The organism is Bacillus sp. ES1-5, assembly GCF_022487605.1.
Classification (GTDB): domain Bacteria; phylum Bacillota; class Bacilli; order Bacillales; family Bacillaceae_G; genus Bacillus_A; species Bacillus_A wiedmannii.
The window spans coordinates 346,030-402,675 of record NZ_JAKVPU010000001.1; the positions used below are offsets into that span (position 1 = coordinate 346,030).

General features: G+C 33.3%; 65 protein-coding genes, 2 pseudogenes, 1 riboswitch and 1 other annotated feature (1 of these 69 only partly in view). Of the genes and pseudogenes, 15 read left to right on the forward strand and 52 right to left on the reverse strand.

Annotation, left to right across the window (positions count from 1 at the left end; genetic code table 11):
- Window positions 1-104: 104 nt before the first annotated feature.
- From gerPF to fosB, 3 genes are all read left to right on the forward strand, one after another.
- Window positions 105-320, forward strand: coding sequence for a spore germination protein GerPF (gene gerPF, locus MKO96_RS01895; RefSeq protein ID WP_053513850.1), 216 nt, complete (start codon window positions 105-107; stop codon window positions 318-320).
- Window positions 321-1,196: 876 nt separating this feature from the next.
- Window positions 1,197-1,970, forward strand: coding sequence for a collagen-like protein (locus MKO96_RS01900; RefSeq protein ID WP_240586483.1), 774 nt, complete (start codon window positions 1,197-1,199; stop codon window positions 1,968-1,970).
- Window positions 1,971-2,922: 952 nt separating this feature from the next.
- A complete protein-coding gene (gene fosB, locus MKO96_RS01905) occupies window positions 2,923-3,342 on the forward strand; it encodes a FosB/FosD family fosfomycin resistance bacillithiol transferase (protein ID WP_240586484.1) in 420 nt (139 codons plus the stop codon).
- A gap of 306 nt (window positions 3,343-3,648) precedes the next feature.
- On the opposite strand, the gene MKO96_RS01910 is transcribed toward fosB, so the two are convergent.
- The 19 genes and pseudogenes from MKO96_RS01910 to MKO96_RS29450 all read right to left on the reverse strand — a co-directional run bounded on the left by MKO96_RS01910 (window position 3,649) and on the right by MKO96_RS29450 (window position 14,066).
- Window positions 3,649-4,377, reverse strand: coding sequence for a sigma-70 family RNA polymerase sigma factor (locus MKO96_RS01910; RefSeq protein WP_240586485.1), 729 nt, complete (start codon window positions 4,375-4,377; stop codon window positions 3,649-3,651).
- Window positions 4,370-4,771, reverse strand: coding sequence for a hypothetical protein (locus MKO96_RS01915; RefSeq protein ID WP_240586486.1), 402 nt, complete (start codon window positions 4,769-4,771; stop codon window positions 4,370-4,372). The genes MKO96_RS01910 and MKO96_RS01915 overlap by 8 nt, the downstream gene beginning before the upstream one ends.
- Before the next feature lie 9 nt (window positions 4,772-4,780).
- Window positions 4,781-5,479: a hypothetical protein gene (locus MKO96_RS01920; RefSeq protein ID WP_240587370.1), complete on the reverse strand. Its 699-nt coding sequence runs from the start codon at window positions 5,477-5,479 to the stop codon at window positions 4,781-4,783.
- 33 nt (window positions 5,480-5,512) lie between these two features.
- Window positions 5,513-5,725, reverse strand: a pseudogene (locus MKO96_RS01925) (hypothetical protein); the annotation flags it as partial.
- An 18-nt stretch (window positions 5,726-5,743) separates the two neighbouring features.
- Window positions 5,744-6,475: a 2-methylcitrate dehydratase gene (locus MKO96_RS01930; RefSeq protein WP_240586487.1), complete on the reverse strand. Its 732-nt coding sequence runs from the start codon at window positions 6,473-6,475 to the stop codon at window positions 5,744-5,746.
- A 13-nt stretch (window positions 6,476-6,488) separates the two neighbouring features.
- Window positions 6,489-6,905 carry a DUF1064 domain-containing protein gene (locus tag MKO96_RS01935; RefSeq protein ID WP_240586488.1) on the reverse strand — a complete coding sequence of 139 codons (417 nt, stop codon included), beginning with the start codon at window positions 6,903-6,905 and terminating at the stop codon, window positions 6,489-6,491.
- Complete coding sequence (locus MKO96_RS01940; RefSeq protein ID WP_240586489.1) at window positions 6,898-7,533, reverse strand: hypothetical protein; 636 nt, start codon at window positions 7,531-7,533, stop codon at window positions 6,898-6,900. The genes MKO96_RS01935 and MKO96_RS01940 overlap by 8 nt, the downstream gene beginning before the upstream one ends.
- Window positions 7,534-8,088: 555 nt before the next feature.
- Window positions 8,089-8,535, reverse strand: a complete 447-nt coding sequence (locus MKO96_RS01945; protein WP_240586490.1) for an MFS transporter — start codon at window positions 8,533-8,535, stop codon at window positions 8,089-8,091.
- A 15-nt stretch (window positions 8,536-8,550) separates the two neighbouring features.
- Window positions 8,551-9,033, reverse strand: a complete 483-nt coding sequence (locus MKO96_RS01950; protein WP_240586491.1) for a YpiB family protein — start codon at window positions 9,031-9,033, stop codon at window positions 8,551-8,553.
- A complete protein-coding gene (locus MKO96_RS01955; protein WP_000335953.1) occupies window positions 9,014-9,202 on the reverse strand; it encodes a hypothetical protein in 189 nt (62 codons plus the stop codon). Before MKO96_RS01955 ends, MKO96_RS01950 begins: the two co-directional genes overlap by 20 nt.
- 5 nt (window positions 9,203-9,207) lie before the next feature.
- The gene (locus tag MKO96_RS01960) at window positions 9,208-9,912 is read right to left on the reverse strand and encodes an ATP-binding protein (protein ID WP_240587371.1); all 705 of its coding nucleotides are present in this window, start codon (window positions 9,910-9,912) and stop codon (window positions 9,208-9,210) included.
- A gap of 58 nt (window positions 9,913-9,970) precedes the next feature.
- Window positions 9,971-10,828, reverse strand: coding sequence for a DnaD domain protein (locus tag MKO96_RS01965; RefSeq protein ID WP_240586492.1), 858 nt, complete (start codon window positions 10,826-10,828; stop codon window positions 9,971-9,973).
- Between the two features lie 170 nt (window positions 10,829-10,998).
- Entirely contained in the window at window positions 10,999-11,823 is an 825-nt protein-coding gene (gene recT, locus MKO96_RS01970; protein ID WP_240586493.1) for a recombination protein RecT, read from the reverse strand.
- A 14-nt stretch (window positions 11,824-11,837) separates the two neighbouring features.
- Complete coding sequence (locus tag MKO96_RS01975) at window positions 11,838-12,773, reverse strand: YqaJ viral recombinase family nuclease (protein ID WP_240586494.1); 936 nt, start codon at window positions 12,771-12,773, stop codon at window positions 11,838-11,840.
- Window positions 12,774-12,850: 77 nt separating this feature from the next.
- Complete coding sequence (locus MKO96_RS01980) at window positions 12,851-13,045, reverse strand: hypothetical protein (RefSeq protein WP_088060329.1); 195 nt, start codon at window positions 13,043-13,045, stop codon at window positions 12,851-12,853.
- The gene (locus tag MKO96_RS01985; RefSeq protein ID WP_240586495.1) at window positions 13,046-13,366 is read right to left on the reverse strand and encodes a hypothetical protein; all 321 of its coding nucleotides are present in this window, start codon (window positions 13,364-13,366) and stop codon (window positions 13,046-13,048) included.
- On the reverse strand, window positions 13,363-13,518 hold the full coding sequence (locus tag MKO96_RS01990; protein ID WP_240586496.1) for a hypothetical protein: 156 nt from the start codon (window positions 13,516-13,518) through the stop codon (window positions 13,363-13,365). The genes MKO96_RS01985 and MKO96_RS01990 overlap by 4 nt, the downstream gene beginning before the upstream one ends.
- On the reverse strand, window positions 13,511-13,786 hold the full coding sequence (locus MKO96_RS01995) for a helix-turn-helix domain-containing protein (RefSeq protein WP_098116389.1): 276 nt from the start codon (window positions 13,784-13,786) through the stop codon (window positions 13,511-13,513). Before MKO96_RS01995 ends, MKO96_RS01990 begins: the two co-directional genes overlap by 8 nt.
- A gap of 79 nt (window positions 13,787-13,865) precedes the next feature.
- Window positions 13,866-14,066, reverse strand: coding sequence for a helix-turn-helix domain-containing protein (locus MKO96_RS29450; protein WP_240586497.1), 201 nt, complete (start codon window positions 14,064-14,066; stop codon window positions 13,866-13,868).
- A 241-nt stretch (window positions 14,067-14,307) separates the two neighbouring features.
- Here MKO96_RS29450 and MKO96_RS02005 point away from each other — a divergent pair, with 241 nt between their 5' ends.
- The gene (locus tag MKO96_RS02005) at window positions 14,308-14,676 is read left to right on the forward strand and encodes a helix-turn-helix domain-containing protein (protein WP_240586498.1); all 369 of its coding nucleotides are present in this window, start codon (window positions 14,308-14,310) and stop codon (window positions 14,674-14,676) included.
- A gap of 15 nt (window positions 14,677-14,691) precedes the next feature.
- On the opposite strand, the gene MKO96_RS29345 is transcribed toward MKO96_RS02005, so the two are convergent.
- The 3 genes from MKO96_RS29345 to MKO96_RS02015 form a co-directional block, all read right to left on the reverse strand.
- Complete coding sequence (locus MKO96_RS29345; RefSeq protein WP_255258859.1) at window positions 14,692-14,817, reverse strand: hypothetical protein; 126 nt, start codon at window positions 14,815-14,817, stop codon at window positions 14,692-14,694.
- 169 nt (window positions 14,818-14,986) lie between these two features.
- Window positions 14,987-15,133: a hypothetical protein gene (locus tag MKO96_RS02010; RefSeq protein WP_164876569.1), complete on the reverse strand. Its 147-nt coding sequence runs from the start codon at window positions 15,131-15,133 to the stop codon at window positions 14,987-14,989.
- Window positions 15,130-16,359, reverse strand: a complete 1,230-nt coding sequence (locus tag MKO96_RS02015) for an AimR family lysis-lysogeny pheromone receptor (protein ID WP_240586499.1) — start codon at window positions 16,357-16,359, stop codon at window positions 15,130-15,132. The genes MKO96_RS02010 and MKO96_RS02015 overlap by 4 nt, the downstream gene beginning before the upstream one ends.
- Before the next feature lie 771 nt (window positions 16,360-17,130).
- On the opposite strand from MKO96_RS02015, the gene MKO96_RS02020 reads away from it, so the two are divergent.
- On the forward strand, window positions 17,131-17,340 hold the full coding sequence (locus MKO96_RS02020) for a hypothetical protein (RefSeq protein ID WP_240586500.1): 210 nt from the start codon (window positions 17,131-17,133) through the stop codon (window positions 17,338-17,340).
- Window positions 17,341-17,367: 27 nt separating this feature from the next.
- On the opposite strand, the gene MKO96_RS02025 is transcribed toward MKO96_RS02020, so the two are convergent.
- Together MKO96_RS02025 and MKO96_RS02030 are read right to left on the reverse strand one after the other, a co-directional pair.
- Window positions 17,368-17,952, reverse strand: coding sequence for a hypothetical protein (locus MKO96_RS02025; RefSeq protein ID WP_240586501.1), 585 nt, complete (start codon window positions 17,950-17,952; stop codon window positions 17,368-17,370).
- Window positions 17,945-18,871 (reverse strand): hypothetical protein, encoded by a 927-nt coding sequence (locus MKO96_RS02030; protein ID WP_240586502.1) that lies wholly within the window; start codon window positions 18,869-18,871, stop codon window positions 17,945-17,947. The genes MKO96_RS02025 and MKO96_RS02030 overlap by 8 nt, the downstream gene beginning before the upstream one ends.
- 303 nt (window positions 18,872-19,174) lie before the next feature.
- Here MKO96_RS02030 and MKO96_RS02035 point away from each other — a divergent pair, with 303 nt between their 5' ends.
- Window positions 19,175-20,284 carry a site-specific integrase gene (locus tag MKO96_RS02035; RefSeq protein WP_240586503.1) on the forward strand — a complete coding sequence of 370 codons (1,110 nt, stop codon included), beginning with the start codon at window positions 19,175-19,177 and terminating at the stop codon, window positions 20,282-20,284.
- 38 nt (window positions 20,285-20,322) lie between these two features.
- Here MKO96_RS02035 and MKO96_RS02040 read toward each other — a convergent pair whose 3' ends face one another.
- From MKO96_RS02040 to MKO96_RS02075, 8 genes are all read right to left on the reverse strand, one after another.
- Window positions 20,323-21,024 (reverse strand): pPIWI_RE module domain-containing protein, encoded by a 702-nt coding sequence (locus MKO96_RS02040; protein ID WP_240586504.1) that lies wholly within the window; start codon window positions 21,022-21,024, stop codon window positions 20,323-20,325.
- 305 nt (window positions 21,025-21,329) lie between these two features.
- Window positions 21,330-21,809, reverse strand: a complete 480-nt coding sequence (locus MKO96_RS02045) for a homoserine dehydrogenase (RefSeq protein WP_240586505.1) — start codon at window positions 21,807-21,809, stop codon at window positions 21,330-21,332.
- A 367-nt stretch (window positions 21,810-22,176) separates the two neighbouring features.
- A complete protein-coding gene (locus MKO96_RS02050) occupies window positions 22,177-22,506 on the reverse strand; it encodes a heterocycloanthracin/sonorensin family bacteriocin (RefSeq protein ID WP_088081245.1) in 330 nt (109 codons plus the stop codon).
- Window positions 22,507-22,806: 300 nt separating this feature from the next.
- Window positions 22,807-23,496, reverse strand: coding sequence for a thiaminase II (tenA, locus tag MKO96_RS02055; RefSeq protein WP_087980528.1), 690 nt, complete (start codon window positions 23,494-23,496; stop codon window positions 22,807-22,809).
- Window positions 23,497-23,618: 122 nt separating this feature from the next.
- Window positions 23,619-23,724, reverse strand: a riboswitch (TPP riboswitch).
- Window positions 23,725-23,796: 72 nt separating this feature from the next.
- Window positions 23,797-24,711 carry a D-alanine--D-alanine ligase gene (ddlB, locus tag MKO96_RS02060; protein WP_240586506.1) on the reverse strand — a complete coding sequence of 305 codons (915 nt, stop codon included), beginning with the start codon at window positions 24,709-24,711 and terminating at the stop codon, window positions 23,797-23,799.
- A 4-nt stretch (window positions 24,712-24,715) separates the two neighbouring features.
- Window positions 24,716-26,164, reverse strand: coding sequence for a MocR-like pyridoxine biosynthesis transcription factor PdxR (gene pdxR / locus MKO96_RS02065; protein WP_240586507.1), 1,449 nt, complete (start codon window positions 26,162-26,164; stop codon window positions 24,716-24,718).
- Window positions 26,165-26,286: 122 nt separating this feature from the next.
- Entirely contained in the window at window positions 26,287-27,330 is a 1,044-nt protein-coding gene (locus MKO96_RS02070) for a homoserine dehydrogenase (protein WP_087980525.1), read from the reverse strand.
- 87 nt (window positions 27,331-27,417) lie between these two features.
- The gene (locus tag MKO96_RS02075) at window positions 27,418-28,659 is read right to left on the reverse strand and encodes an esterase/lipase family protein (RefSeq protein WP_240586508.1); all 1,242 of its coding nucleotides are present in this window, start codon (window positions 28,657-28,659) and stop codon (window positions 27,418-27,420) included.
- Between the two features lie 278 nt (window positions 28,660-28,937).
- On the opposite strand from MKO96_RS02075, the gene MKO96_RS02080 reads away from it, so the two are divergent.
- Complete coding sequence (locus MKO96_RS02080; RefSeq protein WP_087980523.1) at window positions 28,938-29,279, forward strand: DUF3914 domain-containing protein; 342 nt, start codon at window positions 28,938-28,940, stop codon at window positions 29,277-29,279.
- A gap of 66 nt (window positions 29,280-29,345) precedes the next feature.
- On the opposite strand, the gene MKO96_RS02085 is transcribed toward MKO96_RS02080, so the two are convergent.
- The 5 genes from MKO96_RS02085 to abc-f all read right to left on the reverse strand — a co-directional run bounded on the left by MKO96_RS02085 (window position 29,346) and on the right by abc-f (window position 35,278).
- The gene (locus MKO96_RS02085; protein ID WP_240586509.1) at window positions 29,346-30,017 is read right to left on the reverse strand and encodes a lipoprotein BA_5634 family protein; all 672 of its coding nucleotides are present in this window, start codon (window positions 30,015-30,017) and stop codon (window positions 29,346-29,348) included.
- A 67-nt stretch (window positions 30,018-30,084) separates the two neighbouring features.
- Window positions 30,085-32,016 (reverse strand): ABC transporter permease, encoded by a 1,932-nt coding sequence (locus tag MKO96_RS02090; RefSeq protein WP_240586510.1) that lies wholly within the window; start codon window positions 32,014-32,016, stop codon window positions 30,085-30,087.
- The gene (locus tag MKO96_RS02095; RefSeq protein WP_087980521.1) at window positions 31,991-32,761 is read right to left on the reverse strand and encodes an ABC transporter ATP-binding protein; all 771 of its coding nucleotides are present in this window, start codon (window positions 32,759-32,761) and stop codon (window positions 31,991-31,993) included. Before MKO96_RS02095 ends, MKO96_RS02090 begins: the two co-directional genes overlap by 26 nt.
- 274 nt (window positions 32,762-33,035) lie before the next feature.
- Window positions 33,036-33,629 carry a GNAT family N-acetyltransferase gene (locus MKO96_RS02100; protein WP_087980520.1) on the reverse strand — a complete coding sequence of 198 codons (594 nt, stop codon included), beginning with the start codon at window positions 33,627-33,629 and terminating at the stop codon, window positions 33,036-33,038.
- A 20-nt stretch (window positions 33,630-33,649) separates the two neighbouring features.
- Window positions 33,650-35,278, reverse strand: a complete 1,629-nt coding sequence (gene abc-f / locus MKO96_RS02105) for a ribosomal protection-like ABC-F family protein (RefSeq protein ID WP_240586511.1) — start codon at window positions 35,276-35,278, stop codon at window positions 33,650-33,652.
- Window positions 35,279-35,792: 514 nt separating this feature from the next.
- Here abc-f and MKO96_RS02110 point away from each other — a divergent pair.
- On the forward strand, window positions 35,793-36,782 hold the full coding sequence (locus MKO96_RS02110; RefSeq protein WP_240586512.1) for an aldo/keto reductase family protein: 990 nt from the start codon (window positions 35,793-35,795) through the stop codon (window positions 36,780-36,782).
- Window positions 36,783-36,854: 72 nt separating this feature from the next.
- On the opposite strand, the gene MKO96_RS02115 is transcribed toward MKO96_RS02110, so the two are convergent.
- Complete coding sequence (locus tag MKO96_RS02115) at window positions 36,855-37,748, reverse strand: LysR family transcriptional regulator (protein WP_087980518.1); 894 nt, start codon at window positions 37,746-37,748, stop codon at window positions 36,855-36,857.
- A gap of 367 nt (window positions 37,749-38,115) precedes the next feature.
- Between MKO96_RS02115 and MKO96_RS02120 the strand changes: the two genes are divergently transcribed.
- Entirely contained in the window at window positions 38,116-38,742 is a 627-nt protein-coding gene (locus tag MKO96_RS02120; protein WP_240586513.1) for a DUF6518 family protein, read from the forward strand.
- A 465-nt stretch (window positions 38,743-39,207) separates the two neighbouring features.
- On the opposite strand, the gene MKO96_RS02125 is transcribed toward MKO96_RS02120, so the two are convergent.
- The 3 genes from MKO96_RS02125 to MKO96_RS02135 all read right to left on the reverse strand — a co-directional run bounded on the left by MKO96_RS02125 (window position 39,208) and on the right by MKO96_RS02135 (window position 41,936).
- The gene (locus MKO96_RS02125; RefSeq protein ID WP_087980516.1) at window positions 39,208-40,191 is read right to left on the reverse strand and encodes a sensor histidine kinase; all 984 of its coding nucleotides are present in this window, start codon (window positions 40,189-40,191) and stop codon (window positions 39,208-39,210) included.
- Window positions 40,188-40,895: a response regulator transcription factor gene (locus tag MKO96_RS02130; RefSeq protein ID WP_000238985.1), complete on the reverse strand. Its 708-nt coding sequence runs from the start codon at window positions 40,893-40,895 to the stop codon at window positions 40,188-40,190. Before MKO96_RS02130 ends, MKO96_RS02125 begins: the two co-directional genes overlap by 4 nt.
- Before the next feature lie 126 nt (window positions 40,896-41,021).
- Window positions 41,022-41,936 (reverse strand): acetamidase/formamidase family protein, encoded by a 915-nt coding sequence (locus tag MKO96_RS02135; protein WP_087980515.1) that lies wholly within the window; start codon window positions 41,934-41,936, stop codon window positions 41,022-41,024.
- A gap of 156 nt (window positions 41,937-42,092) precedes the next feature.
- Here MKO96_RS02135 and MKO96_RS02140 point away from each other — a divergent pair, with 156 nt between their 5' ends.
- A complete protein-coding gene (locus MKO96_RS02140) occupies window positions 42,093-42,521 on the forward strand; it encodes a cell wall hydrolase (RefSeq protein ID WP_048547071.1) in 429 nt (142 codons plus the stop codon).
- 60 nt (window positions 42,522-42,581) lie between these two features.
- Here the strand turns inward: MKO96_RS02140 and lysS are convergent, their stop codons facing one another.
- Window positions 42,582-44,135, reverse strand: coding sequence for a lysine--tRNA ligase (gene lysS, locus MKO96_RS02145; protein ID WP_240586514.1), 1,554 nt, complete (start codon window positions 44,133-44,135; stop codon window positions 42,582-42,584).
- A gap of 82 nt (window positions 44,136-44,217) precedes the next feature.
- Window positions 44,218-44,474, reverse strand: a binding site (T-box leader).
- A 67-nt stretch (window positions 44,475-44,541) separates the two neighbouring features.
- Complete coding sequence (locus MKO96_RS02150; RefSeq protein ID WP_016134570.1) at window positions 44,542-44,712, reverse strand: DUF2197 domain-containing protein; 171 nt, start codon at window positions 44,710-44,712, stop codon at window positions 44,542-44,544.
- A 230-nt stretch (window positions 44,713-44,942) separates the two neighbouring features.
- Here MKO96_RS02150 and MKO96_RS02155 point away from each other — a divergent pair, with 230 nt between their 5' ends.
- Window positions 44,943-45,644, forward strand: a complete 702-nt coding sequence (locus MKO96_RS02155) for a class I SAM-dependent methyltransferase (protein ID WP_240586515.1) — start codon at window positions 44,943-44,945, stop codon at window positions 45,642-45,644.
- A 251-nt stretch (window positions 45,645-45,895) separates the two neighbouring features.
- Here MKO96_RS02155 and MKO96_RS02160 read toward each other — a convergent pair whose 3' ends face one another.
- From MKO96_RS02160 to MKO96_RS02175, 4 genes and pseudogenes are all read right to left on the reverse strand, one after another.
- Complete coding sequence (locus MKO96_RS02160; protein WP_240586516.1) at window positions 45,896-46,525, reverse strand: class I SAM-dependent methyltransferase; 630 nt, start codon at window positions 46,523-46,525, stop codon at window positions 45,896-45,898.
- Window positions 46,526-46,761: 236 nt separating this feature from the next.
- Window positions 46,762-47,259: a DUF421 domain-containing protein gene (locus MKO96_RS02165; RefSeq protein WP_076537826.1), complete on the reverse strand. Its 498-nt coding sequence runs from the start codon at window positions 47,257-47,259 to the stop codon at window positions 46,762-46,764.
- Window positions 47,260-47,470: 211 nt separating this feature from the next.
- Window positions 47,471-47,638, reverse strand: coding sequence for a hypothetical protein (locus MKO96_RS02170; protein WP_048560991.1), 168 nt, complete (start codon window positions 47,636-47,638; stop codon window positions 47,471-47,473).
- 217 nt (window positions 47,639-47,855) lie between these two features.
- A pseudogene (locus MKO96_RS02175) lies at window positions 47,856-48,782 on the reverse strand (zinc-dependent alcohol dehydrogenase).
- A 111-nt stretch (window positions 48,783-48,893) separates the two neighbouring features.
- Between MKO96_RS02175 and MKO96_RS02180 the strand changes: the two are divergent.
- Window positions 48,894-49,136, forward strand: coding sequence for a hypothetical protein (locus tag MKO96_RS02180; RefSeq protein ID WP_240586517.1), 243 nt, complete (start codon window positions 48,894-48,896; stop codon window positions 49,134-49,136).
- Window positions 49,137-49,163: 27 nt separating this feature from the next.
- On the opposite strand, the gene MKO96_RS02185 is transcribed toward MKO96_RS02180, so the two are convergent.
- The 3 genes from MKO96_RS02185 to MKO96_RS02195 form a co-directional block, all read right to left on the reverse strand.
- A complete protein-coding gene (locus MKO96_RS02185) occupies window positions 49,164-49,367 on the reverse strand; it encodes a hypothetical protein (protein ID WP_048560994.1) in 204 nt (67 codons plus the stop codon).
- Between the two features lie 176 nt (window positions 49,368-49,543).
- Complete coding sequence (locus MKO96_RS02190; protein ID WP_240586518.1) at window positions 49,544-49,891, reverse strand: peptidase associated/transthyretin-like domain-containing protein; 348 nt, start codon at window positions 49,889-49,891, stop codon at window positions 49,544-49,546.
- A gap of 20 nt (window positions 49,892-49,911) precedes the next feature.
- Window positions 49,912-51,282 carry an aminotransferase-like domain-containing protein gene (locus MKO96_RS02195; protein WP_240586519.1) on the reverse strand — a complete coding sequence of 457 codons (1,371 nt, stop codon included), beginning with the start codon at window positions 51,280-51,282 and terminating at the stop codon, window positions 49,912-49,914.
- A 176-nt stretch (window positions 51,283-51,458) separates the two neighbouring features.
- Here MKO96_RS02195 and MKO96_RS02200 point away from each other — a divergent pair, with 176 nt between their 5' ends.
- Complete coding sequence (locus tag MKO96_RS02200) at window positions 51,459-53,150, forward strand: M3 family oligoendopeptidase (protein ID WP_240586520.1); 1,692 nt, start codon at window positions 51,459-51,461, stop codon at window positions 53,148-53,150.
- Between the two features lie 14 nt (window positions 53,151-53,164).
- Here the strand turns inward: MKO96_RS02200 and MKO96_RS02205 are convergent, their stop codons facing one another.
- Window positions 53,165-54,259: a helix-turn-helix domain-containing protein gene (locus MKO96_RS02205; RefSeq protein ID WP_240586521.1), complete on the reverse strand. Its 1,095-nt coding sequence runs from the start codon at window positions 54,257-54,259 to the stop codon at window positions 53,165-53,167.
- Window positions 54,260-54,451: 192 nt separating this feature from the next.
- On the opposite strand from MKO96_RS02205, the gene MKO96_RS02210 reads away from it, so the two are divergent.
- On the forward strand, window positions 54,452-55,399 hold the full coding sequence (locus tag MKO96_RS02210; protein ID WP_240586522.1) for a phosphotransferase enzyme family protein: 948 nt from the start codon (window positions 54,452-54,454) through the stop codon (window positions 55,397-55,399).
- A 136-nt stretch (window positions 55,400-55,535) separates the two neighbouring features.
- On the opposite strand, the gene MKO96_RS02215 is transcribed toward MKO96_RS02210, so the two are convergent.
- Window positions 55,536-56,330: a VOC family protein gene (locus tag MKO96_RS02215; protein ID WP_240586523.1), complete on the reverse strand. Its 795-nt coding sequence runs from the start codon at window positions 56,328-56,330 to the stop codon at window positions 55,536-55,538.
- Window positions 56,331-56,506: 176 nt separating this feature from the next.
- Between MKO96_RS02215 and MKO96_RS02220 the strand changes: the two genes are divergently transcribed.
- Window positions 56,507-56,646: the beginning of a carboxymuconolactone decarboxylase family protein gene (locus MKO96_RS02220; RefSeq protein WP_240586524.1), read on the forward strand. The gene runs 304 nt beyond the window's last position; the window shows 140 of its 444 coding nt (coding positions 1-140); its start codon is at window positions 56,507-56,509; the stop codon falls past the right edge of the window.

A 56,646-nucleotide genomic window follows, 5' to 3' on the forward strand; every position in this document is an offset into this window, starting at 1 on the left:
GAATCTTCACGAACAATAGTTTCGAAAACTTAGATCCAAATGAGCCTCTAGACGAATACACCATATGCTAATTTAAATACTTTCTAAGAAAGCGGGTGCGTACTATGCCTTCTGTTGTTGGAAATCTCGTCGTTCAAAACAGTAATGGTGCTTTCAACTTAGGGGATTTTTATAACGTATCTCCGAAAGAAAATACGAAAGCTTATAACGGATCTGGCGCTTCCAATGTTGGGTTTGTTGTAAATACTTTTAATGGTGTTAGTGCTACAAATACATTTGATGCTGATGTTGCAGACCAAAACCAAGTTGGAACAGCCTAAACTTATTCAATTATCCCTATCCCCTGAATAAAACTCAATATTTCGTCAATACTGTAGACACATGATTATCTTTCTCCGATTTCCTTATATGAGCCGTTAGCTTTTGCTAGCTGCTCTTTTTTACAGTACAGGTACCCATTTACTTTAAAATGAATAAACTATCTTGAACCTTACTTTACAGACATTCATTGGTTCATAATTCATAAATATAACCCTAATACACAGAATGTTTTTCAAGCGAGCACTTTAGCATAAGTGCTCGTTTTATTTTGGTAATTTTCTACAAAATGAAATTTTTGTTTAATTTATAAAATACAACCGCTTGTCCACTTCAACCCATTCACCATCGTATATCATTCAACCACCATTATCGTACAAATCTTCTTGTATTTTCCTTTCACCTCACTTCTCACTTTCAATATGCTCTATAATTTTTCTTAATGATTCTTGCGCTTTTATATAATCGCTTTCCAACTTCTTGATTTATTTTTCATTTTCTTCACCTCCTATGACGAGCAATCATAGAAGGTGAGGTTATGAATGAAGGAAATATTGTTTTCCGTGGAGCTGCTGTTGAATCAAGTTTAATTGGCTCAACACGTTCACCTATTTTCCGTCATTCACTTTACCAACAGAAGCAACAGGAGCAACAGGTTCAACGATGTTGATTTAGGAAGCGGATTCCCTTATATATATTAAAAGCTTTTTGAAGTGAACCCATGTTCCTTATATATTATGGAATGGGTTTATATTTGTGGCATAAGGGCTTATTTTTTTATTTATTTTAATTTTCAAGGGCCTTTTTCTTATACTTGTTTGTTAACCAATTCATAAGTTGTAGTGTGTAAGTGGGTGAATGATAAGGATGGTGTAAAAATGAGTGAATTTAAAAAGAAATTTCATATTCCATGTGAGTGTTTTCTCCCCCCGGTACCCCCACCTCAAGTTGGGCCAACCGGGCCGACTGGACCAACTGGACCAACTGGGCCAACTGGGCCGACCGGACCAACTGGGCCAACTGGGCCGACTGGACCAACCGGGCCGACTGGACCAACCGGGGCTACAGGAGTTACAGGACCTACGGGACCAGCTGCTACGGCATGTTGCCCATGTACGAATGTTCTTGATAACCCTGGATTTGATGAACCTGCAACACCAGGTACTCCAGTTCCAGGATGGATTGTAACGGGAAATGTTTCAGAAGTAGGATTTCCAAATGCGCACAGCGGTCGTTTTCTTCCAAATGGATCCTTGAGTGCTTTAGCTGTTTCTATTGGACCTGGTGGAATTATGACCCAATCTGTTGATGTGGGCGAAGGTTGTTGCTTTACCCTTTCTTTTGCTGGGGATATAAGAGATGGAGCAATCCTTGTTGCTTCTGTATCGTTTCCAGAACTTGGTCAAGGATGTCCTCCTAACCCTACAACACTTGGACCATTAAACATTCCGCACATTGTACCTGTTGCAAATCAACAACAAGCTGGCTTCCAACATTATACCCTTGTTGTGTGTATACCTGCTGATGTAACTACAGCATGTATTAGTTTCCAAAACTTAGCTACGGGTGGAGAAGGCGCAACAGCTTTTGTTGATAATGTTGTATTCCAACCTACTGGTGGACCATGCACTTCATGTTCACAAAATTTTTAATGCATTAATATATCTGAAGATTTTCGTTTTTCTAGCAAATCCAATAACTATTAAAGAGGGCCCCCTGGCTCTCTTTTCATATTAAAAATCACCATATGCGCCCATATTTATGAAGCCCTTTAACATTTTCTGCGGGGCTTCTTTTTTTACAAGTCGTTAGTAAACTGTGCTGACTACCTTGATTTACAAAATTACTTTTTGTTCACTTTTTCGATACATTTATGAAACATTCACATGTTATCTTCAGTATGTTCTATTCTTTTTGAAGAACCATGTGAGAATACCAAAATAAGAAGCCCCTAGAGCCCTAACTCTAGGGGCTTTTTGTTTTTAAATAAGGACTTTGTTTAAATTTACCTTAATTCTCATCAAATTTTCTTAACATTCAAATTAACAATTGTATAATATACTTAAACTATTTGTATGAGAGGTGATTATTATGAACTGGAAACAAAAATACAATCCAAAGTATCTCTTTTACCGCATGTATAGTTATATTTATAAAGCCCTTGATGATATATCATGGTCCTTAAAATAATTTAGATTGTTATGAGTACACATTTGCTGTGTGCTCTTTTCACATTCCAATAAGTCGCACTCTAAATTGATTGTTTCTCCGTGATCATACTTCCATAACTTATTCCCACACTGAGGGCATTCTAAATTTGTTATACCGCTCATCTTTCTTCACCTATATTAATATATATAAATATTAAGTTGCTCATTTGATTATCCTAGTGTTATAATGGGAGAGATCGATTGTTATATTCACTAATCAAACTCATGTAATTTTTCTCAGAGTTCGTTAATCACAGCCCCTAGACGCGCACCGTTAGGGGCTGAACTCTTTTCAAATAAGAATTTTGTAGTAATTCTTTATAAATCGCCCTTAAACTTATATAATCTTTATATAAAAATATTAAAAATCATTTAATTATAAGGAGAGCTTCGTATGCTACAAGGTATTAATCATATTTGTTTTTCTGTTTCAAACTTGGAAAAATCTATTGAATTCTATCAAAAGATACTTCAAGCAAAATTATTAGTAACAGGTAGAAAATTAGCGTATTTTGATTTAAATGGATTATGGATTGCTTTAAATGTTGAAGAAGATATACCAAGAAATGAAATTAAGCAATCTTATACACATATAGCTTTTACTGTAACAAATGAAGAATTAGATCATTTAAAAGAAATATTAATTCAAAATGAAGTTAATATTTTACATGGCCGAGAAAGAGACGCGAGAGACCAAAGATCTCTTTACTTTACAGACCCGGATGGCCATAAGTTTGAATTCCACACTGGTACTTTGCAAAACCGCTTAGAGTACTATAAAGAGGATAAAAAACATATGACCTTTTACAAATAACGCTTTTGTTATAATTTATGAACATATTTTAGACCTAAAAATCCTACCGAATATTTTCAGGATAAATTTACCGGATGAGTTAACAGAAATTTCGTGTTATTCTAAACGTGTTGAATATCCCAATACATTCAACAATGCTCTTGATTGCATACTTAGTATGCAGCCATCCATCCAGATACCTTAGCTAATACGTCCCCCTAATCGTCGTTATTGCTAAGGTATCTTTTAGATGCCCTGTGTGCAGGGCTTTTTTATTTCAGTGATGATACTTTTAGTCCAATTTTCTAATAAAATTCAAAATTGGTACTACTTTGCCACCCCTTGCTCTCTCCCAAAAGCTGCAGCTCTTCCCTTGATTCGTTTTAATATGCGACTAATTTGAGTCTGAGTAACCCCTACACGTTCACCAATACTTTCTTGTGACATATGATTTGAATACATATCCCAGATCATTAACTCTCTATCTGGTAGCGTGTTTTTAAAAGAATGTATTACCATCTTTTCTTCAATCTCTTCTGTTTTACGTATTGAGCTTTCATCAACAAGTTTTGACTCAAGTGTAATTTCTGCGTTCTCTCCACCTGAAGAATACATTACTTCACTTAAATAACTTGGAATTTGCTGATATTTCATAGCTACTTCTACATCCTCGACAGATACGCCTAATTGCTGGCTAATATCCTCTGGTTTATCCTCTGTTAACCCTCCCCTTTGGATTCTGCCTTTTAAATAAAATATATCTCGTGTTACCTTAATCTTTTGATTATCTATAATTGCCCTTGTAGTTTCTCCATATATTTTAGGAATCGCTAATGTTGAAAATTTGCATCCGTATGCAGGGTTAAAGTCTCTTCTCGCTTTAAGTAAACCAATCATGCCACTTTGAATAAGATCCTCTACATCTAAACCAGTAGTAGTTTTTATTGATTCCAAAACCGCTCCGTACTTTCTCCACACAAACTTATAAACTAGCTTTTTATATTCCTTCACAAACTCATCATCCGACATGGCTTTCACATCAACTACTTCAGGCATTCGCTCCACCCCTTTTAATTTCTCTCATATTAGTAGGCCCCGTCCATTTCCCTTCACGTTCCCACTTCTTCTTGAGCTTTCCAACGTAAGTAAAACTGCGTTCATACATAATGCTGATTTCCGTATCCGGAATACCTTGTACATTCAAACCTCTTACAATTTCAGGGGTTAATCCAATTGGCGCTCTCTTTCTAGGTCCGCCGTTCTTTTTCGGTTGTGTATCGAAATATCTACCCAACTGGCGTAAATCTTGACCAGTCGGGCATGCCTTACATTCATTAACACTAAAACATTCGTTGGATGTACGATTGTAAAAACAACGTCTACATTTCTGTTCGATAATGTCACCAATTTGGTATGTGAGCTCTTTTCGTTCTTCCTTTGTCAGTTTCATACCATCCACCTACAAGACTGCCTTGAGCGCCATACCGAGCGCTTGTGATCTACCTTGTAACTCAAGTCGATGCTCACGTTCTTTCGCAGCTGTCTCTTCTGCGGCGCGTAAAATGATATGCATTTTTCGTAGGTCATGCTCTAATTCATGATTCTTTTCCGTAATCGCATTAAATTCGTTTAACAATGTGCTGTAATCTTCTTCACGAGATTGTAGCTGGTCTTGCATGAATTTAAGTACATCTTCCCCTTCCATGCGTGCTTTCGTTTCTGCGATCAGATCTTGCGCAAGTTTTTCTTTTATACCTTTTAAGTCCTTATACAGTTTCGATACTTCACTTAGTACTTTTTGAAGTACATCTTTTTCATCCAGAATGTCATTTAATCGCTCTTTCCAAGAATCATCTAGCGTTTCTATTTTGTCGGTATGTTTAGCCACTATAGAATTTAATTTTGGCGGTTTAGATTCCGTATTCTGAACGTTTTGAGGTTGTGGTGATGGTTTTATGTTCTGTAGATTCTTTGTTGTGCCTACACGCTTAACAGGCGTTCCGTTTGCTTCGCGCCTTTTAGAAATATGGTAATACAAGTTCTTTTCACTTACCCCAAGATAACTAGCGATTTTTACCCAAGTCCACTTCACTGAATCTGCCTCGCGTAACTTATTCGCTGTTGCACATAATTGATCCCAGTTTTTTTGTTCAGCCATATGTTCCGTTCTCCCCTCGAGTAGGCTCTCACCTAAGCTTTTTAGACTTTTACCGATTTCACAGTTCTCTGAACACCAACGCGCTATTGCATAATTATTTCCAATTGATTTCGGAACAGTTTTACACGCTTTACAGTGACCATCTTGTATATTTAAAATCCTAAGTCGGACCTTACGTTTTTCAGTTTTGTTCAATCCATCACCCCATATGAGATTGAAAGGCAGGTAGTACAACGAAATTGCCATACTACCAACCTGTATTTATTAGTCTTCTAATTTTTCATTGAAAGGCTTCTCCTCATCAGTGACTTCATTTTCTTCAGAAGATTCCAATTCTTTTCTTTGCACCTGCTCTTCTTCCGTTACAACTGGTTCATCTGTCTCTGTTTCTTCCTTCGGTTTCTCTTCTGCTTTTGGCTGCTCTGCTACATCTGGCTGTTTCTCTTTCCATTCGTGCCATTTAATTGCCATTGGTGCGATACGAGCGCGGTAATCATCTATCATTTCAATCAGCTTCACGTTAGAAATTTTCAGCTCATTTGCTAACTTTAGATATGACTCTCCTTCGAGTTTTCGTTTTACGATGTAAGCAAAATCATGTGGTAAATCATCTAAACCTGGAGCAAGGCCACTAATGATAAACGCATCTACAATTTCACGATCTGCTTGCTCTTTCTCTTCACGAGTTGAAATTTTCTCTTCGGGAATATCGAAATCAGCTTCTAATTGTTCAAACGATGCCTTTACTTCTTTCACAACACCTTTATCATCAACTTCATACTGTGTTAGTGGTTCGTTCGTTTTCGCATTTACAGTAACATTGAAATTAACCTGCATGGATTCCAGTGAGATAAATACCTTTGTATCAATCATTTCTGAAAGTACATCCAACTTACCGCGTAATGATGAATCCGTTACCTCCAAAACGATTTCTTTCTTCCCATCAGGTTTAAGATTCACTTTCTTTAATGTTGGTTTGAATTCGATATATGACATATGATCCGCTCCCTTATTTCGCTTGTTTTAGTTTTTTCTCTTCACGCTTTAATTTGTTGAACTCATCTAGTGTGATGAATCCGCCATATTTGATAACATGCTTTAAAAGAATGAGTTGTAAGTGTGGATATTTATATTCGAACACCTTCTTTTTCACCGCGAATGTTTCCGTCACCATACCCTTTATGTCTATGACTTCCACATCACCATTTGGCAAATAGACCATGAAGTCTGCACTATATGTAATTGCCTTAAATTTCTTACCGTTCTTTGTAAATGCCGGTTGCAATGTAAATCTCGGCTGTAATTCAAAGCTCGTAATTTCACCTGCAGCTTGGCGGATTTTTAATCCGGAGTAATAATCCGCTTCTGCTTTGCTATGAAAAATGATGCCATCTACCTCTACTTTTTTTGCGTTATACTTATTCAAGTTTCTTCCCCCTTTGGGATGGCGAAATTAACTTTTCTCCACGGATTCCTTTATGATATCGATATTTCAAACAACCATAGCTGACATCATATTTCTCTGCTGCATCCATCAAATTCAAATGTTCTCCGTGAATCCATACAAATATCGAATCCCTTTTATTTCGATCTTGCTGTTTTCTAGTAACCCACCTACAATTTTCAGGTTCATAATTCCCATTCGGGTCGATTCGATCAATACTTAACGGTTCTTTGTATCCATTTTCGGCAGCCCATTTTTTGAAAACGACAAAATCATACCACTCATCACAAACTTTTATCCCACGTTCACCGTAGTACTTATAGTTTGTTGAATTTGGATTATTACAGCGTTGCAGCATATCAGCCCATTTTTTGTATAGCTTTGTGCAACTGCTGGAATGTTTTGTTACCTTCTCCAACCGTAGACACCCACACGATTGATTGTCACCTGTCCTAAGTCCAGCAATATCCACTTCAACTTTCTTTCCGCAATCACACTCACAAAGAAATATTTTTCTTTGTGAATTATTTCTTTTCCCTGTATCTTCTAATACGACCAATCTTCCAAAACGCTTTCCTACAGAAACTTTCTTATTGTTATATTTACTCATAACTTTTCTCTTTCGCTTCACTAATTAACTGAGTGATTTCATATACAGCATTTTGTGCACGTTCCATGTTTCTTCACCCCTTGAATATTTTTCAAAAATCAATACATACTATTTTCAAGCCGCTTAATCCACGGCTGGTACTTCCTTCTTTTACAGTAAGAGGCAGATTGGTTCATCACTTTTCTAATTCTTACTGTATATTTTTAAAAATATCGAAAATAATACCAACAAGCTGTTTGAACTAGCAGCTTTACTCTTCTCGTAATGGGAATGCAATTTATCACAATTTGCTAACTCATTCGACTAACTGGCAGACAACCGAAAATGTTGTCTGCTTTTTGTATGGAATTTTTCATTTTACATATACTACTTTTGAGCCTGTTACCAATGCAAGCCATTTGGTGTTTTGAATTCCGACTAAGCTTTTTGTTGCATAGATTATCACATCTTTGACAACACTGTTTTAAAGCGCGTTTTCTGGTTATTCGTAGTTCTAATCCAGAATAATTTTTCTCCTATAAAGGACGGCAGGTACGACTGCTCGTCCTTTTTTACTTATACCGCATACTCTCCCTTCTGATAATTTCGAACCACATTGCCCTCATCATCGTAGTAAGCAATTTCCCAATAAGGATGGCAGTTGTGCTTTTCAATTTCTCCATCGAACAAAACGAACAGATTAGTTTTCCAGTTCCCAACGATCGTACCCCACATGCCAGCTACGTTTACTCGCATACCCATGTAAACAAAATGTAGGTTTCTAAAGTTTTGCATTTTCTTAAACGCTTGTTCTGTGCTGTACATCCGCTTGATATCAAAAACCCCTTCGTTCTCACACTTTACAAACTTCATGAATTCAGCCATTGGCATCGTTAGAAGCTTTGTTCTGAACTGTTGCCAGTACAGAAATCTTGCCTTTCCTTCAGTTTCCGCTACCACATATTCTTCATTCGGCCATTGTTCGAAAATGGTAGTGAGTTTGAATTTGTAAAGGATCACCATCTTTCCATCTCCCCCTTAATTCACAATCAACTTGCGGAACAGTTCTTCGTTTCTTGTGTCTAGTGCATGATTAATGAGTTGGTATTTTATTAACTTTTCAATTTCATCATGATCTTCCCCATCGATATGCGTTTCAAGTGAGCACTCATCATCTTCAAGTACTTCCATGTACAAAGGTTCCTTGTATTTACCTTTAAAATTGATTTGAATATATATCGGTGCATCATTCACATTGAAATGATGATATGCTGACATCCCATCTGTAACAGTTAAATTTGGTTTATAAAACGCGAACAGTTGACCTTCTGAAAACTCTGCAGAAATTTCAATTCCATACGGATACTTCTTTGCATTTTCAACAAAATGGATTCTCGTTACAAACCTTAAATGCTTACGAAATGTGTAGATGAACGGAAAGCCCTCATGTCTTCGGGGCAAGATATGATTTAAAAGAAATTGTATAAACTCGCGCTTTTTCTCAACCGACACGTTGCTCATGCAGTAACCCCCTTTTCCATCCTTCAAATTTTTGTATCCAAGCATCCCAATGTTCTTGGTATGAAGCTTCCTGCTGCTTTGCTACCTCACAATTACAACCCTCAACCGTTATCATCCCAGGATAAATTTCTTTATGAACTACGCCAGTGTTACTGCATGTCATGCACATTTTCTTCACTCCTTTTCACGATAATCATCGCCTTCTACAGCGATTAAATAATGTTTACTCATGCCGAACAAACGGCTCTTTGCTGCATAACCAATCTTTTCAGGTAATGTCTCATCATCTTCATTAGAGCTGTATAAAATCGGTAAATTATGTCGATACCGATAATCAATAATTTGATAGTAGAGATTCTCTTTTGCTTCTGACCATTTTGATTTCCCTAAATCATCCCAAATGAGAACCTCTACTTTTTTTGCATGATCCATCAGGCGATTAAATTCTTTTTTATCATCATTCATCATCTTGGCTGCAATGAGATCATCCATAAAAGTTCCGTCTGATATTAGAAGCACGCTATATCCTTGGTTCATAAGATACTTTGCTGCAGCTACTTGAAGATGCGTTTTACCAAGTCCAAAACTGTTATGTTCTCTCTTTGCTTGCGCTCGCTTTGCTAGCTCTAATTGCTTAATTCGTAACTCACCAAATGTTGCAACAAAACCTAAACTATTTTGTTTTGTCCCTTTGATTTGTTTAAAGTAATGCAGATACTCCACCATCGTTTTGTAAAGAAACTTTTGTTGCTCTGTTTCCCGCTTGTAAGAATCAAAACGGGCATTTGTAAATTCTTGGGGAATCATTGCGTTTTTTAACCTACGCTCTAATACTCGTTGCGCTTTGCATTCACAATCTTTTTGCATAGACACTCTCATACCGAATTGATTAACTTCTTCGTAAAAAATCACTTCTGAATTCTGACATTTTAAACATCTATACTCGTTTGATGTAGTTGGGTCTATTGCGTTCTCTGCTTGCAATTTCTTCCTCATAGCTTCTGCCCGTACTAAAACCTTTGCCAGCGCGTCCCCTACGTGTTGCATTCTCTACACCACCTCTTTGATTTTTATAATCCTCATCAAGCTTGATTACATCTGCCATTGTTTTCACGTTACTCTTTTGCCAGTTGAATAAAATACCGCTAATGTATTTCCATCGCTTTGCGTTCTGATCAACCGCTCTATCGACAGCTTCCATAATGATTTGGCTTCCTAATACATCACTGAATTCTCCAAGGTCCTGCATAGCCGTTTCACTTAATGGAATGTTGTTTTGTAAAAGGTAGTTATAACTTTTTTGAAATTCCTCATCTATCAATGGGTGCTTATCTACATCATCATTAGTTAGATTAGTACTTGGTATCTCAGTACTTAGTAAATCATTAGTATTTAGTAGTGGCGGTTTTTCCATCGACTGGTTTTCCATACGCATGGTTTTCCAGTCAGTGGTTTTTCCACTAGGTGGTTTTTCCAGTGGGTGGTTTTCTCCCTCTATGGTTGGTACTTCATATACAGCAGTTTCCCAATGCGAGATTTTTCCTGTTTCTGGATTTTGTACTGGGTAGCGTTTTAAATAACCAGCCTTTTTTAACTCTTTTAAGGTATTTGCTGTCGTTTCTTTTCCGTCTTTAGCATGTTGACTTAACTCTGTAGCATGAAAAGTCCAATCATCTGGCAAAGATAGCATGTATGCTAATAATCCTTTTGCTCGCCAACTCAGATTTTCATCACGTAAAGGCGTGTTGTGTATCACCGAGTAATTCGTATCCTTCTTAACTCGAAAGATGCCCATCTTATGACCCCCTAGTGCAAATCGCGATGTAAGCTCCATTTTCCTTAATGACTTTCTCTATCCGATAACCTGGATAACCAGTTTGTATATAACGTGCAATCGACTGTTTTAACTCATCTTTTGATTGTGCCCTCTCCCACAATTTGCGAGAGAGTAGCACCTTTGATTTATTACTCACCTTCAATCACGAAATCGCCTTGTCCGTCTCCTTCGATTGGTTGCTCCACTTCGATTTGATCAGCTTCAATAAATTCTGGTTCTTCCGTGATATCCTTGCGCACCACTTCGTCATGCTGCGCTTGTGATTGTACTTCAATGCTGATTGGTAAGTATTTAAACATGTATCGAACCACTGTTTTCTTCGCCATTTCATCATAGTCACTTGCCCATGGACTATGACTGGAATTAGCAGCTGCCGAACGTTGGCGGCGCTTTTCGATTTCGCTCTTTGGCATAAACTCCATTTGATGCCCGCCATCTTTGAAATGCGCTACTGCATACGCCCCAATAAATTCACCACGTTCACCAAATGATGGCTTATGCTTTAACTGCGGATGTAAGCCAAGCTCATATTCAAACTCATCATTTTCATATACTGCATGAGCGTAAATGCTTTGAATATGACCAGAACGTCTAGCTAAATCAATCATCCCTTTATAGCCGATAATGAACTGGACTTCCATTTTGTTTTGTTTTTTATTTTTAAAAGGTAAAAGGTAGCAATGGCCAAGTAAACCTGGCTCTAATCCTAATTGCACCGCCTGCATGACTGCCCCCATAAGAGAAGGAACTTCACATTCTAATAACTTTGGATTCGTGCGAATTGTTGTTAGTGCGATACGGCTCATACGCTCCATACTCATGTGCTTTGGTAAGACTTCTGCAAAACGTGGAGCCATTTTCTTCATATAACCTTCAACCAATTTATCCGGTGTTGCAGGTGCGCTTGCCTTACGATTTGCCAATTGATTTTTAATTTGATCGTTAGTTGCCATTATTTATTTCCTCCCTATTTAACCGTGAATTTTCTTGATTTAGATTCCTTAACATACTGTTCAAATAGATCAGGGTGTTCCGCTTTAAATCGCTTGCTATCAAAACGATTTGTTGTATATGACTTCCAATAAATTTTGTAGTTTTCCGTTCCACCAACTTCATTGGTACCGAGTTTTGCTTTGATTTTGTTTTCGTACTCTACCTTTTGTTCTTGCAGGACTTTAATTTCTCGGTCTACTTGGTCACGAGCTTCAATGAGAAGTTCTTCTTGTTTACCTAAACTTACAAAGCTATCTGCAATGGATTCTGGATATAGATGTTTTAATAATTCAGTTGATGCATCCGAACCATCAAACATTGGCGGCTCGTTCTTCTCAACATTGTTGAGCCAGAAGTCTTTTTCAATATCGATAAGGTACTGAATCAATTCCCCATCGCGTTCGATTTTTTTATGAACAAATTTGTTACCACCAATCAATACCGCAATCCACCATGCTTCATAGCCAGTTACGGCCATATAATGTTGACACTGTAAGAGATAAGCCGCTGGAACTTCTTCATCTTCCCACTCTTTTTTTAAATATTCCGACGCTGTTTTACATTCCAGACCAATCTTTTCACCGACAATTAATCGATCCACATTAGCTAACATCCACGGATATTCAGGATGCTGAAGGATTGCATTTCTTCGTTGTACTTTCAAATCTGTGCGCTTGGAAAATTCCCTTGCGACTACTTCTTCCAAAACATTACCAAAGTATGCCGCTTCACTTTGTATATCTTCTTTTTCAATCGCTTGTGTTTTTTCAAGGAACACTTGAACCGCTGATTTCCATTTATTTAAACCTGCAATTGCAGAAACATCTGAACCACCAATACCTTGTGTACGTGCTTGCAACCACTGATCGTGGTCCATATTAAGTGTATTTACCAATACTTTTGCTTGCATGTTCTATTCACTCGCTTTCTGTGATATACTAGCTCTGACTTATTTTTCAAAGGGAACCCATTGCCGTGGGTTCTTTTTTATTCCCCTGCAACAAACCTCGTTGCGTGCCGCTCTAAAAACTTTTCGGCACATTCTTCACAAATTAAACTTCCTTCAAATTCGTAATAGGTCATTCCAAAATACAATTCACCTTCACAATCGCTACAATAGTGTTCGAAGTTTTTTTTACATGAATCTTGTTGATTGCCTAATACAATTGGATTTTCTAACATTCAACTCACCTCCTGTGAAAGAGTAATGTAATGAGCTCTTTCCACCACGTCCGCGTTTACTCCCTGGCTTCTTAACCGCCTAATAATCCCTAAGATATTTTTCCGATCTCTTTCACGTTCTGCATCATGTTTTTCTTTCGCCCGATACAGTGCTGCAATTTCCCTTCTTGCTAATCGTGCTTCCTTAATCCATGTACATAGTGCGATTGGATCATGTTGCATTAATGCTTCAATTTGCATTTGATTACAATATTTTAAGAACTCATCTAACACCTGTTTCTTTTGCATGTCCTTTTGTAAAACTGGCGCTGTAATGCTCATATTCTTTTCACCTTCCTTAATTGCTTATTTTCTTGCTTCAGTTGTTCGTTCTCTTTGATTAACTTTTCGAATGTATCTAATAGCGCTACGCCACCCATGAATGACACGATAATCACCGCTGTAACCAAAAGGCTGAATGTACTTTCAACCAACGTTTGGTTCCTCCTTTTGGGCTTCTAGCCATGCTTCCAAATCTTTTTGTAAGAAGAGTAATTTGCGTCCTTCTCGGATTACCGGAAACTGCGGATGATTTGCCAACTCATACATTCTGCAAACTGCGATGTTAAGGTAAGCTGCCGCTTCTTTCACTCTCATTACTTTGTTTGGTTGTGCTTGCAGTTGGAATGAAGCTAATGCGGCTTGAATTTCTTCACGAACAACTTCACGGATTGACTCTTTAATGATTTGATCTAATCCCATTTTGTTTTGCTCCCTTCAAAATTTATGTTGCATGTGTATTTTTTGTACTCTCTCGCATAAAGTTTGAGATTATTGGACTTCATTTCCTAAAAAAAAGAATAAAAACATCTTCCTCTAATACCTGAGCCAATTGTAATGCATCACCTAATGTAGGAGTCGCATAACCTGTTTCCCAATTACTTATTACCGTTTTCTTTTTATTTATCTGCGCTCCTAATGCTTCCTGAGTTAATTTTTTACGTTTGCGAGCCTTGATTAAATTATGACGTTTCTTTCCCACGATGACACCTCCTTAAATCCAACTTACTTGGACTTCTTGTATCCATTATATATCCAACATTTTTGGATTGTCAACAATATTATATGAGTTTTTTGGACTTTCATTCATAAGTATAAAAACAAAAACAAAACCATTGAAAAAACTAATGCAAAAGTACAGTAAACAAAGTACAATTTAATTGTACTTTTATTTAGTAAATTATTTTTGACTACTTTGGTGAATATATTAACGGGGTGATTTTGTGACTACTTTGGGACAGAGGATTAAAGAGACCCGAAAGAAACGCGGCTTAACTCAAGATGGCTTAGCGCTAAAAATTAAAGAAAAAATGAATGCAGACATTAAAATGAATAAAACTACTATTTCTAATTATGAGACTGGTTATAGTTCTCCTTCTAATGAACTTCTAGTTGTAATTTCAGATGTCTTGAATGTATCGGCTGATTTCTTATTAGGAAGATCTGACGATCCAGAATTAAATGCAGTTCAGTATACTGAATTAAGAAAACAATTCAATGAGCTAATTGATGTGTTAGAAAAAATGCCAAAAGAAAAACAAGATATGTTATTGAATATGATGAAGGCTGCTGTAGGCGAAAACAAAAAATGATTGTCAGCATAAGAGCTAACAATCATTTTTTGTTTTAACGATATTTTTAATACTTTCAATTTCTTCTTTTTTCTTTTCATCATCAGTTAAAGCTCCTACTTTTAACATTTCCCATAGTGTAACCGCTATTGTGTTCCCCATATCAACTTCCTCCATATCGTAATCATTAGTTTGTGAATAGTGAGCAAACTTTTCCTAAATATCATTTTTTATTTTTAGGCAACATCCCTAAAAATGACGAATGCGATTGCCTAATTATAGACAATCGCATTTAAATACGTATGTAGTTTTTATATGTACAAAAACAGTATTAACCCATTCCGCCTCCAGGATCAACCATGTACATAATTACTGGAGCTTCTTTCTTAGGTTGTTCTTTCTGTTCTTCCTTAGCAGGAGTTAAGCATAGTGCTCCAACTAAAGCTAAGCTTGTTATAAACGTCATTATTTTCTTCATTTCGCACCACCTACATAAATTGTACCATATCTATAAATATCTTCCAATAATATTTTTGCGAATTTACTGTAAAATAAATTACCACCACATTCATAAATTTTAATTGCTTCTTTAACTAAATCTTCATCACCATTCGCCAATCCTAATATGCACGTTTGCATTGCAGATAATTTACCGTTTTTTATTTTCAAATCCTTTAATATCTTTTTTGCAACTTCTTTATCACCATTTACAATTTCATTAAAAGCTTTTTCAGCTTCACCACATTCTTCTATAAAATCAACTTGTTTACCATTTATTAATTTTAAAAAAGCATAAGTATTCAAGATATTTTTCTTTCTTTTTTTCATTCTCTCAAACAGACAATCTCCTATTGTACTTAATGATTTTTTTATATGCCATTCAGCTTGAGAATAATCCTCCAACATATACGATTCTCCTAAATATACAAATGCAGAGGCTTGCAAAAGTGTTAAACAATTATTCATATCGTCTGTATTTATAATCTGGTGACATAAAGCTCTACATTCTTCAATCTTTTCGGCCGTTAAATAAGCATATGCCAATCCTTCTTTAATACGAGTGGAAAATGCTGTTTTAACGAACTCGTCTTGAATGTTATTTACTTCTGGTAACAACACTTCTGCATAATCAAACAGGGAATTAAATCTTTCAAGATCATACATTGTGTAAAACGTAAGAATCCCTAACAACACATGCATCTCTTTCGTCTTAATGATTCGGCTATTTTTTCGAAGTTCTAATTCCTCTAAAAACGAAGTTCCTGTTAAGATCCCTTTACCTCGTTTCCATACCAGTTCGTACACATAGGCCCATTCCCTATTGATTGCCAATGATGAAGTCTTTTCTTTCTCTATCAACAACCCTAATAATTCTAAATCACCTATTGTATTTGCGTATTCCATGGCAATACGTGAATTTTTTTTACTCACTGTTGTTGTACAGAACTTATGAATTAGTTCTTTTTTCTTCATGGTATTACCTTCATATAAAATGTTTAATAGTTTTACAACAGTCCAAAAATTAAATTCACGATTACCTGATAAGTTTTTTGAGAGGTTCCCACCACTTATACTTATTTTTTTTGCTAAGTCCTCTTGTTTTAATCGTTGAAAATCAATTTCATCAATAAGTTGATTCAAAAAACCTTTCACTTTTGTCCCCCCTTCTGGACCAAAAGACACATTCCCTATTTTTAAATCCATCAGAAAACGCGTCATTGTCACGAAATTCCTCTACAGATGTGCTATATTATTTATGACTCATGGCAAATGTTTTCCCTACTACAATTAGGGTTAAACGATGTAAGCGTGTTCTCAGCACAATTACACACGCTATGGGTCTTTTTCGTTCCGTTTGATTTCTTAAAATCAGTTTATCACAAGATTTAGAATCTTCATTTCACTTAAAGTCAATTCATGTTGAGAAAGTTTTTTCGAATGGTCTATGCCTCAATACTATTAGCAAGTATATTAATTGTGACCTGTACTCTGGCAGTAAACGTCAAACATTTGCCGTTTACAATTTGTAAAAAAATCTATGAGCGTAGACCTTAACATTATAAGTAAAGGGGTTGTATTAGGAGTTATAACTGCAGGAATTGATTTGAAAGACGAGGTTCAAGATTGGTTACTTAAAAAAATTGAAAAATAAAGTTCTGTAAATCAAAAGCACAGTAGCATTAAGCACTGTGCTTTTTTATCTCTTTATATTCCTGTTCCTGGATCGGCATATCCTGCACCACCGCCAGGGTCAGCTTCACTATTCTTTTTAGCGTAGTTCCATTCGCCTGGATCTTTTGTATATGTATTTCTCATCACTTCTTCCCTCCTTCCTAATTTGAATCTTAAATTATTTTAGCTCATACGTTCTACAACTGTAAATTAACTATTTTGGTATTTTGTAGGAGTATATACTTCCATTAATAAATTAAATATATTAATATATTTATAAAACGATTATAAGGAGTATATTATATGAATCAAATTGACTTTAGTTCTATACAATCACCTGTTAATCAATTAGCTTTGCAAGCAGCCATTATGTTTCTTGCCATGGGCGTTACTTTTGGAGTAGTTTACAAAATACTGTTAAAAATCCATGCTCCAGAACGGTTAGCTAGTGTGATTGCGACAATGTGTACTATGGTAGTTGCCTGTAAAACAATTGCAATTCTGTTTACATGAAAAAAGTAAAAGAGCCATTTGGCTCTTTTATTGATCTTGCAATCCTTTACTGACAAAGAAAAATAACATTTTTACATTTCTAATTGAAATGAAAATTGAGTGCATAAAAATAAACATCCACACAAATAAAATGATCCACAACCAAATTGGAACAGTCAATTTCAACAAAAATGGCAATATTAAAAATTGACTGCAAAAATGCAATATTATCCCCATCAATACAACTGTTAATTGTATAGTTATTGCCCATGTAAAAAATATAACTAACACTGCAAATTTAGAAACGCTTGAGTCAATTTGGCTATAAGTTGTTTTTAGCTTATTAATCATATCTGACTGTGAACTTGATATCACTGCTATACTGGCCATATTAAACCCCGCTAAAATTGATATCGCAGTAATAACTATACTATTTAAAGATTGAAAGTTCACCATAAATTCTTTAACCTTCATATCGGTAAAATATGCTGCTGTGAATACAAAGAACAAGCTTATAATAAGTGCAAAATAAATATCAAAAGCTTTTTCTGATTTTGTAGAAAACTTAATGTAATTCCGAAAAGAATCGAATAAAAATTTATTCGCTTTTAAAAAAGCTTTTGCTTTAACCATTTAAAAATTCGCTCCTTTTTAACGAATCACGACTTTTTATTATACTTGCTATTTTATCATATAGATCCTCACTACTGGGGTTATTACTCTTATCAACTTTAACATCTGGTCTATAAATTTCATGCGATTTATCAATATTTATACTCTTCTCTGCTCCTTTATGTTCCCCAATTACTTTTATAGAAGTAACTCCTTTCTGACCACGGAATCTATTAACGTATGGTATAACAGATTGTAGCCCCTCTTTTACCCGCCTTGCTTTGAACTCTAAAGAAACATGTGTAGCTTCTAACTCTTCCATTTCTCCTTGCATCTCACGTATAAACTCATTTTCGCCAGTATCGACTTTTGAAGTGATTTCAATTTTAGCGGATTTAACCTTATCTAATTTTTTTAAATCCTCTATAAAGTCTACACTTAACAATGAGCAAATATTAAAACTGCAATACGACGAATTCATTAAAGCAGTCTGTCCATGTTTAGCCAAATAATCTTGTAATTTAGAACGATTTAGCTTTATATCATACTGTAAAAGCATAAAGCCATCCTTTTTTCTAATCATAAAATGAACATGATCTTCCTCTCCTTCACGCATTTGTTTTGGATTTGTTCTACTTTTTAGTGTGTCCGCATGAATTAAATCAGCAACTCGTCCATATTTAGCACATGTAAAATTGCCGTAAATATTATGTTCATCTTCTTGTAAATCACTTAATAGCATAAACCATTCATCAGAAACCACAAATTTTTTTGCGGAATCATCTTTGGCATAAATATCCCCTAATAATTCCACAAAAAAATTCGCATCCCAAGTGTCCTTAATAGTATCTGCTTTTCCACTATTTGATTTTTGAATGTATTGTACATCAATTTGATACGCTGAAAAGCTTACTCTTTTACTACTTTTCTTTTTTGTCAAATTTCTCACTCCTGTAATATAAACTAACAAGGCATTAGATATTCATTAATCTTAACGTAAGAATATACAATATATCCTCTAAACGCCTTCCATATATTTCATTATACTTATAATCATAATTTTTTTGGGAGTTTTTCACAAAAAAACAAATATATTATCCTATTTTAATATTTATTTGACTTGTATAGATTTATGATAAAATATATCCATCGCTGATATGTCCAACTTTGTAATTTTCATAGCAGCAAAATTACAACTAGACTTATACACCATGATTCAAAACAAAATGAAGGAGTGTTTTAAGTGAAAGGACATATTCGAAAAAGAGGAAATAAATATTGTATCGTTATTGATATCGGGGCTGATCCGGAGACAGGAAAAAGAAGACAAAAGTGGTTCTCTGGATATAAGACAAAAAAAGAAGCTGAAAAAGATGTAGCGAAAAAGATTACGGAGTTGAATGAAGGGACTTTTATCGAACCGTCTAAAATTACATTAAAGGAATACCTAAATCATTGGCTAGAAATTAAAAGTATGAGTATAGAAAGAAGTACCTTTGTGGTCTATAGGGCATGTATCAACCAACATGTTATGCCTAGTATAGGAATGGTTACACTCCATAAATTAAATGTTATGCACATTCAAAAATGCTATAAAACTGCGATAGATAAAGGTATTGCAAACAATTCTATTCTGCTTATGCATAGAATATTAAAGAGCGCTTTAAACCTAGCTGTAAAGCAAAATATTATTCCTCGAAATCCAGCTGCTTTTGCTGAGATACCGAAAAAAGAAAGAACCTCTATCCAGACTTGGACAGAGGAAGAAGTAAAAAGGTTTCTTTTGCATTCACAAGAATCACGATATCACATTGGGTATCTACTTGCAATAACTACAGGTATGCGTATGGGAGAAGTTCTAGGCTTACGATGGCAGGACGTTGATTTTGAAAAACACACCGTTACAATAAACCAAACATCTGGCCATGACAATAAAATCAAAAAAACAGCAAAAACAAATTCATCAAAGCGTACCATTCCTGTACCTAAAGAAACTATAGAATCCTTAAAAAGACATAAGGTTTTAATTAATAAAGAGAAATTAAGGTTTGGCTCTGCTTATCAAGATCAAGATTTAATTAATTGTAATGAGTTTGGAAGAATTATAAAAAAAGCACATTTCAGAAAGAGTTTCATTAGAGATACACACAAAGCGAGTATAAAAGAAATTAAATTCCATGATTTAAGACATACACACGCTACCATACTATTGAAACAAGGAGTTAACCCTAAAATTATCAGTGAGCGATTAGGTCATACAGACATTTCAATGACATTAAGTGTGTATTCGCATATTTTACCGAATATGCAAGAAGAAGCTGTTAAAAACTTCGGTAAAAGTATCTTTGGATAACTCATGTTTGCAAAATGTTTGCATTTTATAAAAATAAGTCAAACAAACGCTGTTATATCAAGGTTTGTTTGACCTAACATCTTATATTCTTGATAAAACCTCCGAATTCCTATTGAAACATTTAATAATGGAATATTCTCGCCACCGCGCGTTATACATTCGAACCGATATACATAGGCGAAATAATCTTGTGTTTTTTCATCTTTAATAGGCTCTGACATTGCCTCACAAATATTTTGTGATCTAAGAGGCGAAAAATATTTATCTTCTTCGTTGATATTCTCTAATCGTACAGGTTGTTCACAAAAAATATGTGAAATTAAAGCGGGCACCCACTTAGAATATATTTCATTATCATGTAGTACTGTTAAGTTAGAAATTAAATCGTAATGCCATTCATATTTTGGCAATTCTATTAATTTATTAGGTTTCCAATCATGAATCACCTCATACCAACTTTGGAAAATATAATCGAGTTGTTCTTTTCTAATAGGTTCTTTGGATACAATCCATGGTGTATTTTCATTTAATACATATGGATTATGCTGAATAAACAATATATCAGAAAACATATCATATAATCTTTCATTCAATCGTTTCAACTTACTCGTTAATAAAAATGTCTTATAATGTATCTCTACAATATCGAGCCATTCAATAGGAAAATATATAAATGATACGCTTTCGTTTAAAAGAGGTTCTACTATATTTTTAAATGTTAACAACTTTAATTTTTCCATAAAATGATTACTTCCTTTCTTCGTTTTTCTTGATCACAAAAAGCTAGAAAATTATCACTTAATCTAATCGATTTATACCAAGTATTTAAAAGAAAAGTATAAAGATTCCTCCGAATAATAAATTATTAAAAAGACTGATTTAAAAATTAAAAGTAATTATCATATACGACACCTCTAATATCATTATTTTAATACATTCAAATTATACAATATTATTAATGTAATTATTTATTTTTTACAATAATTTTACAATAAAACTAAAAAAGAACACCTTAAGTCGGTGCCCTTCTTGCAAATAACAACATTTATGTAATTGAACATACAGATAAGACTAATCCCCCTAATGTAATTGCACTTAGTAATCCAAATACAAATCCAGTTATGCAAATACAATCAGCAAGACAAATGGAAGACTGCGATAATGGAACAAATGACCTACTTGTACTTGATCCATATTGTTTTATTTTCTCATAATTCATATCTAACATTAATTGTAGACATGCTATACCTTCCTCAATAGAATGAAGAGATTCTTTTTCTAATCGATCCAATAATTTACTATTAAAAGTAATTGGAAGAGGATACCGTTTATCTAATTTCATATTTTGATAAATTAATTGTAAACGAGATAATATATTATTTTTCTTTTTTTCACAGGTTACTGTGTGTTTCATGTTATTAAATTCATTTAATAACAGTGTCAATTCATCCCTGTTTCCGTATAAATCCCTTGCTATTTTTCTCTTTAGTTTGTACGAATGGATAATAGATTTAAGTTCAATCATTTTAATACACTTCCTAATAAAATTTTACTTACCACAATATTTTAAAAATAAACAGTACTTTTAAATCTTATTTAAAATACACTCAAGTATCTTCTTTTACTATCGATTAACATTACATTAACCTTACATAGTTGTAATAATTTCTTTCGCTACCCACTAACTAGAAGCAACAGATTACTTATTTGATGGTAAAAATATAAAAAAGCAATGATTAGGTTTTAAATCTAGTCATTGCTTTTTCGATTTTATCTTGATTTACAACTAAAAATCTAAATATCATTCTTTCACTTGAATACTACATGTGTTTTGATTAAATTCTTTAATAAAAATTATATAATGCTTCACTAATGGATTCCTTTTTCTCTTATCAATATTCATATGTTACAATAGTACCAGTTGTATCAGTAGTACCATTAAAACCACTAAAACAATTTGAACAACTACCACAGCCACCACAACCTCCGCAGCCGCCACAACCAAAACAACCGAAGCAACCAATACAACGGAATCCACCACAGCGAAATCCACCACAGCGACCTGCACAACCTCCACAACGACCACCACAACCTCCACAGCGACGAACAGCATCTTCAATATAATAATATGGATATTGGTTTTGCTGGTCCCAATACACAATATTTCCAGACTGGTAATCATTAAGGCTTAACGCTTGTAGTTCTTGTTGAAACTTATTCATTTTCATGACCTCCGTTTATAAACTTCAACCTTTTCAATGCTTTCTTATATTTCTGTTCGTTAAATCTAAGTAGAAATAGCGCTATAAACTAAGTTCAATACGTACCCCTACAAAATATGACCTATCACTAGATGATGCACCTTGTTCATACACCTATTTTTAGGTTATTTTTTCCATGGGCTCATTTTTATAAATTGAAAAAAGACGCACTTAGATTAATGCGTCTTTTTTCGATACTTCTTTTGTGAAATTATATTCATAAGTATTATCCATACCTGTGAATAGCAATACCTCTACTCATTATCCTATTACATCTTCTACTTCTGTATTCACTGGCCACTTTTCTAAAGTATAAGCCATTTCCCAGAATGAATATTCATATTGACTGCTAATAATGAAATGCTGTTTCATTCGCTTACGATCAGACTCTGTTACGTTTTCAGCGATAGTATCTAATCTTGTAATTTGCTCTTCAACTAGCGTACGGAACCAATCAGATCCATAAGCAGAAATCCATTCGTTATAAATTGGCTCTTCTGGCTGACACTCTTTTAAACGCTCACCAATTTCATAATACAACCAATAACAAGGTAAAATTGCTGCAATGATATCGCCTAAATGTCCTTCATATGCAGCACGATACATATGTGAAGTATAAGCGTATGCAGTTGGAGCAGGGATAAAATTATCTTTTTCTTCTTGTGTTATCCCTAGTTTCTTCGCAAAATTCTCATGTAAAGATAATTCCGCCTCGTATGTATTTTGAGCATGGTGTGCCATACGAGCTGTCGTTTCTAATTCCAGTGCTTTTGCAGCTCCTAAAGTTTGTACTCTAGCAAAGTGACTCAAATAATATGAATCTTGAAGCACATAATAGCGAAAACTAGCTAAATCTAAAGTTCCTTCACCAAGTTGTTTTACAAAAGGGTGATGAAAACTAGCTTCCCAAATTGAATCTACTTCTTGACGTAATGATTGTGAAAATTTCATTTAAATCCCTCCAATAAAGTATAAAATTTAAGTATTTACCCACAGTTATTTAATCTGTAAAATAAAAAAACTTTCTTTACAAACGTAAAGAAAGTGAAATTGACAGTATTTATTCATAAAATAGTAATGTCTTTCCACTTCCCTACGCTAGTATTAACCAGATCAGGTACTAAGAGTCTCAAATTCTCATTTGATCTCAGCCTATAATAGGCCCCCCTAGTGGATAAATATTTAATTTTCGTATTGTATTCATCATAACATACTTCATGTTACTGTCAAAAACATTCATGAAACTGCTACTTAAAACCCTTCTTCTTTTCTTACTTTTAATGAAGTTTCAATAATCATATCTAATAGTTTACTATAATGAATACCAGCTGCATCTGCACTTTTCGGTAGTAAACTTGCTTGTGTCATCCCTGGTAATGTATTAACCTCCATTACATATGGAGTTCCGTCCTTTACCATCATATCCACCCTTGCATAAACGCTGCATTTCAATGCTTTATAACAAGCCAGTGACGCTTTGTTTACACGTTCCTTCAATTCATCTGGAAGTTCGATAACTTCTTCAATTGTACTAGCATCATCATATTTCGCATTGTAATCAAAGAACTCCGCCGCATGTCGAATTGAAATGATAGGTAACTGTTTTCCATCAAAAATTGAACATGTAATCTCGTCACCTTTTATATACTTCTCTATTACAACTTCAGAATCCCATTCAAACACAGTTTCCAGCATTGAAATTAATTCATCTTTATCATATACAATCTTTACCCCAACACTTGAGCCACCAGAGTTTGGTTTTACCACTAATGGAAACCCTAACGTATTTAATTCATCAACATTTAGATCCGCCATTTTTGTAAGTTCAATCCAATCGGGTGTTTCTATACCTTCATAGCGTAAAATCTTTTTCGAAATATTTTTGTCCATACATATACCGCTAGATAACATATTGCTCCCGCTATAAGGAATACCTAAACTTTCAAGCGTGCCTTGAACCGTCCCATCTTCTCCGTATTTTCCGTGTAATGCGAGCAGCGCAAAATCAATGTCTTTCGCTTTTTCGATTAAATCCATTTTTTCATTTAACGTAATTGGTACGATTTCATATTTATTTTTATCTAAATTTGCAATCATTTCATTTCCAGTCATAATTGATACTTGTTTTTCAGAGGATACTCCACCCATAATAACGCCAATTCTCATTTCCTCAACTCCAAATTTCAGTTTTTATTGTATCACCGATTATTTTGATTCCACGAACTATTTCTTCTTCTTTCAGACGTGAAAATCCTAATCGAAAAGTAGTTGCTCCTCCTCCATCAGAATAAAAAACATCTCCAGGAGAAAATGTAACCCCTTGCTCATAACACTTTTGTAAAAGTGTGCGGGCATGAATTTTTTCTTCTAACTCTATAAATAAATGAAGTCCACCATCACCGGTCATTCTTTGAAACGGAATGTACTCGTTACACGCCCCAACAGCTAACTCATATTTTTTCTTATAAACAGATCTTGCCTTTTTTAAATATTTTTCAAAATATCCTTCATGTAAATATTGAAATAGAACAGCTTGATCTAACGTAGATGTGTGAATCGTTCTTGCTCTTTTTACACTTTCTAAATGATGAATCAGTTCTTTATCTGCGATGATCCAGCCTACACGTAAACCAGGGAAAAGTACCTTTGAAAAGCTACTAATATAAATTACATTATTACCAGCGCCAGCAAAAGTTAATAATGGCGCTAAGTGTGAACCTGAATAACGTAGCTCTTCATTAAATCCATCTTCTATAATAGGAACTTTATATTTGGAGAATAATCTCATCAGTTCCGTTCTTTTCTCCGAACTCGTAACAATTCCGGTTGGATTATGATAGGAAGGAATTAAATATGCGAAATCAAACTCTTTTTCACGCAAACTTTTTTCTACTTCGTTCGTATCGATGCCATCTTCATTCATATTAATTCCGTGAACTTCAAGTCCATGTAAACGGAAAAGCTTCAATGCAGCATGGTGAGTTGGATTCTCACAAATAACCCGCCCTGATTTCTTCGATAACGAGGATAGCACGATGTCTAATCCTTCTGTAAATCCATTTGTAATTAAAATATCTTTGTTCGAAATATCTACACCTTTCATTTCCATATAATGAAGTAGATAATTCATTAAAGGTCTATAACCTTTTGCGTATCCGTAGTTTAATACGATATCCCCTTCAATGGACATACGAGTAAGAAAAGCTCTTTTGAAATTTTCCACATCAAATAGCTTTTCGTCCGGAGCAATGCTATTAAAAACAATCATTCCTTTTTCCCAGCGAACACCATGTTTCATTAAATCTAATTCATCCGCTAATAAGGTAACTGTATTAAGTTTATTTTTCCAATCTATTTCAACAGACGAAGTGTTCGATATATCAACCTTCGCTACAAAATTCCCTTTACCTTTAACTGCATAAATGAGTCCTTCTTGCTCTAAATCCGCATAAGCAGCGAGTACAGTATTTCTACTCACACTTAGTAATTCACTTAGTTCCCTAGTTGAAGGGATTTTTTGATCCCCGAGCAAATGACCTTTCATAATCATCTTTTTCAAATAATCTTTCAATTGAATATAAACGGGACGATCTTTCACAACTTTAAAATCTTTAAACAATTCCTTACCCCCTGCAATCATTTTTGCATATTTATTTCTTTCTCAAAAGGTCCACTACATATGTATTTTTTATAAAGGGCGGTACGGTTTTATAAAGTGAAGGCTAGTAATCCATGGGGATATTACCCCTCATTAATACGGTACAAATCTTTACGATATAAGTTAATAATATCTTTTAAAGCTGCTGCTGCGGCTCCGCGTGGATTGGAAGCACCACCAATTGTAGTAACTTGCCCCATCGTATCTGTAAAGAACGTAATTCCTTTTTCTGTCCCATTTACTTTTGCTAGCGGATGATCTTTATCTATTTCGTACGGTTCCACATGAAGAGCCACTTTACCATCCTTATCCTTATATGCTGAAGCTATTAATTTAATATATTTATTCTGTTCTTTAGCATTTCGAATTTGTTGTTTTGTAACATGCTCGATTCCTTTTATATGTATATCGGTAAGCGTATTTTCCGTTCCCATTAAACTGTTTGTCAAAAGTAACAATTTACACGCACTATCAGAACCACTTACATCTAATATTGGGTTCGTTTCAGCAATTCCTTTACTTTGCGCTTCTTTCAGTGCTTCTTCAAACGTAATATCTTCCTCATTCATTTTCGAAAGAATATAATTTGTAGTCCCGTTTAATATTCCTTCTATTTTTTCAATATGGCAACCAGCTAAACTAAATTGACCAATATCAAGTGTCGGTAATGCCGCAGCAGTTGCACCACTATATCGAATTCGTACATTTGCGATTTTTGCTGCTTCATTTAGTTCTCTCCAGTTTGTAACGAGTGCACCTTTTGAAATTGCTACTATATCCATTTGTTTTTCAATCGCTTGTTTTATATATTGTTTTCCTGGATTTCCATCTTTAAGATTTGTAACGGTTGATTCTACTAATACAGTTCCACTTATGCTAGTTGTTGCTCGTTCCTCTGGATGATGTTCAATGTATTCTTCAATTGCAGCGCTACCGCCACCATACATTAATAAGTGCTGAATAGATAATCCGTCCTCATTATGTATTGCAATATTTCTACCTAATACGCCACTTACAACTAATTGAATCCTATATGTTTCATATATATATGAATATTTTTCGTTTAATAATTTTACAAACTCTCTGCCAACTGTTCCATATCCTGATAATACAACTTGAATTTTCATAATATACCCCCATATTTTTCTACCATATCCCTCTTTCAATATAATATAAAGCGCCCTCGAATTCCATCGAGAGCGCTTTATTATTACCTATTTCGGTAATCTTGATAACTTTTCTGCAATTGTTCTATAAAACTCTTGAATGCTAGAAAAACCTAACGTATCTGAAACACTTAATCCTACCATGTCGAGATGGTCCCAATTTTCTTTCGTTTCGATATGATTCCATTTTCCAATCTGTAAAATCTCATTATTATTTACAGCAGTATTAGAAGAAGGTGCAATCATAGAATTTGTATTTACTACACCATCATTTTGCCACCAAGAAGTATTTATTACTGGTCGATTCTCTTCATATCTTGCGTAAGAACCTAAGAAGAATGCATTTCCCATTAATACTTTATTCATCGTTATATGAGGTAGATGCAAACCAGTTATAAGTGCAGCTTGCGATGCATGTCCACTATATGATAAGTAATACACATCTGATTGCGTCTTTACCCAATTATTAAGCTCCTTTGCACCATCAGTACTTAAATCCCATTGACTAATGTCTTTTGTATTTTTCCAAATTGAACTATTTAAAATACGATCAGTATAATGGAAAGAGGACTCTCCAGTATTCTTTTTTAACCCCCATTGATCCAATTTAAAATCGTATAATGATAAATTATTGTTTCCTCCTAAACTTGCAGCTGTAATGAGTAAATCTTTAACGAACGGCAGTAGAAGACTACCATCCGCCAGTGTTGTGCCATTGTGAGGAGTTGCTAATGTTGTAACACTATGAACGTATGATTTCTCGCCCTCAAATAGTGGTGATATTTTTGTGTTCGGGTGATTTTTTACATGATTTTTTTCTTCAAAACTTCCTTCTTTTAATAGCTGTACTAATGTTCTAATCGTTTGTCCGCCCATGCTATGCCCAACTAAATGAACTTTATTTGTTTCACTCCAATTCGGTGCAAAACCACTATAAGTTCTGCCAAAACGATTATGTCCATGTTTCTCAGCATGTGCGGCACCGTAGTCTACTGTACCACCGTTAATTTGCGCATATAATTCACATGCACGATCCCAGTTACTAGAAACAGGTCCAACAGCTGCGGTATGTACCGTATAACCATTGCGTTTCAAATCTTCCTGTATATCATGAACACCACCCCAATATTTAACCCCTAACATTTCCTCTCTACCCCACCCAGCAAATCCATTCACTAATATGATAGGATAATTATTTTGTTGCCTTTCTTCAGCGTAAATTGCTTTTGCTGTGAATAAAAACACAGTCCCTATTGCAAATAAACATATTTTTAATAATAATTTCCCCATGATTCCTCCCCCTAATAAAACGTTTACATTTTTCTATAAAAAAGAAAAACACAATTCGTTTATAACTTAAACATAATGTAAAGTATTTTATATACATTGTATATATAGAAAACATACACAAATGTTGATAAATATTAATTCAAGTAAACAATTACTTTTTACAATACAACTTGTAAATCTGATTATTTGAATTTATAATTAGTTATAGTTTCCTCATGATATAAGGATTTAAAAATCATAAGAAAAATAATTTCAATGCTTGAAAAGGAGGGAAAAGCATGCAAATCGGATCAAACATTCATACATTATCTCAACCTACTAAAATAACTCCATTTAATCTTGAGCATAATACTATCTCTTCTACTAAACTTGAAGGTAAGAAAGCAAATGATCCTATCAAATTCGATATTCGTTCATCTGAAAAAGACATGAAACAGCCTGTGCATAAATTTAACGAATTAGATTTATGGAAAATGTTAAAAGATAAAGGTGTTCCTTTATGGATCATCCTTGAAATGCTACAAAAAGTACGTAAAGAAAAGGAAGCTCAAAATAATTCAATTCAACATTCAAATACGATTGAAGAAACGAATGAGACTCATTTAAATGAAGTAATGTAATAAACGGGCCTATAAACTAAAAAGAGTTCGAGGTTGATAAAGTTTCTATCAACCTCGAACTCTTTTTTAAGATTTTTCTTCAATTGTTACAAACTGAAAAGATACTTCTCCTTCCAAACCTTTAATTAGCTTTTTTGCTTTAACATTTTCATTAACTAATGTATTATCTGTCGACATTTTAGGTTTTTCATCACCTAAATACTTTTTCAGATGTAGAAGTTGCATATTCGTTTCATTTGCTTTTATTTCCTTATACAAACTATTTCTTGTTACCATTACATACCATTGAGTTGGATATATACGAGTATTACCTATCCAAGCATCACTATCATATTTAACAGAAATCTCTTTTCCTTCTAATTCAATACTTTTCAAATTCTTTTCGTCTTCTTGTGCAAACAGTAACGAACCCTCTTTCGGGAATTGCGGTAACTTATTTATAGTTATATAATTGGAACTATTATCTCGTTTGCGAAAAACTTTTGCTTTAATTAATGCTTGTGCAGTAGATTCATTTAAAATTAATACTTGGCCATTTCCAAATTTACCTTTTTTCACAGAAAACACTTCATTTTCTTTTGTAATTTCTTGATAACGATTAATAATTGGCGAAGTTTTATTCTCATCCCCAATGATTAATAAACCGTTTGCAGGAAATGGATTTTCCTTTTTAGTGCATGCACTAAAACTTATTAAAAATAGTATCGTTAACATACAAATAGTTAAAGTTCTTCTCATCGCGTTTCCTTTCATCATACAGTTCATTTTTTACGTACTTTTGTGTAGTCTTACAAGCTACTATACTCTATTGCTCCATAACCTTATACAGCTTTTGCAGATAACGCCAACGGGTTATAAAGAAATATAAAACTTGTATACATATAAATGAAATTAAAATCATGATAGAACTATTTAAAATAGAAAAGTCTACTAATTGTTGTAATGCCATATAAGCAACTACAGTATGAATTACTGCAACAATAATTGGTAAGAAGAACATTAATACTAACTGTCTCGTTACAACTTTTTTTAATTCTCGTTTACTTAATCCCATTTTCGAAATCATTTTATATTGCTGTTGATCGCGATCCAAATCTGTATATAATCTGAAATAAATAAAACTAGCGGCGAATGTAAAGAAGACGATTCCGACTAAAACACTTGCCATAAGTAATAGCCCATTCGTTTGCTTTGCACTTAACAAGTCTATAGTTAAAGCTCGAAATTGGAAATTACCTTCTCTCATATCTTCCTCGAATGTACTAATTAATTCGTTTGAAATTTTCTTCGTTTTCATCCAATCGTCTACAACAAATCCGTAAGTACGAAATGGACTATCTTGATTAACTGGGTCACTAGTAAAAGGTATTCCATCATATACCTGATCTTGAACAGCGATATAAATACTTCTAGAATTATGTGGTAAAACTAAATTTTCTACAGCTTTTTTCACATGAAATGTCTTCGTCCAGTCACCTTGAATGACTTCTATATTCTTTTTATACTCGCCATTTTTAAATTCTTGTTTTTGTGATACAACTCCAGGAATTAATATAATTTCATCTTCTTTTTCAATCGTTTCTTGTTGATACCCAAGTGCTTTTGCAAGATCGTTATATTCACTTAATTTCATTATATTCACGTTACTTTCTGTGTATATATATGAAGATGAAGCCATTCGATACGGAATATTAGCATCAGAAAGGTGTTTTTTTATAATAGAAAGATTTTTATTTAATACTTTGTCGTTTTCAAAACTTCCATACAAAAAGGTATACGGATTTGTCATCCTTACCAAATCCCTATTTCCAATTGCAGCTGTTGTACCAATCGCTGTAAATGCAACTGCTGAAACAATAGATACTATAAAAAACATCGTTGCATTATCTTTCATACGGTAAATTAATTCAGAAAATGTTAATATATTTGTTCTCTTTAAAAAGAAAGATTCACTCTTTTTCGCAAGATGCAATATATAAACGCTACACTGTGTATATAAAAAGTACGTTCCTATAATTACTAGGATCACACCTATTCCAAGCGTAATAAAATTGGAACTTGGGATGAAACGAAATACTGAAAAATATCCATATCCTATACTAATTAAAGAAAATAGTGATAATAAAATTGAAGATTTCGGTTCAGGTTTTGGCTTTTCCTCCGCTTGAATAAGTTCCACAAGTTCTGTTACTTTTACCATTTTAAATGTAAAAAGTGAAACGATTAAAAACAAGAAAAGGAATGTGATAACTGTTAAAAATACAGCCTGCACTGGTATATAAAAAGGTAAACCATTATTAATCATTAATACACTTGCGCTTATCAATAAGACTAGTTTAGAAAATATGAGTCCAATGAAAATCCCTATACAAATTGAACCAAGTCCAATTAACATATTTTCAATTAACAATAACTTCTTAAGTTGTCTCATTGACATACCTTGCATCATTAATATGCCAAATTCTTTCTTACGCGTTTTTAAAAATGAACTCACTGAATATAGAATGAAGAAAAATGAAAATACAAAAATCAAGCCTTGCGAAACTGAAAATCCCAATGTACCGTATGCACTTATTGTTGCACTTGTTGATTTTAATTCCCCTTGTAAATCAGGGTGAAATAATAACAGAGCATACGTGAAGAAAATCATAATAGAAAATGCACTACTCAAAAAATGAGCTGCATATGTACGCTTATTACGAAAAATATTATTAAATGCGAACTGACGAAAAGTCATGCCTTTTCCCTCCTAACAAAGAAAGGACATCCATAATTTTTTGATAAAACGCTTGCCTGCTTTCGCCACAATAAATTTCATTATATAGTTGACCATCTTTAATAAAAATTACTCTGCTGCAAAAGCTCGCTGCATACGGATCATGTGTCACTAACATCATCGTTGCTTTTTCTTCTTTATTAAGCGTATCGAGCATCTCCATTACATCATTTGAAGATTTAGAATCCAAGTTCCCTGTTGGCTCATCCGCAAGTAATAATTGCGGCTTATGAACAATCGCACGAGCGATTGCTGTTCGCTGAGCTTGCCCTCCAGATATTTCAAATGTTCTTTTATTCAATATATCTGTAATATTTAATTTCTCTGCAATTTCTTGTACGCGTTTGTTCATTTCTTGCACAGAAACGCCATCTAATGTCATCGGCAATACGATATTTTCCTTCACTGTAAGCGTGCTAAGTAAATTAAATGATTGAAAAACAAATCCTAATTGTTTCCTACGGAATAAAGCTAAATCTTCTGATGATAATTGGAAAGGATTTGTACCGTTTATTACTATTTCTCCCGATGTTGGAGAATCGATAGTAGATACCATATTTAATAACGTTGTTTTCCCGCTACCTGATGGCCCCATGATCCCTATAAATTCACCTTCTTGAATTGATAAATCAATATCTACTAATGCTTTAAAAGGTACTTTCCCTTTATATACTTTACTAATACTTTTTGCATGTAAAATTTCCATGTATATTCTCCCTTCATTTGCACTGCTCACTATAAAGTGTAAATGAATTGTCATACAGCTCATATTGATTCATCTTTCATTTATCTTACACGCTTGTAAGATTTCTAAAAAAACTGACAATAAAACTGTTTTCAAACTAAAATTATCGCATAACTATCTTATAATAATTGTATAATGGTAGAAAATACAATCTTATATCAAATCTTTATTATATAAATGCAAAAAAGCTTAGAGTTTTAGCTCTAAGCTTTTTTGCATTGCATAATCGCTCCCTTTAAAGAGCACTATTTTTTATCCCTCCGGATTTACTCAATACATAATGATTATAAATTTGATTTTCTATCATCTGTTGACCCAAATAAGTAAACCCGCATTTTTCAATAACTTTATTTGATGGCACATTTTTAATTAAAGCAATCGCGTTAAGGACATCCACATTTGTATTTTCAAATAAATAACCGATCAAGCCTTTTGTCGCTTTCGTTGCATAACCATTATTATGATATTCACTTGAAACAGCATACATAATTTCTCTGTTCGGTGCAGGGAGTTCATCTTTCATGCCTGTGCAGCACCATCCAATAAATTCATTTGTGGTTTTCTTAAATATTCCTAGTCTTAATATGTGATCATCTATGTTAGTCCTAGTTCTAACAGCATGAAGAAACGCTTTGTTTTCTGGTATTTCATCATTTGTAACCCAATTAACTCTTTGTTCTTTCGTTGATTTCCAGTCTGGTAAAAACTTTTCTATTTCTGGTTGATTTGCTATTTTATAAATACTCTCTGCATCTTTGACCGTAAACTCTTGTAGGTATAGATCACCACAATCTATTCTAAATAACTTAGTCAAACTCTCTTCTCCCATCTTAATCCCCCTTCCTTACGTTAAAGCGCCTTAATCTGCTTCGTAAGTTCCATAAACCGTTCATCTAGTTCTTTATATTCTTTGTCTTTAGAAGTTAAAAAGCTTAATTTCCCTAATACTTCTTGTCTTTCTGTTTCTAATGTTAAACGTAGCTCTTCAATTTCATCTCTTGTTTTCGTAGGTTCTTCTAGCTGCTTTTGTATCGTATTGTTTAAAAACACGAGTTTTGTGTTAGTTGTTTTCTCTAGAAAATATCGATCGTGGGAAACGATAACGAGTGTTCCGTTGTACTCAGCTAATGTATTTTCAAGTTGTTCACGTGAAGGAAGATCAAGGTGATTCGTAGGTTCATCTAGAATAAGTACATCTTTTTCATCTAAAATATAAGCCATTAGCTTACATTTTACTCGTTCACCCATACTCATATGCTGAATCGGCTCTTTCCATTGAGAAGCTTGGAACCCTAAATGTTTCATTAAATTTTGTACTTTTCCTCTTCCTTCAAATGTCTCTTTATAAAATAAATCTTCTGGTGTTTTATCAAGTGGTAAATCAAATACTTCTTGTGTTAAATAACCGATGTTTGCAGATGGTGAAATCCATACTTCCCCTGCAGCAGTTTCGTTTCCCATTATCATCTTCAGTAAAGTTGTTTTCCCGCTACCATTCGGACCAATAATCGCAACCTTCTCACCGTGCTGGATTGTAAAATTAACGTTTTCAAATAATGTCCGATTGTTAAATTCTTTCCGCAATTGTTTTACTTCTAAGAAACGTTTTCCTACTTTTTTACTCGCTTGAATAGAGAATTCAACTGAATACTCCTCTTTCACACGTTCTACTTTCGTTTTCTCTAGCTCTTTTTCAAGTCGTTTTCGTTTTGACTTCACTTGTGCATCCATTCGCTTCGCCTTTACGCGATAGAATTCTTTCACTCCTTCTTGTTTTGTAGACTGCGCATGTGCCTTTTGTGACCATGAACTTAATTCTTTTATATGCGTTTCTACTTGTTCTATCTTTTTTTGTTGTTTTTCATATTCACGCTGCTGCGTCATTCTTTTATGCTCACGAGCTTTCATATAACTCGTATAATTCCCGCTATGGTCAATTAATTTCTTATCCTCAATTGACCATATTCTTGTTGCGATAACATCTAAAAAATATCGATCATGTGATACGACGAGGACTGTACCTTTCATGTTTTTTATTTGTTTAATGAGAAATTCCGTACTCATCTCATCTAGATGATTTGTCGGTTCGTCTAATATTAGGACATTAGGATTTTCGGCAAATCCTTTTGCCAATCGAACTTTCAGCTTTTCACCACCACTTAAAGTAAGAAAATCATTCGTTGGCACGCCCCATTTCGCAAGTAGTTCTGCTTCTTTTGCAATCATATCCTTACTAACGAAAGATTCTTTTTCTTGTTCAACATATGCTGTTGTCATATTCATTTGCATCCATTCAACAGTACCTTTTGATGGTTCAATCTTCCCATTTATTAATTGAAGTAACGTTGATTTACCAGCCCCGTTTTTACCAATTAATCCGATAATATCCCCTTGTCTTACTGTCACATTCATTTTCTCTAACAAAGTATTTTCCTTTATTTCAACATAAACATCATTTAATTTTAATAGTTCTTTCATAATACCGATCCCTTTCATTAAGGGAGAATAAAAAATCCTCCCAAATAAATTTGGCAGGATTAGTCGTTAAAATATTTATACCCAAATAAGCTATTGCGTAACATAAATAGCAATACCGTTGTATGGAAATTGGGCAGACTAATCCTATTTTTTATAAATTGAAATTTATTGAATTTCAACATTTAAAAATAAGATTAGTTAATCATCGTCCACCCATCATTCCTTTCCTTCATTAGTAACCATATTGTACCATGATAGTACTGTATGAGTAAATGAATTATATGTGCTGCTATAAAGATTGCTTTCTTCTAGGTCTATTTATCATTTCTTAACTTCATATTTAAAAAGTACAAATTACATTTGCTGTACCACTTGCTTTAGATTTCCCTAGTAATAAACTTCTAAGCACTCCTTCTTATATAATTTTTATATAACTGTATGATTAATTTTATATTATACATACTACATTTCAGTTTTTATAATAAAGTTATCATTTTTAAGGAGGGATTCTACAATGGAATTTAGAAAACTCGGAAACAGTGGATTAACAGTAAGTAAGATTGCATATGGTAACTGGATAAACCATGGTGGAAAAGTAAATGAAGATATTGCAAATGAATGTGTGAAAGCCGCATTAGATGTTGGAATTACAACGTTCGATACTGCAGATGTTTATTCAGACACTATTGCTGAGGAAGTGCTTGGCCGCTCTTTGAAAGGTATACGCCGAGAAAGTATAGAACTTTGTACAAAAGTATGTCATCCGACCGGACCTGGAAAAAATGATCGAGGTTTATCACGAAAACATATTATAGAAAATTGTAATGCATCGTTACAACGGCTACATACAGACTACATTGATGTCTATTATGCACATCGATTCGATACAACAACACCTCTGGAAGAAACAATGTTAGCTTTCTCAGATCTTGTAAGACAAGGGAAAGTCCTTTATTTAGGCGTAAGTGAATGGACATCGGAGCAAATCACACGCGGTGCAGCACTTGCACGAGAATTGAAAATCCCTCTTATTGCTAGCCAACCTCAATATTCGATGTTGTGGCGAGTTATAGAAACTAATGTGATTCCAACATGTCAACGTGAAGGACTTGGCCAAATTGTTTGGTCTCCCCTCGCACAAGGTATTCTCACTGGAAAATATCAACCAGGTAAACCACTCCCCGCCCAATCACGTGCTAATTCAGATGCAGGAAAACCCTTTTTCAACAAACTCGTACAACGTTGGATGAGTGATGATGTACTTACTGCTATCCAGAAACTTAACCCTATTGCACAAGAAATTAACCTCACCCTATCTCAACTCGCAATTGCTTGGGTGTTACAAAATCCAGCTGTTTCTTCTGCAATTATTGGCGCTTCAGATCCGGAGCAAATAAGAGAAAATGTAATTGCTTCTAGTGTTACATTGTCACCTGAAATTATGGGTCAAATTGATAGTGTACTAATAGGTTTCATTGAGTATGACCCAAGTAAAACAGGTTAAATCGTCAGTGACTTAACAATAAATATAGTACCTTTCCCAAATCACTACTGCCCATCCAATCAAGATGGGCCTTTACTTTTCGAATTGTGAAGTCGTATAAATCTCTCTAACAACTGCTAAGAAGTTCTCGAGCACGACAGACTTTTCATCCTGCCTCCATCCAGCGTATAAGTTTATTTCCGGTGTATGTTCCTCAATGTCTTTATATATGACTCCCGATTTTTTATAACTTTCCACCGATGATGGAACGACAGAAATTCCCATTCCTGCTGCAACTAAATTAACAATCGTCTGCATTTGAATTGCTTCTTGAACAATATTTAAACTTACTCCATGCTCCCAAAAGTAACTAATAATTAAATCATAAAAGTTAGTACCGAAATGACGAGGAAATAAAACAAATGGTTCATCTACTAGTTCTTTAATAGAAATATTAGGTAACGAAACTAATGCGTGATTTTCATGTAAAACCAATTTTAAACGTTCTTTAGAACAAACTTCGGAAGATAATATTTCATTATTCTGCTTAGAACGAATAAATCCAATATGAATTTGTTTTTCATAGAGTGCTTTTATTTGCTGGTCTGTTGTCATCTCGCGTAATATAAGCTGAATGTTAGGAAACCGTTCTCGAAATGTTATTAATATGTTTATAACCGTTTCTGTAGAATCGACAAAACCGATGATTAAATGCCCGATTTTCCCTTCCTCTACAAGCTGAGTTTCTTTAATCGTTCTTTCTACTTGAAGTAGCGTTTGTCGCGCACCTTCTAAAAAGATTTTCCCAGCATCAGTAAGCTCAACCATTCTCTTTGTCCTGTGAAGAAGTTGAACACCTAATTCTTCTTCCAACTTTCGAATTTCTTGACTTAAAGGCGGTTGTGCCATCATAAGACGTTCTGCCGCACGGCTAAAGTTTAATTCTTCTGCCACTGTTATGAAATATTTCATTTTACGAATATCCATTACAATCCCCCTAACGTTCACAACTAGGAAAAAAGCCCTCCTTCTAATAAATCGTAAATAAAAACAGGAGGAAAATATATCAATCCCTTTTCGTTTCTTTTTTATAATAAATCATTTCATAAAAATACGAGAGATTTATACTAAGTTGAATTACTTGTTTTGGGCAATTTCATTACTTGCATATATTATTTAATTTACCATTTGGTTGCGTAACGAGTTTTTGCTATTTTATTCACCTAATTATAAAAACAAAATGTTATTCGTTAGCCAATAATCACTTATTGTTTTTCGATAAATTTTTATTGATTACCCCATTGTAATAAGCTATTATATATTTACAGAAAATATTAATGTAAGGGTTGATTTTATGGACAGGGCGTTAAAAATCACAAAGTTAAATATGTTTTTAAAGATTTTGCTCATCCCGATTATAGTAGGGATTATTGTTGGTATACTAACTAAATTGGGGCAAGGTATACTTCCAGGACATTGGAATTCATTAGCTAATCTAGGAAGCGTTTGGTTAGTTCCATCCTTTTTTATGGCTAGCTTTAGTTATTCTAAGCGTACAGCTATACTTTCTGGTATCCTTGCACTACTCGGTATGGTATTAGGCTACTATGGTTATGCAATAGTTATTAAAAATGTAGCTCACTCTATTTATTTTATATCTGTATGGATTGTATGTGCATTTATAGGAGGAACTATCTTTGGAATTGCAGGTTTTCTATGGAAAGATACTACAAATCCACTTCATAAATTCGGAAGTGCACTTATTGGTGGAGTTTTTGTAACGGATGGACTTCACATTCTTTTAAATTTTGAAGACTATAGTCATATGTTACCTGTTGGATATACCGAAGTGATAGTCGGGATTATCTTGATTCTTGTATTAGAACGCTCTAATGCTAATCGAATTTCTTCTTTCTTAATGATGGTTCCTATCACTATTTTAGGATTAATTGGATATACATTATTAAGTTTGTTTACTTAATTACAATACTGTATCATGAAAAAACAAAAGACTAATTCTATTATAATCCACAAAACATATCACGAATTCGAACATTATACTTATTAATGTTGATACACTTATTCACAGGATAGATTCATGAAGCTATCTCTTTCAAGGGGGTGGCTTTTTTCTTACAAAAACTATTTATCAGCTTTTTATTAAATATTTCTAATTTAACAATCGTATTTATTATCGTGTCATTATACATACTAAGATTACCTTTTACCATTTCATATAATCGCTATAAAGTGAAACTTTAATCAGCGGGGATTTTCTCCATCTCCCACTGATTATTAGTTGAACCAATTGGACTTTTATGGGCAGTTGATCCCTAACTTCTTTGCTTTCGCTGAATTTTGAGGTGGGGATCTTACTGCCCATTAAAGCGGGATAAAGTAAGGCTAAAAAACTTATCTCCAAAGTTCTTTAGCCTAGTTCTCTTATTTACACATTAAAAAATATAATTCGTACAACGGTACCTTTACCAACTTCTGAATGGATTTCTACACTATGTCCTAATTGTTTCGTAATTTCATATACTAGATATAGCCCCATTCCAGTTGATTCTTTAAAATCTCTGCCATTTTCTCCTGTAAAGAAAGGTTTAAACACTCTTGGTAAATCTTGCTTCGGTATCCCTACGCCATTATCGGCAATTTCAAGTATAACTGTATTACCTTCCTTACAAGCTTTCACTTTAATCTTTTCTCTACTACCTGATGAATATTTAATCGCATTCGATAGTATTTGTCCAATTAAAAATTGTAACCATTTCGCATCACTTTCTACACTAATGTCCTTATCAATATTAAGCTCTGGATATACAAAATTCCGGATAAAGAAGCGTTTATGTTCATGTACAGAATCATTCACTATTTTATGTAGTTGTACTTTTTCCACATAAAAATCTTGTGTAAATGCTTCTAAACGTGCGACATACAGAGCCATCTCTAACCCCTTTTTCAGCCTATCTGTTTCCTCATTTATACTTTCAAAACGTGAATCGACTTCATCTTGTGTAATTAATTCTATTACAGATAAAGGTGTTTTCATTTGATGAATCCACTGATTCATAAAAGTTAAATGATCATTATTTTTTCTCTCTTGTATTTGCAGCTGATTTTGATAATGTCGATATTGCACCTCAAGTAGTTCTTGAAGAGCATCAGATAAAGCTGCAAAATCTGATTTTTGAACAGATTCATCCAAAGAGTTCAACGGATTTACTAATCTTTCATAGAAAGTACGATGAGTAAAATAACGAAATACTAAATAGCCTACCATAAAAAAGACACCTAAAAACATTGCATATAATGCCGTTGCAATATGGTTATGCCCATCAAACCAATATACAAGAAATATGGCTAGTAATTGGATTGCTGTAAAACAAATAAGTGGTATATGATCACGAATAAATAATCTTATCATTTCTCCATACCAGTATCCCAAGTAATATGTAATCTATAACCGACACTACGAATCGTTTCAATCGCATCTTCAATCTGTAACGTTTTTAACTTTTTTCGCACACGTGTTGTATTTACACTTAATGTATTATCATCAACATAAGATTCGCTATCCCATAATTTATTCAACAACACTTCTCTACCCACAACACGCGGATAATTTTTCATTAACATTTCTAATAAAATGGCTTCGTTTCTCGTTATATCAATCTCTTGATTACGCAATTTCAATACAAGCCTTTCGGGATATAAACAAAGACCTTGTTGCTCAACCATCCGTTCTTCTACTTTCGGTGCATAATCTCCGTAAGCACGTCTTAAATGACTACGAATTTTAGCCATTACAACTTCGTAATGGAATGGCTTTGAAATGAAATCATCGCCACCGTTTTCAAGCGCCATAACTTGATCCATCGTGCCTTCACGAGCCGAAATAAATAATATCGGACATGTAGAAACTCCGCGAATTTGACGACACCAATAGTACCCATCAAAACTTGGTAAATTAATATCTAATAAAACTAACTCTGGTTGTTCTTCTAAAAAAATGTTTAATACATTTTGAAAATCCGATACAATAATTCCTTCATACCCGTATTTCGCGACATGTGTTGATAATAGTTCTGCAATTTTCATATCGTCTTCTACAATCATAATTTTAACCATGTGTTTACTCCTTTTTCGATCCACAATCTTATATTCAATTATATAAAATAAATACTACCTGTTTTTATATCATCCGTAAATCAAAAAAGGATACTTTTATACAACAGTATCCTTCTTCTATTATTCTTATTTAATATGAAATTTACTCAAATTAAAACCTAGCTTCTCCACATAGTCCATACCTAGTTCCATTCGTGCTGTTTTCAGTGGATCTACAACTTGGCAAACTCTTAAATCGCCTGCAGCTGATAATAAAAGTGTTGCATCAGCTTTAGACATTTCTAATTCTTCATGTAAAAATGTCACCATATTACGTACAGCGCGATTCGCTGCATCATCTAACAATTTCTCTGAAGCAATCGTCATAAGTTTTTCTTTTTGGATCGCCATTGGTAGTGACCATTTCTTTCCTTTTATAATCTGAACAGTTACCGTCACCTCACCAGCAACCTCTACTCCACTAACACCAATTTCACCATCACCCATCGCTGCGTGTAAATCGCCTAATGCTAATAGAGCACCAGGAACATTTACAGGTAATAATAATGTTGTCCCTTCTTTTATCTCTTTACAATCCATATTCCCGCCGTGATCATGCGGTGTGCCACATGAAATGCTCTCTTCTTTCGGCGCAGTACCAATTACACCAATCATTGGATTAATCGGGATTTGCAGTTCATTTGAAAATAAAACATGTTCATTATGTATTGGGACAATTTTCACTGTATTTTCATTTAGCTCTTCACCCATTACACCAAGATTTGCACCTGTAGTTAACACGCCTTGCTCTGCAATTTTAATTTTTTCAATCGTTACGACTAAAATATCACCAGGTTCTGCACCTTTAATATATACAGGTCCAGTCGCCGGATTAATTCGGCTCCAATCTAATTCTTGAAACGCAACATCTTCAGAATCAATTTGATTCTCAAAGCAATCATATGTTTCAAATACAAGACGACTCCCAATTTCTACTTCCATACACGGTTTATTTTCTGGTGACATTGCGTAAATAATATGGTCTTTATGAATTCGATACATTTTATCTCTCCCCATTTATATTAGTCTACAATTACTAATTAGCTTTTTTCACAAAAGCTCCTTTGAAAAATTAATAAATTTACATATAGAAAAGCACCTAGCTTATTTTCATACATACACTCTTTACTATAACAGGTAAAGAAAGGTGGTAGCACTATGCCCCTTATTCCATATAACGAAAGCGATGTTGATTTGCTAGCTCGTTTAATTCGTGCTGAAGCTGAAGGAGAAGGTCGACAAGGTGAACAACTTGTTGGCTGCGTAGTAGTAAATCGTGTATTTTGTGATTGCTTAGATTTTAAACAACTTCGATCTGTACGTGATGCAGTATATCAAAGCCCTGGCGGATTTGAAGCAGTGCAATACGGATATTTTTATCAACGCGCTCGTGAATCAGAAAAAGATATCGCTAGAAAAGTTTTACAAGGTGAATGGCGCTGGCCAGCACGTTGGGCTCTTTGGTATTTCCGTCCAGTTGGTGCTTGTCCACCTGAATGGTATAATCAGCCGTTTGTAGGACAGTTTAAAAGTCATTGTTTTTATGAACCACGTGGTGATGAATGTCCGAAAATGTATTCACGGTAGCAAAATATGAAACGCAAGTACTTAGCTTAGATCTCTGAGTACTTGCGTTTCCTTTATTTTTTAGAAATCTAATAATGTGATGAATTTTTCAATGCCTACTACATGTATTAATAACGGTATACGTGGGCCGCTAGACTGATTTATAATGAGCCTATATATAATAATAAATAATTGTTTTTGATTTTCTTTCATTATTTTTTTATTTTCATGATGACAAATCGAATACAATTGTTCCATTAAGTTAGAGTAATCTTTGTTAGAACGAAGTATGTTGCAAACTTCTACTAACCATTCTTTCTGTCTTTCATCAAATGTGTTGTAAAACTCTGTATTTCTCTCTTGATTTACCGCAATTAATTTTTCAGATTGAAAGTTTCTTATCCAATACTCTGCGCGGTTACATATCGCTATCATAGCAACTAATGCATAACTCCTATCTGTTTTTTCTAATATACCTTGTAAAATAGATGAATCAAAATTTAATAGCGGTAACGTTCCAGCAACCTGATTAAACTTTGGATACTCTTTAAACCCGCTATCAACTTTAGAGAGTTTAATTGCATCAAATAAATCTTCATTTTTGAGCGTTTTATTTTCATAACTATCTTTTAATCGTTCATACTCTGTATAATTGCGAATCACATCTTCATCAAGGCCGATATGAAAAGCTGCGTTTGGTCTATATTTAGCAAACATAAAAAGAATCACTTCGGGCAAATACACTTTTAACAGCTCGCTAGGTGTAATACTATTCCCTGAAGAACTAGACATTTTTTCATGATTCCCTTTAATGCCAATGAAATCATAAGAAACATAATGAGGAGCTTCACGATTGAATATTTCCATCGCAATTTCCTTTGATACATTATAACTACCCGTTTCTGATGAATGATCTCTTCCACCCGGTTCAAAAATAACATCCTCTATCGTCCACCTCATCGGCCAATCGATTTTCCAATTCAATTTCATTTTATTTGTATTTAATACCGATAACTCATTTTCATTTCCACATTCACATTCATACCGTACTGTTTTTAATACTTCATCAAAATGTGTAATCGTTGTTGCATCTTTCCTGCATCTCTCACAATATAACGTAACCGGATAAAAGCTCTCTCGCTCTTCTTCACTACACTCCCCAGTTTTAAATCTCATTAAAATATCATATATTTCTTTTCTTTTATATAAAGCCTCTAATATGTTTTTGTTATACCTTCCGCTTCTATATTCAGCATGTTGGTATATGAATTCCACTTCAATCCCAAATACTTGAAGCGATTTCTCAAACTCTTTTTCAAAATGCTCTGCATACGAGTTATGACAGCCATATGGATCTGGAATATCACAGTATGGCATACCAATATATTTTGCAAAAGATGGATCAATATTTTTAGGGACTTTTCTAAACCTATCATAATCATCCCATGAAAATATAAAACGAGTCTTTTTCCCTAAATCTTGAAGTGCTCTTACAACGAAATAAGTCGTTATTATTTCGCGAAAGTTCCCGATATGAACAGAACCAGATGGACTGATTCCAGATGCGCAAACAAAAGTTTCTTTATTTGGATGTTTTCTAATTAATTCCTGTGCTACTTCATACGCCCAATGCATATGTTATTCACCTCAATTATTATTTGTTTTCATTTTTTCAAATTTATGCAATAAAAAAACTCCCACCCCCAAGATTATTCATCTTGAGGACGAGAGTTGTTAGCTTCGCGGTACCACCTCAGTTTGTTAATACGTCGCCATATTAACCTCTTCAGGTACGGCAAAATATGCTTATACCCTATCTCTATAACGGGAGAATCCGTCGCACCATCCCTAAACAAATTAGTTCCTTGCGCAGCTCCAAGTCTTTTTTCGTCAAGATGTATACCGCTCTTTCTCAGCTACCAGAGCTCTCTGTACGTATTCTTTCTTAACTACTCTTCTCTTCCATGCCACTTTATATATTAGTTTTTTTCATATGATAATTTATAATGCTTTTATTGTCAAACTTTTCCGGGCATAAAAGCTATCTAAATAAATGCTTTATCGCTTCTAATTGAATTTTATGGCTACATTCATCACAACAATATGTCCCCTTCGTTTTCTCTTTAAATCGTTTATATTTTTCACTACCTTCGTAAACACGAAATATATTTTTACAAGAAAAGCAAACAATTTCATAAAACATCATATGCATTTTCCTCTCCATGTTTATACATTTTTTTAATCACTTAATAAAATCAGTTTTCCACAGTAAAAATCTTAATATCTCTGGCTAACAGGTTTACCTATATTCTTATCGAATTATATAAATATCTTATAAAGCGAGGTGAAAATCTTGATCAGTAATATAGAATTAGTTTTAGATGCTTTAGCAAGTTTAGCTAAAGGACCTCGTTAGAATGAAAGTATTGGAGTTGAAACACAATGAATCGTATTAAATACATAAGACAAGAAGAAAAGAAATATCATGACCTTTGCTATGAACAATACAAACTATTTGAAACTGGCTCTTGGCTTTACAAACCGGTTAAAACAGTTATGGACTTAATGGAGTACTTTGAAGGACAAAATAACTTACAAGTACTTGATCTAGGCACTGGCGTTGGAAGAAATAGCATTCCAATTGCACAAATAATAAAAAATAATAACGGCACTGTTACTTGTGTGGACTTACTGGATTCCGCTTTAACAAAATTACAAATTTATAGTAAAGAACATGATGTTTTTGAAGTTATAAAAACAGAAAAAGCAGCAACTGAAAACTACTACATCCAACCTGATACTTTTGATTATATCGTTGCAGTATCAAGTTTAGAGCATGTTCAATCAGAAGAAGATTTAAAAAACGTGCTCCATTCTATGAAAAAAGGTACAAAGACTGGTGGTATCAATTGTTTAATTATTAACTCGAACATACAAGAAATTGACTTACATACGAACGAAAAATTAGATGCTTTAATTGAAATTAACCTTCCTACTGAACATATGATATATCTATTAAAAAGCATTTATAAGGAATGGCAAGAAATAAAAATTGAAATAAAAGAATTAGCTTATAATATAGTCCGAAACGAAAGAGAAATTCAATTAAAAACAAATGCTATTACGTTTGTCGTTCAGAAATAATCGTATAATAAAAATGTGACTCTTTCTCTCAGATTCATTTTTTGTATGAAATTTGTAACTTTAAATATTTATGAAACAAAAAATAAAAGAGCACTTGTTTCCGCAAGTGCTCTTTTTGGGGATTTTGAGATATCCTATTAAAGAAAGTTAAGGTTACTTAAAGTTAATAGGTATTTCTATTATATGCTTGTCCTTTTTATTTGTGCATAATCAATATATAAACATCTTTAGTAATTGTTAATAACTTTTATTTATAGTTCTTTCTTACATTTTATCATTAAGAAATTAATTGAAGGTTTATTTTCCATAATCTTATTTGGTTCATCAATTTCTGAAACTTGTACTAGCCCACATTTATTAAAATCTTGTTTTACAGATTCAGAATCATAGAAGAACATTTTTACGCCTTCCATTACCTCATAATAATCTTTATCCAACTGTTTTCCTTTTCCATACATTGGAGCTTTTTTAGAAACAGTTGTTAAAACCATATATCCACCTGGTTTTAACTGATTATAACAAGCTTTAATAAATTTCTCTCTTTCCTGCTCATTCAATAAATGAAGAAGTGCATGACTAAATATCCCATCATAAAGTTTATTATCAAAAGGCATTTCGTTTACCGAACCGTGATACATACTAACATCTTCTAGTCCGTTTTGCTCCGCTAAATCAATAGCCGTTTTTGAAATTTCAATACCTGTTACATTTATACTATTTTCGATAAACACCTTTGCGTTTCTTCCGTATCCAATACCAGGAACTAATATGTCCTTAACGTTCTTTTCTAGAAAAAAATCCTTTGTCAAAATTGCAGATTCTGTAGGCTCAAATCCCCACATCGTTTGTTTCTCAATAAAGCTTGATTCCCAAAATTCCATTATATTTCTATCTCCTTATTCTTATCTCATGTATAGCATCACATGAAAGACCTATTAATTTTAACGCTGCTTTTTTCCCCCACAGTCACTATAGGTCCATTGAATATAGCATATTAATAAGCCTATATCTAATTTAAAGATTGGCTGAATATCTATTCTAAATATTAACCATTACGTTTAGAGAAAATATAAAAAAGCCAATACTTCCGTGTAGTATTAGCTTATCTAAAGAGAAATTATTTTTTTATTTTTTGCTGACCTAATATTTTTTCTAGCATTTCTAAAGTTATCGGTTGCGCTTGCTGTATTAATCGGTAGCCAATACGGCCATTCGGTTCGGCCGTAACTTGCTGTAAACTCATTAAATCATGAATTCCTTTTTCTCTTAATTGCATATATAGTTGTTGTTCCGACATTTTCGCTTTCATCAAATTCTCTTTTACAATTTCTCCATTTTCAACAATTACAATGCTACTGCCATTTAGGAATTGCTCCACCTTCTTTGATTTCAATTCAAAAAAATGAATGATAAGAAGTATGCTTGCAAATATTACAGCTGCAAATATAGATGGGACTACTTTCCTACTTAATACAGGCTCTACAATAATACGTCCAATTGAAACTACTATAATTATTTCAGCTCTCGTCATTTGGCTAACAGAATTACTACCTGTCATTTTTAATGCAATCATTCCAGTAAGAATTAAAATAATACTTTCCCAAATCATATTCATAATTGCCCAATCCTTTAATGGTGAATGTTACTAGCATTCCCATTTCATATAGCATTCTAAATGCATTTTAATTAAACTTTTTTGTAAAAATCAAACTTACATATACTGAAAAAGAATCTATTTTGATCAATCTTTTTTCAATAAGGGTTTGATGATCCATCTTCCATTGTCAAAAAAATAAAAAGCACCCACATGGATGCATAGATTAAACTTATTCATTATTACTCTCTCCACTTTTATCATCAACTGATTTGGAGTCTAACATGCTGCCTATATCAGGCGGTAAAGCTAACTCTATACCAGCTACTGGTTGATTATCTTCATTAAACCATTGTTTCTTAAATTTACTCAATTCTTCATTTTTCTTATTTTCATCCATATTACCCCGCCTTTTATGTACATGATATTGAACACTTTACTTAATATGTACATTGAGAAAGATAATATACTATTTGTACATAATGAAAGAGCAACAATCCTTCTCTGTTTACGCAACCCTTTGTACCTAATAAAAATCCCAGTACATGCTACTCCTCGTTTTGTTATCATATTAGTGACCAAATATATGTGAGCTACGTGACAAGTACGTGGTCATTTTATTCATATGAGACAAATACTTTTAAAGGAGTAATTATCCGCTCACTTAATTCCTCAAAACATTTTTCAAGAGCAGTATGGTAAATTTCATGTTGAAAAATCTCTTCTATCCATGGCGTCTGTTCTATTTGATTAAAAAACAAATCTGCATGTTTTTGATAATCATATCCGTCACTTTAACCAATGATTTGCAATTCTTTTCGATAAAAGTCGGCGATTAATGTTAAGTCTTCTATATTACCATCAGAAAGAATACATATAGCCCCATTACTTTTAATAGCCTTTTGCAATGTGTGAAACCCTCTATTTGTAGCAGAACATTCCAAACCGTAATTATACGTATCTATAAGTTTCTCTTCCGAATCAAAGAGGTTTTTCGCACCAAACTTCTTTGCAAATTCTCTTCTATTTTTATTAGGCTCAACAACATCCACATGCTCAACACCTACATAGTATTTTAAAAAATAACAAGCGAGTAAACCAATCACTCCCATTCCAGTAATGAGTACTTTTTCATCCCGTCGCGGGTCTAGCTTCAATACCCCTTTAGCAGCATCACACGAAAGAATAGATAATAAAGCAACTTTAGATTTTATATAACTAGGCACTCGAATTACTTTATCTCCCTTAACTATTCCTACCGTTTCATGCCCATAAAAAGAAACTACTTTATCGCCTACTTTTAATTTTGTTACTTTATTACCAACTTGAATAACTTCACCATAACTTTCATATCCAGTTTTTCTTGGATAAATAGGATTTGTATCTGTATCATCCGATTCTTTATACTGTGGTAACTCTGCTCCAATACTTATTGCACCTGCGATTGTTTTAACGATAATTTCATCATCCTGTATAGACTTAATTTCGAGCGTTTCCCACTTAAGCCGTTTTGGTCCCTCTAAAACTAATTTATTTTGTTCCATTTATAACCCTCTCATTTTATAAAAATATATTCTCACTAAAATTAAAACAATGTATAATAGATTCATCTAAAATTTAAGCTATAAAGTTGGCTAGCACCCAACAGTGATAATATGATAATTGAATTTGATGGATATAGAATAAATGAGTATGTTATTGGCCGTAACTGTTCTCTAAACGAATTAAGAACACTGTATTTACATGTAAAGAATGAAGAGATATCTAATGAAGATCTTCTAAGCTTATTTTGTGTACAGTATCATTATGAAAAAATCCCAAAATTACTACAAGAAGACATCACGAGCGATGTTGTCATTGATTTAGATACGGACTATATTTATATCCCTAATAGATAACAGTAAACTAGATTGAATGAATAGAAATTACGATTCAGCTAAGAGTTTAATAAAATAAGTAATTGTCCAAATTACTGTCGCAAATTGAGTGACAAAATACATTGTCCATTCAAAACCAGTCAATTTCCTCTCTCGTCTTACCTTTTTTAAATATCTGTAAAATATAAATGTACTTAAAAACATTAGTAACAACGATAATTGTTGTAAATCATCGACTAAACGTACTGCCATAGACTCCATCACCCTCCTATTCAAAATAAACGCTACACTTTAAAGTTATCATTTATTGGTAGTTTATTTCCATTTAAATTTCTTATGTCCTAAATAAAAAGAGCACTCAGCTATTGAGTGCTCTAAAAAATATTAATTTTAGACTTATTCCTTGTAATGATTTCATGTAATTTCCCTTACTTTTTATAACTCAGTTCTATCACTTCCGGTATATGCTTGCTATCATATTTCCTCGTATAGGTTGCACCATCTGGAGTAACAAATTGTAATACAATCTCACCACAAACTCCATGTGGTATTTCAAATTCACCTTGTGCATTTGAAATGCTGCGTTCCTTACTTTCAATAGAATCTTCATGAATTTTCACATTAGATATAGGTTCGTTATTTTGATCTACGATAATACCTCTTGAATACTTACCAACTGCAATGCATTGAACATCTTTTTTATAAAATTTAATCACAACTATAGCTCCAATTATTATAGCGATACACACAAACAAGAGAATTATTTTGCGTCTCACAACAAACCTCCTTATTCATTTTATTCTTTTTTAAATTGAAAACTTAGACGTTCCGCTTGTTTGATTTCCTCAATTATTTTACGAATTCCTTCTTCAATCCTTGCTTCCTTTACATTCGATACGTTTAACTTTAATAGTCTTTCTTTCGGAAAACCCCTCACATAGTTTTTATCAATTGTATCAATACTTATTTGCATTTCACCTAGTCTTTGTAAAAACATTTCTGAAATACTCGTTTTATGTAATTCTAAACAAGTGTGGATTCCAATTGCATTTTGCTTTGTATATGTAAATATAAGCGGGTTTTCATTATGCATTCTTTCTAATGTTTCTGCTAGTTTTTTAGATCTATCGTGATAGGAAGATTTAATTTTATTTTTATGACGTTCAAACATGCCACTCTTTATATAAATTTCTAAAGCAGCTTGGGATATCATCGGACTATCGATATCTAAAATTTTTTTATATGTATGGAAATGCTTCGCGATAACCGGTGGAATAATGGCTACACCAACTCGTAAACCTGGAAAAATAATCTTCGAATAACTTTTCAAATATATGACATGATTACCATGATTCAAGCTATATAACGGATCAGCTTTTGAATCCGTTTCTAAATCTGCTAAATAATCATCTTCCACTATAAATACATTATATTTCTTAGCCAATAATACGATTTTTTCTTTCTCATCTTTAGAGTAAGAAGTTCCGAGCGGATGATGATATCTTGGTATTGTATAAAAGAATTTTATTTTTTCTGTTCGAAAAATACGCTCCAATTCATTTAAGTCAATACCTTCATTCGTACGTTTAATACCGATTACAGGAACTTTGTTTATTTCTAGATATTCAATATATAGATGATATGTTGGTTGTTCAATTAATATCGTTTCATTTTCATTCGGAAATGGTATAGAAGTTAATATCGCAAGAGCTTGCTGCACACCTGACGTTATAAAAATATTTTCTTCTTTAGTGAAAACTTGATAGTTTGCCAGTTGTTTTTGAATAACCGGAATTAAAGACGGTAAACCTTTTGGCGTCCCATACACAAACAAGTCATTTTTATATGTATCAATAGCTTTATTAATACAATGTTGAAAATCTAAATATGGAAAAACATCTGGATCTGGTGCTGAGGAAGCAAAATCAATTATCTCTTCATTTTCTACAACCTCCCCTGATTTTCGAACAACGTAGTATCCACTTTGAGGGACGGAATAAATAATATGACGCTTTTCTAATTCATGTAGTGCCCGTATAACTGTCGCCTTATTACATTCATATTGCGTAACAAGCGATCGTATAGACGGTAATTTCTTTCCTTCTTTTATCACTCCATGTTGAATCATGTTTTCTATATCGTTAAAAATATGTAAATACTTATACATTATTTCACTCCCTTATGCAAGGACTTAAAAAGATTCCCCATTCTTAAGCAAACAGAAATACATCCGTTCTATTACTTTAAACTTTAACATTATTTCACATTTCCTTCTCTTAACAAGGAAATTACAATTAATAAATAGAATATCTCCATGAATAAATAAAAAGTGAGGGATATTTCATGCAGCGCTTAAATACGATTGATATTAGTAACGTTCTAGAATTAGAAAACACTCTTTCTACTTTAGAAAATGAAGTGATTTCTTCAAAACTAGAACTCGAAAACTGGTTAAAAAAACAATCTACATTCATTTGGGAAATTGAAGAACAATTAACATCGCACTATATCGCCTTTCAATGTAGTACAGATAATAAAAAAATAAAAGATACTTTTGAATATGACCAACAATTTGTCTGGCCTCTTTTGAAACGTTATCAAAATTCATTTGATAATAAATATTTAGAGTCCCCTTTTCGAATGGAACTTGATCCAAAAACGTATAGCTTACTAGATAAAAAAATAATGAATGCGCAAACATTATTTTGTGAAAAGAACATTGATTTAGAAGTAAACGAAGACAAACTAGTAACCGAGTACTTCGAAATTACAGGTGGTTTAACTGCACAATGGGACGGTGAAGAAAAAACAATTACTGAACTACAGTCTTACTTACAAGATCCAGATCGTCATATACGAAAAAAAGCAAAAACGCTCATTTCTGAAACATTCTTATCTGTTGAAGATACATTACAACATATATTAAATGAATTAATCGTAATCCGTCACCAAAAGGCGCAAAACATTCAATTACATAATTATCGTGATTATATGTTTAAAAAACATGAACGATTTGATTATACACCTGAAGATTGCTATGAGCTTGCTGAATCTATTCGTAAATACGTAGTACCACTTATCGATAAAATATTTAATGAGAAAACATCTGAACTTCAAGTAGATAGTCTTCGTCCATGGGATCTAAAAGCAACCGCACCAAATCAGAAAGCATTAAAACCTATCGAAAACGCGAGTGAATTAATCGAAAAAAGTTCTCATATTTTACACAAACTAGATCCTGAATTTTCTACATTACTGGACCGTATGCGTAAAAATAATTGCTTAGATTTAGAAAGTCGTAAAGGAAAAGGACCAGGAGGTTTTTGCGAATATTTACCCGCTTCTCAATTATCTTTCATTTTCATGAATCTCAATCATACACATTATGATGTTACTACTTTCCTCCATGAAATGGGCCATAGTATTCATAATGAATGTATGAAGCAGTTAGAACTTCAAAAATATTTAGAAATCCCTTCAGAATCAGCAGAACTCGCTAGCATGACGATGGAATTATTTTCGATGGAGTATTGGGATACATTTTATGAGAATACAGAAGAATTTATAAAAGCAAAATTAGATTTCTTTAAAGATATTGTTAAGTATTTACCACAAATGCTTATCGTTGATCAATTCCAACATTGGATGTATGAGAATCCTAATCATACTGCTAAAGAAAGAAATGCAAAGTATTTAGAATTACATAACACTTACCAATCGAACGTCGTAAATATTGAAGGGTATGAAAATTGGATTGCAACTGGTTGGTTACCTGTACTACACATATTCGAAATACCATTCTATTACATCGAATATGCTATCGCACAACTTGGTGCGTTGCAAATGTATAAACAATATAAAGAGAATCCTAAACAAGCAATAGAAAATTATAAAAAGGCTTTATCATTAGGTAGCTCTAGACCTTTAACGGAAGTATATGAAGTAGCTGGAATTCATTTTGATTTTTCTGGCGAAACAATTAAAGAACTAATGTTATTTGTAGAGGACGAATTAGCGTTACTTGAACAATTGTAAGAAAGAAGCTGTTCCTATATTTTAGGTTCAGCTTCCTTCTTTATTTTATTTATTAGTTCTATGTACTGAGAATCACCATATCCGATTGTTGGAAAAAGCTGAAACAACTTTGTTAATAATTCTCGAGTTGATAAATCTTTATTTTTAGAGATAAATTTCACTACGATACTATCTTCTTTTAACATATTTAAATATAAGTCTATAGCTTGATACATTACAGGTGGTACTTTATAGGATGTTTTTTTATGATTCACTACTACTTCATCGTATATAGAAGAATAATTTCCTAATTCTAGTTCAAGTTGACTTACTTTAAATTCATCTTCTCGGAAGCTATTTAAGTATACCTTCCCTTCATAACAAGATTGTTCTAAGTATGAAAGTATGGTTAGTAAGTTCATTTGGCAGAACATATCTTCACCAAACCATAAAACAATGCATTTATACTTTTTCGTAAAAAGATTTTCTAACGGATCTATAACTTTTTTTGTATAACTTTCTACTGAACTATTATGTCCTTCTGCTCTTGTTTTAATAAACTCTTCATTAAAAACTTGTATAGTAGCCGTGTTTACACACATCGCTTCGTTAAATGGGGCATAATCAGACTCACCCATTAACTTCTCCGTTTTAAATTCTTCATACATCATTTGACCATTCAATATGTTTAATACATCTTTATCAAACAACTCATTATTATTGCTACGTAACTGCTCAACCTCAAATTTTCTAGAAATATTCATTTTAAACTCCCCTTCTTTATTTATATTGAGTTTAACAAATGATTGAATAGGCATGTTGTTAAGTTGGTATTCTCTTGGATTCATTCCAAAAACATTTTTGAAAGCCCTACTATAAGCCTCTTGCGAAGAATAATCATAATCTAATGCAATATCTATTATCTTTCTATCATTCTTCAAATCCTCCGTAGATTGATACAGTCTTCTTAAAAGAATATAGCGCCTAATACTAATGCCTGTTACTTGGTGAAATCTAAAAGAACAGTAATACGGAGAATAACCCATATAACGCGATAATTCATTTAATGAAAATCCTTCTTTTAAATTGCTCTCAATCCAATCAATCATCTGCTGTATATGTTCATTCATTTCCTTCACTCCTTATTTATAAGTATAAAAGAGGTTCGTTTCTTTCTTTTGATATTTTTTGTGTTTTATAAAATGAGCCATTCATTACTTCATGCTTCATTTTAAAGGAAATCAAAAATAAAACACGAATGTTGTAAATTACGAATCTTTTAGTTCTCAAATAAAAAATATAAGTTCGGAAAGGACGTTACAATGAACGAGCTAGAAAAAGAAATACTCCAATTAATAAATGAACGATATCCATTAAATTTTATTAACATTAAACCTATAACGAATGAAATGTATCAATGTCTTACAGAACTAGGTACATACTTCATTAGAATTACAAACTACAAAACATATGCAGAACAATTAGAAGAAGTTACATATACGAATTTTTTATATCAAAATGGCTTAGGTGTTCCACCAATAATCCCTTCTTTACAAGGAAATTTTGTAGAAAAGTTAACATTAGACAAGGAGATTTTTGCTGTATTATATAAAGCTGCGCCTGGCATACATTTACCAAGGTACGAATGGAATTCTAATATATTTAGAAAGCTTGGTAAACAAATTGGAAAATTACATCGTATTTCCAAAAGCTTTGAACAGACTAAACCGGTTAAACATATAAACGATTGGTATGAAAATGAAGAATATAATTTTCTTAAGTATATCCCTAAAGAAGAAACTACTATAAGAGAAATTGCATCTGACGTTTTAACTTCTATAAAAAAGCTACAAAAATCCACTTCAAATTACGGCTTAATTCACGGTGATTTATGGTTAGAAAACATTTTAGTTGAAAACAATTCAAACTTAACAATGATTGATTTTCAAGACTGTGAAAAACATTTTTATATATTTGATTTAGCCGTTCCTATTTATAGTGCGATAGAATATTCATTTGCTGGAAATGGGAATATAGCAGACTATGAACATTCTATTACAAAAGCACTATTTGCCGGGTATCAAGAGGAAAATGAACTACCTAAAGAGATGATAGACAAGTTTCCATCGTTTATTAAATTAAAGGAAATTTTTGAATATAGCTTAATGCATATGTATTGGGATAAAGAAGAATTAACTGAAGAACAAGTACGGATAATGAACCTTTATAGGATGAAAATCGAAACTAAATATACCTATATTAATGTTTAAAAACGCTGTTGTTTAACTACAAGGAAATTTAGTTAAACAACAGCATTTTAGCTACTAGTATACGCCTCTATAAATTCAGTGTAATTATACTGAAACCCTTCTCCATGAATATATAAAAACTTACTACTTTCCATCCTTAAATAGAAAGCGGTAAGTTTAATTTACTAGGAATATCGGAAGGAAAATGTGGTGTATACACAATTGAAAATGCATACCCCTGCTCAATAAATGATACTTCATTATATTTAGATTGAAATGGGACACTATTTTTCTTAAAGTTAATTTGGATTTGCTGTAAAAATGCTTGATCTGTTGTTCCGAATGTTACGTGTACTTTTGGTGGTAAAGCTTTCATCGCAATTGGGATCCAAGGCCGCTGCCACCAAGTTGCAACAATATATACTGTGCCACCTATAACAAAGTTGAAAATATCCCCATCTTCCATCGTTTTCATATTTAGATTTGATTTCAACCATTCTGTAAATACAGGCACACTTTTAACGGGAAGTCCGATTTCCCTTACATATAAAATGTTTAAAGGGGAATGCGGTACTAATACATCTTCTTTAACATAACCATGTGCGATAATTTCGAGTAGATTTCCATCACCGTCTTTAAAATATAAATTGAATAGGCCATTCTCTTCACCAATTGTATTTCCATCTTTCCATTTCACTATAAGTAACCCAGACTTTTCAAGCCATTTTGCTGTTTTATGAAATTTTGAATATGGAATCTCAAAAGCGAAATGCGCAGGTGCAATTGGTTCATATACTTCTTGAAAACTAATTGTTGTATACGGTGTGACTTCAAATTGAATAAATGATGCTGTTTCTTTTTTTATTGGAAAAGATAATATGTCCTTATAAACTTGTTTTACCCCTTCTATGGAAACCGTTTGTAGTTTTATATCTGATATATGTGTAATCATTATAATTAACCTCCAAATTCATTATATCTATTAGTATTGTATTTCAAAAACTAACAGGAAAAATCCACCTGAAGATTGAAACTTTAATTAACTGTTCTAATACTTTTGTATTAGAACAGTTAAGTTAACATTTTCGGCTAATGCCATATATCTTAAACTAAAAGGAGTGTTGTATTGTGACTCAAAGAATTTCCTACTATGAAGCTGCACCTGATGCTATGAAAATTATGATGGACATGGAAAAGTACACAAAGCAATCTACGATTAATCGCACGATTAGAGAACTTATTAAAATTAGAGTTTCTCAGATCAATGG

What these genes read in the sequence shown, in the direction of transcription:
- MKO96_RS02170 (WP_048560991.1), bottom strand. Translation starts at nt 47,638, where the DNA reads ATGGATGAAAATAAGAAAAATGAAGAATTGAGTAAATTTAAGAAACAA.
- MKO96_RS01950 (WP_240586491.1), bottom strand. Translation starts at nt 9,033, where the DNA reads ATGAGCAACGTGTCGGTTGAGAAAAAGCGCGAGTTTATACAATTTCTT.
- MKO96_RS02210 (WP_240586522.1), top strand. Translation starts at nt 54,452, where the DNA reads ATGAACGAGCTAGAAAAAGAAATACTCCAATTAATAAATGAACGATAT.
- MKO96_RS01960 (WP_240587371.1), bottom strand. Translation starts at nt 9,912, where the DNA reads ATGAGAGTGTCTATGCAAAAAGATTGTGAATGCAAAGCGCAACGAGTA.
- MKO96_RS02010 (WP_164876569.1), bottom strand. Translation starts at nt 15,133, where the DNA reads ATGAAGAAAATAATGACGTTTATAACAAGCTTAGCTTTAGTTGGAGCA.
- MKO96_RS02195 (WP_240586519.1), bottom strand. Translation starts at nt 51,282, where the DNA reads ATGTATAAGTATTTACATATTTTTAACGATATAGAAAACATGATTCAA.
- MKO96_RS02045 (WP_240586505.1), bottom strand. Translation starts at nt 21,809, where the DNA reads ATGATTGAACTTAAATCTATTATCCATTCGTACAAACTAAAGAGAAAA.
- MKO96_RS02135 (WP_087980515.1), bottom strand. Translation starts at nt 41,936, where the DNA reads ATGTATCGAATTCATAAAGACCATATTATTTACGCAATGTCACCAGAA.
- MKO96_RS02050 (WP_088081245.1), bottom strand. Translation starts at nt 22,506, where the DNA reads ATGAATAAGTTTCAACAAGAACTACAAGCGTTAAGCCTTAATGATTAC.
- MKO96_RS02110 (WP_240586512.1), top strand. Translation starts at nt 35,793, where the DNA reads ATGGAATTTAGAAAACTCGGAAACAGTGGATTAACAGTAAGTAAGATT.
- MKO96_RS01965 (WP_240586492.1), bottom strand. Translation starts at nt 10,828, where the DNA reads ATGGGCATCTTTCGAGTTAAGAAGGATACGAATTACTCGGTGATACAC.
- MKO96_RS02165 (WP_076537826.1), bottom strand. Translation starts at nt 47,259, where the DNA reads ATGAATATGATTTGGGAAAGTATTATTTTAATTCTTACTGGAATGATT.
- MKO96_RS02085 (WP_240586509.1), bottom strand. Translation starts at nt 30,017, where the DNA reads ATGAGAAGAACTTTAACTATTTGTATGTTAACGATACTATTTTTAATA.
- gerPF (WP_053513850.1), top strand. Translation starts at nt 105, where the DNA reads ATGCCTTCTGTTGTTGGAAATCTCGTCGTTCAAAACAGTAATGGTGCT.
- MKO96_RS02025 (WP_240586501.1), bottom strand. Translation starts at nt 17,952, where the DNA reads ATGGTTAAAGCAAAAGCTTTTTTAAAAGCGAATAAATTTTTATTCGAT.
- MKO96_RS01955 (WP_000335953.1), bottom strand. Translation starts at nt 9,202, where the DNA reads ATGTGCATGACATGCAGTAACACTGGCGTAGTTCATAAAGAAATTTAT.
- MKO96_RS02070 (WP_087980525.1), bottom strand. Translation starts at nt 27,330, where the DNA reads ATGAAAATTCAAGTTGTATTATCAGGATATGGAACAGTTGGCAGAGAG.
- MKO96_RS01980 (WP_088060329.1), bottom strand. Translation starts at nt 13,045, where the DNA reads ATGTTAGAAAATCCAATTGTATTAGGCAATCAACAAGATTCATGTAAA.
- MKO96_RS02075 (WP_240586508.1), bottom strand. Translation starts at nt 28,659, where the DNA reads ATGGGGAAATTATTATTAAAAATATGTTTATTTGCAATAGGGACTGTG.
- MKO96_RS02125 (WP_087980516.1), bottom strand. Translation starts at nt 40,191, where the DNA reads ATGATAAGATTATTTATTCGTGATCATATACCACTTATTTGTTTTACA.
- MKO96_RS02150 (WP_016134570.1), bottom strand. Translation starts at nt 44,712, where the DNA reads ATGCATATGATGTTTTATGAAATTGTTTGCTTTTCTTGTAAAAATATA.
- MKO96_RS02160 (WP_240586516.1), bottom strand. Translation starts at nt 46,525, where the DNA reads ATGGAATTTTGGGAATCAAGCTTTATTGAGAAACAAACGATGTGGGGA.
- MKO96_RS01915 (WP_240586486.1), bottom strand. Translation starts at nt 4,771, where the DNA reads ATGAAACTGACAAAGGAAGAACGAAAAGAGCTCACATACCAAATTGGT.
- MKO96_RS01930 (WP_240586487.1), bottom strand. Translation starts at nt 6,475, where the DNA reads ATGTCATATATCGAATTCAAACCAACATTAAAGAAAGTGAATCTTAAA.
- MKO96_RS01995 (WP_098116389.1), bottom strand. Translation starts at nt 13,786, where the DNA reads ATGGGATTAGATCAAATCATTAAAGAGTCAATCCGTGAAGTTGTTCGT.
- MKO96_RS01985 (WP_240586495.1), bottom strand. Translation starts at nt 13,366, where the DNA reads ATGAGCATTACAGCGCCAGTTTTACAAAAGGACATGCAAAAGAAACAG.
- tenA (WP_087980528.1), bottom strand. Translation starts at nt 23,496, where the DNA reads ATGAAATTTTCACAATCATTACGTCAAGAAGTAGATTCAATTTGGGAA.
- abc-f (WP_240586511.1), bottom strand. Translation starts at nt 35,278, where the DNA reads ATGAAAGAACTATTAAAATTAAATGATGTTTATGTTGAAATAAAGGAA.
- MKO96_RS02180 (WP_240586517.1), top strand. Translation starts at nt 48,894, where the DNA reads ATGATAATTGAATTTGATGGATATAGAATAAATGAGTATGTTATTGGC.
- fosB (WP_240586484.1), top strand. Translation starts at nt 2,923, where the DNA reads ATGCTACAAGGTATTAATCATATTTGTTTTTCTGTTTCAAACTTGGAA.
- MKO96_RS29345 (WP_255258859.1), bottom strand. Translation starts at nt 14,817, where the DNA reads ATGGGGAACACAATAGCGGTTACACTATGGGAAATGTTAAAAGTAGGA.
- MKO96_RS02015 (WP_240586499.1), bottom strand. Translation starts at nt 16,359, where the DNA reads ATGGATTTAAAAATAGGGAATGTGTCTTTTGGTCCAGAAGGGGGGACA.
- MKO96_RS01940 (WP_240586489.1), bottom strand. Translation starts at nt 7,533, where the DNA reads ATGAGTAAATATAACAATAAGAAAGTTTCTGTAGGAAAGCGTTTTGGA.
- MKO96_RS02095 (WP_087980521.1), bottom strand. Translation starts at nt 32,761, where the DNA reads ATGGAAATTTTACATGCAAAAAGTATTAGTAAAGTATATAAAGGGAAA.
- MKO96_RS02215 (WP_240586523.1), bottom strand. Translation starts at nt 56,330, where the DNA reads ATGATTACACATATATCAGATATAAAACTACAAACGGTTTCCATAGAA.
- MKO96_RS02140 (WP_048547071.1), top strand. Translation starts at nt 42,093, where the DNA reads ATGCCCCTTATTCCATATAACGAAAGCGATGTTGATTTGCTAGCTCGT.
- lysS (WP_240586514.1), bottom strand. Translation starts at nt 44,135, where the DNA reads ATGCATTGGGCGTATGAAGTAGCACAGGAATTAATTAGAAAACATCCA.
- MKO96_RS01910 (WP_240586485.1), bottom strand. Translation starts at nt 4,377, where the DNA reads ATGCCTGAAGTAGTTGATGTGAAAGCCATGTCGGATGATGAGTTTGTG.
- MKO96_RS02100 (WP_087980520.1), bottom strand. Translation starts at nt 33,629, where the DNA reads ATGGGAGAAGAGAGTTTGACTAAGTTATTTAGAATAGATTGTGGTGAT.
- recT (WP_240586493.1), bottom strand. Translation starts at nt 11,823, where the DNA reads ATGGCAACTAACGATCAAATTAAAAATCAATTGGCAAATCGTAAGGCA.
- MKO96_RS02205 (WP_240586521.1), bottom strand. Translation starts at nt 54,259, where the DNA reads ATGAATGAACATATACAGCAGATGATTGATTGGATTGAGAGCAATTTA.
- MKO96_RS02120 (WP_240586513.1), top strand. Translation starts at nt 38,116, where the DNA reads ATGGACAGGGCGTTAAAAATCACAAAGTTAAATATGTTTTTAAAGATT.
- MKO96_RS02040 (WP_240586504.1), bottom strand. Translation starts at nt 21,024, where the DNA reads ATGGAAAAATTAAAGTTGTTAACATTTAAAAATATAGTAGAACCTCTT.
- MKO96_RS02115 (WP_087980518.1), bottom strand. Translation starts at nt 37,748, where the DNA reads ATGGATATTCGTAAAATGAAATATTTCATAACAGTGGCAGAAGAATTA.
- MKO96_RS01920 (WP_240587370.1), bottom strand. Translation starts at nt 5,479, where the DNA reads ATGGCTGAACAAAAAAACTGGGATCAATTATGTGCAACAGCGAATAAG.
- MKO96_RS02155 (WP_240586515.1), top strand. Translation starts at nt 44,943, where the DNA reads ATGAATCGTATTAAATACATAAGACAAGAAGAAAAGAAATATCATGAC.
- MKO96_RS02130 (WP_000238985.1), bottom strand. Translation starts at nt 40,895, where the DNA reads ATGGTTAAAATTATGATTGTAGAAGACGATATGAAAATTGCAGAACTA.
- MKO96_RS02185 (WP_048560994.1), bottom strand. Translation starts at nt 49,367, where the DNA reads ATGGCAGTACGTTTAGTCGATGATTTACAACAATTATCGTTGTTACTA.
- MKO96_RS02080 (WP_087980523.1), top strand. Translation starts at nt 28,938, where the DNA reads ATGCAAATCGGATCAAACATTCATACATTATCTCAACCTACTAAAATA.
- ddlB (WP_240586506.1), bottom strand. Translation starts at nt 24,711, where the DNA reads ATGAGAATTGGCGTTATTATGGGTGGAGTATCCTCTGAAAAACAAGTA.
- MKO96_RS02090 (WP_240586510.1), bottom strand. Translation starts at nt 32,016, where the DNA reads ATGACTTTTCGTCAGTTCGCATTTAATAATATTTTTCGTAATAAGCGT.
- MKO96_RS01945 (WP_240586490.1), bottom strand. Translation starts at nt 8,535, where the DNA reads ATGGTGATCCTTTACAAATTCAAACTCACTACCATTTTCGAACAATGG.
- MKO96_RS02200 (WP_240586520.1), top strand. Translation starts at nt 51,459, where the DNA reads ATGCAGCGCTTAAATACGATTGATATTAGTAACGTTCTAGAATTAGAA.
- MKO96_RS01975 (WP_240586494.1), bottom strand. Translation starts at nt 12,773, where the DNA reads ATGCAAGCAAAAGTATTGGTAAATACACTTAATATGGACCACGATCAG.
- MKO96_RS01900 (WP_240586483.1), top strand. Translation starts at nt 1,197, where the DNA reads ATGAGTGAATTTAAAAAGAAATTTCATATTCCATGTGAGTGTTTTCTC.
- MKO96_RS02020 (WP_240586500.1), top strand. Translation starts at nt 17,131, where the DNA reads ATGAATCAAATTGACTTTAGTTCTATACAATCACCTGTTAATCAATTA.